The sequence below is a fragment of the Mesorhizobium sp. M6A.T.Cr.TU.014.01.1.1 genome, from assembly GCF_004022765.1.
Taxonomy (GTDB): Bacteria; Pseudomonadota; Alphaproteobacteria; order Rhizobiales; family Rhizobiaceae; genus Mesorhizobium; species Mesorhizobium mediterraneum.
Window position 1 is genome coordinate 1 of record NZ_RZPG01000012.1, and the last position, 55,861, is coordinate 55,861.

Consider the following 55,861-nt stretch of genomic DNA (forward strand, 5'->3'; position numbering starts at 1 on the left):
TAGCGGCTGGCTAGCCTGCCCGCCGGCCTATCGCCACCGCATCAGGGTCGCCCACAAGATGATGACCGGCGGCCTCGCCTTCCTGCTGGCAGAGGTGGGCAGCCGGCTGGTGCTGTCCGGCCAGGCCAGCGAGATGCGCAAACGCAGCATTGCCGAAATCAGCGCGCGCATAGGGATCGTTCGCGAGACACTCGACGGCTTCGACTTCAAGGCGTTGGATAACGTGCCGTTCGTTTGGCTCACTTTGCCCGATCCATGGCTTTCCGGCACCTTCAAGCAAGCCTGCCTCGAGCATGGCGTGCTGATCGACGATGAGGACGAGTTCAAGGCGGGGCGCTCCGAACAGGTTTTCCATGGCGTCCGCTTTGGCGTGTCACAGCCCGAACGGCGAGAGGACTTAGCGCATGGTCTCGCGGTGATCAGGCGGCTTCTGGACGAAGGCCGTGCCGGCTACGACAGTTTCTCCTGAACCGGCTTGAAACAGGCGGGTCGAGTGGCGATCTTTCGCTACTTGCTGCCCCTGTGGCTATTCATCGTTTTCGTCGCTTGATGGGGTGTATCGGCTGCAAAGCTTGCGATAAGACGGGACTCGATCCCAAGGATATAAATTTCCGCCCATGACCATTTCCAATTCCGCCCCGATCACTCCGGAACTTATTGCCGCGCACGGGCTGAAGCCCGACGAATATCAGCGCATCCTCGACCTGGTCGGTCGCGAACCGAGCTTCACCGAGCTTGGCATCTTCTCGGCGATGTGGAACGAGCACTGCTCCTACAAATCCTCGAAGAAGTGGCTGCGCACGCTGCCCACCACCGGGCCGCGGGTCATCCAGGGTCCGGGCGAAAATGCCGGTGTGGTCGATATCGGCGACGGCGACTGCGTCGTCTTCAAGATGGAGAGCCACAACCACCCCTCCTATATCGAACCCTATCAGGGGGCGGCGACCGGCGTCGGCGGCATCCTGCGCGATGTCTTCACCATGGGCGCGCGGCCGATCGCAGCGATGAACGCGCTGCGCTTCGGTGCGCCGGACCATCCCAAGACCAAACATCTGGTTGCCGGTGTCGTTTCCGGTGTCGGCGGTTACGGCAATTCCTTCGGCGTGCCGACAGTCGGCGGCGAGGTCAATTTCGACGCGCGCTACAATGGCAATATCCTGGTCAACGCCTTCGCGGCGGGGCTCGCCAAGACCGATGCCATCTTCCTGTCGGAAGCCAAGGGCGTCGGCCTCCCGGTCGTCTATCTCGGCGCCAAGACCGGCCGCGATGGTGTCGGCGGCGCGACCATGGCCTCGGCCGAGTTCGACGACAAGATCGACGAGAAGCGGCCCACCGTTCAGGTCGGTGACCCCTTCACTGAAAAATGCCTGCTCGAAGCCTGCCTCGAGCTGATGGCGTCCGGCGCCGTCATCGCCATCCAGGACATGGGGGCCGCCGGCCTCACCTGCTCGGCGGTCGAAATGGGCGCCAAGGGCGACCTCGGCATCGAGCTCGACCTCGACAAGGTGCCGGTGCGCGAGGAGCGCATGAGCGCCTATGAGATGATGCTGTCGGAGAGCCAGGAGCGCATGCTGATGGTGCTGCGCCCCGAAAAGGAAAAGGAAGCCGAGGCGATCTTCCACAAATGGGGCCTCGACTTCGCCATTGTCGGCAAGACCACCGACGATCTGCGCTTTCGCGTGCTGCACCAGGGCGATGAGGTCGCCAATCTGCCGATCAAGGACCTTGGCGACCAGGCGCCGGAATATGACCGTCCCTGGACCGAGCCGAAGAAGCCGGCGCCCCTGGCAGCCAGCGATGCACCACAAGCGGATGTCGCCGAGGCTTTGCTGAAACTGCTCGGCGGACCCGACCTGTCCTCGCGCCGCTGGGTATGGGAGCAGTACGACACGCTGATCCAGGGCAATTCGCTGCAGCTTCCGGGCGGCGATGCCGGCGTGGTGCGTGTCGAGGGTCATCCGACCAAGGCGCTCGCCTTCTCCTCCGACGTCACGCCGCGCTATTGCGAGGCCGACCCTTATGAGGGCGGCAAGCAGGCGGTCGCTGAATGCTGGCGCAACCTTACCGCCACTGGCGCCCTGCCGCTCGCCGCGACCGACAACCTGAATTTCGGCAATCCGGAACGGCCCGAGATCATGGGCCAATTGGTCGGCGCCGTGAAAGGCATCGGCGATGCCTGCCGCGCGCTCGGCTTTCCGATCGTCTCCGGCAATGTCTCGCTCTACAACGAAACCAACGGGCAAGGCATCTTGCCGACGCCGACCATCGGCGGCGTTGGACTGATCGCCGACTGGTCCAAAATGACGCGGATCGGCTTTGCCGCCGAGGGCCAGATGATCCTACTGGTCGGCGCGCCGTCCATGTGGGGAACGCATCTCGCCCAGTCGGCCTATATGCGCGACATCCATGGCCGCACCGACGGCCCGCCGCCGCCGGTCGACCTCGACCATGAAAAGCGCGTCGGCGACCATGTGCGCGCCCTGATCGCCTCCGGCGTCGTTACCGCAGCACACGATGTCTCCGACGGCGGCATTGCGGTCGCGCTGGCTGAGATGGCGATGGCGTCCGGTATTGGCGCGACCGTCCCCGGCCTGGTCGGGGCCGATCCGATCCCGGTCTGGTTCGGCGAGGATCAGGGCCGCTATCTCTTGACGCTGTCGATCGATCCGCAAAGCAAGGAATGGGACGCTATTCGCGAAGAGCAGAGCAAGCTCGGTATCTTCGCGCCGTGGATCGGCTCGACCGGCGGTAGTGACCTGAAACTCGGCGAGGCACGGGCGATCCCAGTCGGAGAATTGACCGCTGCCCACGAATCCTGGTTTCCTCGCTTCATGGCAAATGAGGTCGTCGACCCGTGATATGATCGAGTGGGGCCGTTTCGGTGTGGTTCATCCGCCATTTCGATCATATCTATGAGATCACGACCTGAACAAGGAATCCTCGTATGGCAATGGACGCGCACGACATCGAACGGCTGATCAAGGAAGGCATTCCGGACGCCAAGGTGACGATTCGCGACCTGGCTGGCGACGGCGACCACTATGCGGCCGAGGTGGTGGCCGAGAGCTTTCGCGGAAAAAGCCGCGTCCAGCAGCATCAGATGGTCTACGACGCGCTGAAGGGCAATATGGGCGGCGTGCTGCACGCGCTCGCCCTGCAGACCAGCGTGCCGGACTGAGTTTCCGCGTCCAACCCCTTCGTCACCTTTTCGCTGAGACGGCAATGATCGGCCCTGCCGGATAGCTTCCGCCGACGATCATCCTCTCGCCATTCGACAGCGCCGAAACCACGCCGTCGACGAAAAGCGCGTTGGGGCAATCTAGCTCGTCGCGGAACAGGCGTGCAAAGCTGCCGAGACTGACTTGCGAGCGCGAGATCGCCAGCACCACCGTGTTTTCGTCACGCACGCCGACGCCGTTGCGGATGTAACGCGACGTGCCGTTCGCCTCGAAGCGGGGATGGAGCCGGCTGTCGATCACCAGCATCGGGCCGGACTGCGTGGCGAACGCCACGTCCGGCTTTGCGGCGGCATAGGCGTTCGTTTCCATGATCGCCGCCTTGCCGTCCTTGCGGATCAGGAACACGCCGTTTGGCTTCAGGAAGAAATTGCCTTCGCCAACAGCGAGGTTGAGCGGCGTCATCTCGCGACCATTTTCGACGAGAAGGCCGACCGGCGTCAGATCCTCATGATACATGCCGGCATTCATGGCGAGCAGCACCGGCCTGCCCTCGCCCGACATCGCCTTGTCGAACTTTTCCAGCGAACCGAAGGCCCTGCCGTCGTCGCCGGCGTGGAAGACAGCGACGTCGTAGCTGCGAAGATCGATCTCGCAGACGATGTAGGGAACCGCCTCGAAGCTGAAATCCCGGCATGGTCCGGGCAGTTCGCCGCCGACGGTGACAGGCGGGTGCTCCAACGGCCTGAACCACCAGATCAGGGCCAGTGCGACAAGCAGAACACCAATCAGGATCGCCGCGCTATGTCGCCTTTTCATCGCTTCCCGGGGAAATAGCTGGCCGATGCTCTTGGCCCAATATCAAGCCATCCTTTGCGCCATTTGCCTGACGAGGCGGCAAACGTCTTGTTTCAGGCAACCTATGGGTTTATTTGAAGGGATATGTTTCGAGCCCGACTCCCGCGGGCATGAAAGGATTCTCTATGAGCGGTATCAACGACTACATCGACAGCGAAGTGAAGGGCAACGACGTCGTCCTTTTCATGAAGGGCACGCCCGGTTTCCCGCAATGCGGATTTTCCGGTCAAGTCGTGCAGATCCTCGACTACATCGGGGCCGACTACAAGGGCGTGGACGTGCTGACCTCGGCCGATCTGCGGCAAGGTATCAAGGAATACTCCAACTGGCCGACCATCCCTCAGCTCTACGTCAAGGGTGAGTTCGTCGGCGGCTGCGACATCATCCGCGAGATGTTCCAGGCGGGCGAGCTGCAGACGTTCCTCGTCGAAAAGGGCGTGAGCGTCAAAGGCGCCGCCTGAATTCTGTTTGCGCATGATCCTTTCCGAAAATCGGTCCCGGTTTTCGGGGTCATGCGCTAAACGCCGGGCCAGCCCCCACCTCGGTAAACTGACTACCTCCCCGCTATCGGGGCACAAGACGAATGAATGCGCCGGCGCGCCGGCGCTTTTTCGTTTGAAGATCGGACTTTGCCGTGGATCAGCATGCACAAGCGCCGCAACGGGCAAGCACCTTGCCTATTCCGCGCTGGGAATTCATCGCATTGTGCGCGGCATTGATGGCGCTCAACTCGCTGGCCATCGACATCATGCTGCCGGCGCTGCAGCAAATCGGCGCCTCGCTGGGCGTGGAGAATGAAAACCACCGCCAATATGTGATTGCCGCCTACATCCTGGGTTTTGGCGGCGGGCAGCTTTTCTTCGGACCGATCTCTGACCGTTTTGGACGCCGTGCTCCACTCGTCGTCGGACTGGTGATCTACGTCGCAGCGGCGGCTGCCGCGGCTATCGCCCCGTCATTCGCTATTCTTCTTCTGTGCAGGCTGGTGCAAGGCATTGGTGCGGCCGCCACGCGCGTCATCGCCGTCTCGATCGTGCGCGACACGTTCGAAGGCCGGCGCATGGCTGAGGTGATGTCGCTGATCTTCATGGTGTTCATGGCCATTCCGGTGGTGGCGCCAGGCATCGGTCAGTTCATCATGCTGTTTGCTTCCTGGCACTGGATCTTCATCACCATGGCGGCAGGCGCGCTGATCGTCTCGGCCTGGTCGCTGCTGCGGCTGCCGGAAACGCTGCATCCCGAATATCGCCGGCCGCTGACGGCATCATCCGTCCTTGGCGGTTTCCGCATCGTGCTGACCAATCGCATCGCGCTCTGCTACGCCTTTGCCAGCACCTTCATCTTCGCCGCCATGTTCGGCTTCATCAATTCGGCGCAGCAGATTTATGTCGGCGTCTTCGGCGTCGGCGAGATGTTCCCGGTGATTTTCGCAGGGATAGCCGGCGTGCTCGCCTTTTCGAACTATCTGAATTCGCGCCTTGTCGGCCGAATCGGCATGCGCCGCCTGTCGCAGAGCGCGCTGCTGCTTTTCCTGGTGATCAGCTTTGCGTGGCTGGTGGTGTCACTGGAAATGAAGATGCCGCTCTGGCTCTTCATCACCTTCTTTGCCGGCGCCATGCTCCCGTTCGGCGCGCTGGGCGCGAATTTCAACGCGCTCGCCATGGAGCCGCTCGGCCAACTGGCCGGCACGGCATCGTCCATTCTGGGATTCATGCAGACCTTCCTCGGCGGCCTGCTCGGCACGCTGATCGGCCAAGCCTTCAACGGCACGGTGACGCCCTTGGCCGCCGGATTCTGCAGCGTGTCGCTTGGCGCATTGGTGATGGTGCTGATCGCGGAGCGCGGCAAATTCTTCCAGCCGCAGAACCCGCCGGTCTAGGTTCGAAACCCAATTGTGGTTGTCAATCGCGCCGGTAAATGGATATCTCAGGTGGCTACCTGGATTTCCGTCTTCACGGAATTGGCAATGAAGCACTGTTCATGCGCCGAGTGGTGCAGTTTCGCTTCTGTCGCGGCGGTTGGCGTTTCCCCGGCGTAGACAATAGTCGGATTGAGGTCAACGCGGCTGACTACCAATCGTCCGTCCACCTTCTCCATCATGCCGACCGCCTTGTCGGTATAGCTCTCCACGACGATCCCCCGGGGCGCCGCGATCGAAGAGAAAGGTCAACATGTGGCAGCTGGAAATCGCCGCGATGTAAGCCTCCTCTGGATCGACGTTGGCTTCCACTGAATAAGGAAGCGGAACGATATGCGGCGAAGCGGATGCCAGCACCACCTGGCCTCCGTCGAAGCGCCAGATGTGCGCGCGGCTGTAGCGCTTGTCGGTGAATACCGCTCCTTCTCGCTCCCAGTGCACTTCGACGGTCATTTTCATGATTGATCCTTTGTCGGAACGGAAAGAAGTCTTGCAGTCGTCTGGGTCAGATGGCAGCGAAGATGCTGCGCCGCAGCGTCGAAATCGCGCCTCGCACAAGCGGCAACGATCGCCGCGTGTTCCTCGAAGAAATCAATTCGCTCCTGGGCGCCACGCTCTTGGTGAAGGGTTGCCCGCCGGGATTCTCGTCGAAGGTCTCCGATGGTCTTAAGCAATCGAGAATTCGTGCAACCGCTGTACAGGGCTAGGTGAAACTGTTGGTCGAGCTCCAGAATCCGTGACGGATCGTACTCCGCGAACAGCTCGTCATTGAGCCTCTCAGCCTTACGCAAAGCGGAAGGCTGAAGCCCCGGCACCGACTGCTCCAAGGCAGCGACCTCCAAAATAGACCGAACTTCGCAAAGTTCAGTCGCCTCCCGTACTGAGAGGATCGCTACCGCCAGGCTTCGATCGGGACGCCGCACGGCCAAGCCACTCCCGAGTAACCGGTCCAAGGCCTGCCGGACGGGCTGGCGGCTAACCCCGAAACGCTCCGCGATCGATTCCTGCTTGAGAACGGAGCCCGGTGCCAATTCACCTGACTCAATCTCGTCTTTGAGTTCGCTAAAGATCGACTTTGGATCCATGGATCCAAAGTACGATGCCCCGGCGAAGTTGGTCAAGCCCTATTCACAATAGTCCTCCTGGGATTGCGGCGTCCCGCCCTTCTGCCTCGGCTCAAGAAACGAAATGACCAAGGGCCGTTGCGCCGATGCACTAATGCACATTGCCGGACGCGCTTTAGGATGCACGCCCACTCGCCGCTGTGAAGCGAGGGAACAGCGTGCGCCCTGCGATCGCTCCACCCATGCTGTCCGAAACGGGCAGTGGCAGAGCCTTGTCGAGAGCATCAAGGACGGAAGCCACGAAGGCCCGGTTGAGGGCGCCATCATTACCTAGACGGGAGTAAGTGGCGCGAGGCTTGCCGATAAGTGTGCCGTTTCGGCGAATTGAGAACTGCAGCGTCAGGGTCATGCCCGCGGTTCCGGGCGGTGGCTCCCAACAGGCGAAGATCGCGGAGAACATCTCGTTTATGGTGTCGATGGGAGCGGGACTGCGACATGCGCGTTCCTGCGATCTTGCCTCGTTCGGGCCGGCAACCAAGGCGAAGACAACGGCCAGTGCGCCAATTGCGGGCCGAGGTTTCATATTGGGTCTCCGGTTTCGCGCGAGCAAATATAATTAACGAGCTTCGCATGAACCCTTTCAGACGCAACGCGCTTTTAGTGGCGCACCATCCCGGCGTCGACATTCAACGTCTGGCCGGTGATCCAGCGCGCGTCATCGGAGGCCAGGAACGACACCACATCGGCGATATGTTCCGGCTGCCCTTTGCCTTTCATCGCCTGCAGCATCTCGACGAAGCCGAACGCCTCGTTGTGCGGGCTGGCCTTGACGCCATCGCTCTCGATCAGGCCCGGCGTCACCGCGTTGGCGGTGATGTTGTATTTGCCGAGTTCTGTGGCCATCGCCCTGGTGAAGCCTATGACGCCGCCCTTGGCCGCGACATAGGCTGCCATGTTCGGCGTGCCAGCAAAGAAAGTGTTGGAGGCGATGCTTATCACCCGGCCGGCCTTGCCCGCTGCACGCATCTGGTCCGTTCCTGCGCGGCTGACGATGAAGGTGCCGGTCAGATTGACGTCGATGATCTTGCGCCAATGGTCGAGATCGACATCGTCCCAGGCGACGAACGGCACGATGCTGGCATTGTTGACCAGAATATCGATGCCCCCGGTCAGCGCCTGGATCTCGGCGAAGAGCGCCTTGACGGGTGCAGGGTCGGAGATGTCGGCGGCAATCGCCTTCGCTTTTCCGCCGATCGACGCGGCCGCCGTTTCGGCGCCTTTCGCGTTGATGTCGCTGACAATGACCATCGCGCCATCGGCGGCCAAGCGCGCGGCGATAGCCTTTCCGATGCCTTGCGCGGCCCCGGTAACCAGGGCCGTCTTTCCCGCCAGTCGTTCAGTCATGACAACGCTCCCTCAATTTGTGATCTGGTGATTTTCTGGTTCATGTGTCGGCGTCGATAACGGCCAGCGCCGCGTCGATGCCTTTGCCGACCGCGAGTTTCTGGCCCAAGGAATTCATCGCGCCGCCAAGTGCCATCAGCGCCGCGACCGCATAGATCGGCTGGGCGGTCGGGCCCATATGGCCGATGCGTGTCAGCTTGCCCAATGTTTCGCCGCGGCCAGATGAAAACACCACGCCGTAACGAGCGCGCGCGGCCTGGCGAACCGCCGTCTCGTCGATGCCTTCTGGCGTCCGGACGGCGGTCGTGGTCGGCGACGCGATATTGTCGCTTGCGGCCCAGATCGACAGGCCCATGGCAGCGACACCCGCCCGCATGGCCTTGGCGGTGAGCGCGTGACGCGCCCACACCGCCTCCGCTCCCTCATTGAGGTAGAGGTCGAGCGCGACGTCGAGCCCGTTCATCTCCGCGACGGACGGCGTGAACGGAAACGGCTTGTCCTTCGACCACGCATGCTCCCAGTCGACAATGCTGAGCATCGACGCGCTCGGCGCCAGCGGGTTTGCCTTCATCTTGGCCCACGCCCGCTCGCTGACACCCATCATCGTGAGGCCCGGAGGCGCACCCAGGCATTTGTTCGGGCCGGTGACGTAGATATCGGCCTTGCATTCCTCTGGATGCGTCCTCATGCCGCCGAAGGACGAAACGGCATCGACGATCAGATAGGCGCCGTGCGCCGAAACCAGCGCGCCGATCGCGTCGATCGGATTGATAGTGCCGGACGGCGTGTCGTGGTGGCAGACGGAAACGACGGTGATTTCCGGATGCGCTTCCAGCATTGCCGCAACCGCCTGCGGGTCGATCGCCTCGTTGTAGGGCACCTCGATTTCGATGAGATGCGGCGAATAGCGCTTCGCCCAATAGCCAAATCCCTTGCCGTAGACACCGGAAGCAAGGTTGAGCACGACGTCGTCCGGCGTGATCAGGGAAGCTGCGGCCGCCTCCAGGCCAAGCACCGGCTCGCCATGAAGAATGACCGGCTTATTCGACAGCCGCATCGCCTTCTGCGCCTTGTCGACCACACGCTCGTAAAAGAGCTGGAACGCCGGGTCGTAATCGTAGAGCACCGTGCGGCCGAGGCCGCGCAGCACGTCGGGATAGGCGTTTACCGGCCCCGCTGTGAGCGTGATGACCGGTTCGGCGTGTTCGAAATAGCGCATGATCTTGTCTCCGGTCGGTGGCGATCAGCCGTAGAATTGCGTGCCGGTCCGATAGGTTTTGAAGTTTTCCATGTCGTGCGAATACATCAGCTCGGCGCCATAATCCTCGGCCAGCTTCTTCACCTTGCGCATCGAGTTGACGCCCGCCACCGGGTCGATGTGGAAGGCCGCCTGGCACAGCGTTTCAAGGCTCTTCTGCGTGTAGGCCGCGTCGATGGTGAACATGATCGGCTTGCGCTTGGGAAACTCGACCAGCAGGCTGTAATGGCCGATCGAATGACCCGGCGTCGAGATCAGCTTGACGCCCCTGGCAAGCTCGACGTCGCCCTCTATGCCTTCGAAGATCGAGTTGGCCCGCGTCGTGCCCTCCAGCAATTGCGCAGTCGCGCCACGCGCTTCGGCGGCCTCCGCCGAAAAGCTCAGATCGGAATAGCCGAGATGCTCGAAAGGCTGGGGGTTGCAGGCCTGCGGCACCTCGGTCCGGTGGCAGATCTTCTTGGCATGCGGAAAATACTTGTTGCCGCCGCAATGGTCGAAATGGAAATGCGAGTTGACGACGACGTCGATATCCTTCGGCTCTAGGCCGAGCAGCGCCAGGGCGCCGGGAATGGTCTGGTGCTTTTCCTGGATCGGCTTTTCGAAAGGCAGCACCTTCATAACGTGATCGTAGTCATAGCCGGTGTCGATGAGAAACCGGCCCTCAGCATGCTCGATCAGGATCGAATAGACGGGAAAGCGAACTTCGCCACCGGGGCCGCGATTCCAGAACACGTGATAGCCGTCGAGAACGAGCGAGCCGCCGTCGAGCAGGTAGACCTTGGTATCCGACATTTTTTGTCTCCTCTTTTGGCGCGGGTCCCGTCCGCGCGTGAACCTGTGATCAGCGCGCCCCGCGCTCGTATGGAATGCCGAGCGCCGCCGGCAGGCTGGCCCGCCGGCCAAACAGCACCAGCATGACCATCACCGCAAGGAACGGCAGCATCTGGATGACGTCGGTCGGTATGTTGATGCCGGCCACCTGCATGGCCGTCGTCAGCGACAGGCAGACGCCGAACAGCAAGGCGCCGAACAGCACCCAGACCGGCCGGCCGCGCGCCAGCATGGCCAGCACTATGCCGAGAAAGCCCGCGCCATTGGTGATGAAAGGAATGAACAGGCCGGCCCCGACATTGGCAAGATAGGCGCCGCCAAGCCCGGCCAGCGCTCCGGTCGTCAGCACGGCGACGGTGCGGGTTCGCACGACGTCGATGCCGGCAACGTCAAGGGCTGCCGGCTTGTCGCCGGCAGCCTGCAGGTTGAGGCCGAGCTGCGTGCGCCGGTAGATGTAGCCCATGGCGAAAACCAGCGCGACCGCCAGATAGACGATGAGATGCTGCCTGAACAGCGCCGGCCCGATGACCGGAATGTCCGACAGCAACGGAATGACCGTCACGTCCACCGCCGGCAAGCGGGGATAGCTGCGCGAGAACTGGAAATGGTGGAGCAGTGCCGTCAGGCCCTCAAGCCCCAGGGTCAGCGCGATGCCGATGACGATCTGGTTCAGCCCGATGCGCACGCAAAGCAGCGCCATGACCAGCGCCACCGCGACACCGCCGCCGGCGCCAGTGAGAAAGCCCAGCCACAGCGACCCGGAATAAAAGGCGCCGACGAAACCGAGATAGGCGCCGGCCAGCATCATGCCCTCGATGCCGATGTTGAGCACCCCGGCCTTTTCCGACATCTGTTCGCCGAGGCCGGCCAGCAGCAGAGGGATCGCCGCGGTGACCGCGCCGAACAAAAGCGCGCTGAGAAAGACTTCGCTGAACAGCCCGGTCATGGCTTCAGGCCTTTCGCGACTGGTTATAGCGGTGATCAATGTATTCGGCGAGCGCGAGCACGATCAGCACGATGGAGACGAGCACCAGCGTGAAATGGTTGGGCACGCCGAGCCGGCGGGCCGCGCTCTCGCCGCCGATCGACAGCACCGAAAGCAGGAACACGAAACCGATCGCGGCAAAGCCGTTCATGCGGGCGAGGAACACGACGGGGATGACAGCCAGCCCGTAAGCGGGGTTCCAGTCCGCGCGCACATTGCCCTGGACGCCGAGGATATCGACAGCGCCGGCAAGACCGGCCAGCCCGGCCGAAATGGCGAAGACGGCAATGGTGAGCTTCGGCACGCCGAGCCCCGCATGGATGGCCGCGCGTGGGTTAGCCCCGACGATCCTCAACTTCAGGCCGAAGGCCGTGCGCGTCATCACCAGATGCACGGTGATGATCGCCACCAGTCCCAGAAGCAATCCGCTTGTGATGGTCGTGTCGAACAGGCGCGGCAGCCGGTCCTCGACCGGCAAGGTGCGGGTCTGCGGCACGGTTGTGCCCGGATCGCGAAACATCAGCTTGACCAGCACGTTGGCAAGCGAGGTGCCCAGAAACGTCATCATCAGCGTGGTGATGATCTCGTTGACGCCCTGATAGGCGCGCAGCAGCGCCGGCACCAGGGACCAGATCATCGCGACCAACATGGCGATGACGAACGAGCAGATCAGCGCCAGCCAGGCCGGCATGACCTCCACGAGAACCGGAGCGCTGGCCGCCGCCGTTACCGCGCCGAGCAGGAACTGGCCATCGCCGCCGAGATTCCACATGCCAGCGCGAAAAGCCACGATCAGGCCGGCGGCAAGAAACAGCAACGGCGCCATGCGCGTCAGCGTCTGCTGGACGCCGAGCGGCGATAAAAGCCCTCGCTTGAGGACAAAGCCATAATAGGCAAGCGGATCAACGCCGACGGCAAGCAGGATGCAGCCGGCGATGATCAACGCGGCCAGGATCGGGCCGAGGGTCATCAGCAACCGATGCTGGATGTCGCGGCGCGTCGCCATCGCGGCCGTGGCATCGAGGGCGGTTGCGCCGGCGGCTGGGGCGGTGTCGATGCTCATGCGGCAAGCCCGATCATCAAGCGACCGACCCTGGTGCGGGCGTCATCGACATTGTCGACGGTGCCGACGAGCGACCCGTTCGAGATGACGGCGATGCGGTCGCACATGCTGAGCAACTCCTCGAGATCGGTGGAGATGAGCAGTACGGCAAGGCCGCGAGCCGCCGTATCGCGGATTCGCTGGCGCGAGGCCAATGTGTTGGCGAGATCGAGCCCATATGTTGGCTTGTTAAAGATCACCACTTTTGCGCCTTCGGCGAGTTCGCGCGCCAGCAGCACCTTCTGGATATTGCCGCCAGAGAGCCGGGCGACCGGCGTTTTCAGGCTGGGCGTGCGCACGTCGTATTCACGGACGAGCTGGGCCGCGCGCTTGTCGATTTCGGTACGCTGCTCGACGCCTTTGCGCCAGAAAGGCGCCGCGCCGACCTGCTTCAGGAAGAAGTTGATCGAGACCGGGAAGGTGCCGACCGTGCCCTCACCGAGCCGGTCGTCGGTCAGGTAACGAAGGCCTCTCCGGCGGCGTTCGCCGACGCTCAGCGCCTCGATTGGCTCTCCCTGCAGCCGCACCGAACCGCCCACCGTCGCACGCTGGCCGGCCAGCGCCTCCGCCAGTTGCTTCTGGCCATTGCCGTCGATACCGGCGATGCCCAGCAACTCGCCTGGACGGATATCGAACGAAATCGACGACAGGCCCGGCGCATCGTCTGTCGGCGCAACGCCGAGATCATGGACCTGAAGCAACGGAGCCGCTTCGGCGTGGATGGCGCGAACGGGACGCTCGGCCGCTTCCGGGTCATCCTTCTGCTTGCCGAACATCAGTTCGACGATCTCCGAGATGATCGCCTGCTCGCCCAGCGCGCGAAACCGCTCGGGAGGAATTTCGCCGACCTTGCGGCCGAGTTTCAGCACCGAGATGCGATCGCCGAAGGCCGCCGCCTCCTTGAGCTTGTGGGTGATGAAGACGATCGCCAACCCCTGCCCGACCAGGCGGCGCATCAGCGCGCCCAGCTCATCGATGCCTTTCGGCGTCAGCATCGAGGTCGACTCGTCGAGGATCAGCAGCCGGCTGTTGCGCACCATCGCACGCAGGATCTCGACCTGCTGCTGCTCACCGAGCGAAAGTTCGGACACCTTGGCATGCAGCTTGACCGTGATGCCAAGCGTTCTGGTGATCTCGGCGACGCGCGCTTCCAGCTCTTCGGTCTTGGGGCGCTGCCACCACGGCCCGCCCAGCAACAGGTTTTCCGCGACCGTCAGCGTCGGCACCAGCATCATGTGCTGGAACACGGTTCCGATGCCGAGCGCCAGTGCATGGCGGGGCGAAGTGATCGCGCTCGGCTCGCCGTCGACCAATATGCGCCCCTCGTCCGGCTGCTGCAGGCCCGACAGCATGCCGATCAAGGTGGATTTTCCGGCGCCGTTTTCGCCGAGCAGCACATGCACTTCACCTGGACGGATCGCCAGATCGACGCTGTCGTTGGCGACGACGCCGGGGAACCGTTTGGTCACGCCTTCAAGCGCGACGATGTCGCGCTTAGCGACCGACAATGAGGAAGCACTGCTCATGAAAGCCAAGGCCTTGAAAACATGAAATCGGTCCGGAGGGGCGAACGGATCGCCCCTCCGGCAGCCTGCTGTTAATCGCCTTACTGGGCGACGCTGGTCATCAGCGCCCTGACGGCGGCTGCATCATAGACCGGATCGACCTTGGTCTTGCCGGAAATGATGTCTTCGCGCTGCGCCTGGATCTCAGCCCAAATATCGTCCGGGATCGCAGCGGTTTTCAGAAGCTTGACTGAATCGTCCTTGAGGCCGATCGAGTAGCTCTTGGTGCCGAACGTGTCGGCCTTCAGGTCGGCGATCATCGCCGCATAGACCGGCTCGATGTTCCAGACCACCGACGACAGCAGGAAGCCTTTGTCGATCGGCGTCTTGTCGCCGATGACATCGATGAAATAGACCTTGCCGCCATCCCCGGCCTTGGTCGTCTCGACCGCCTGCAGCATGCCGAAGCTCGAGCCGTTGCCCTGGCCGAAGATGATGTCGGCGCCCGATGCGATCACGCGTTCGGTGACGCGCTTGCCGCCGGCCGCATCGCTGTAGGCGGCAGGTCCGATCACAGCATAGGTAACCTTGACGTCTGGGCTCTCGGCCTTCACCCCCTGCGCGAACGCTGCCGACTGCGAGTTCCACGACGGAGGCTCGCCGGACACGACGATGCCGACCGACTTGGAGCGCGACATCTTGGCCGCGAGACGGCCGGCAAGATACGCGCCTTCGTGACCGCTCAGCGTGTAGTCGGCGACGAGGCCCTTCTCCAGACCGGTCGGCGTATCGACGATCGCCACCGGCACCTTGGTTTCCTTGGCGATTTCGGGAGCCGAGGTGTTGTAGCCGCTGGCGTGAGCGATAAGCAGGCTGGCGCCGTCAGCCGCCAGTTCGCGCAATGTCGGCCGCACGTCGCCATAGCCGAGCCCCTGCGCCACGACTATCTCGACACCGGCAGCTTTCGCCGCCGCCTTGGCAGCGTCGATACCTTGCTGGTTCCAGCCATAATCGGTGCCTTCTTCCGGCGTCAGGATGGCAATGGACTTGACCTCGGCGGCAAGTGCGTTGCCGAGCAAGAGGCCGCTCAATATAACAGCGCTTACGCTGTTCTTCAGAAACTTAGACATGTTACCCTCTCTGTTCGGTTGACCCAAGATATTCTTATTGTTATTGCGCAAAAGCGAGGTAGACTGCCTGAACAATTGTATCAGGAGTTCAAGCAAGGTGGTTGTTCGATATGTCCTTCCGATAACGCTGGCGTTCACGTCGTTCGCCAACGCGGTTGAATTGCGGCACATCACTGTGCGAACCGGCACCGACGGGCTCGATCCCGTGCCGCTGACGATTTCGAATGCGGGGCGCGAGACGCTTTCCTGCAACGCCGACTTCGCGCACTGGTATTCGGCCGCAATCGCCACTGCGGCGCCTGGCAAGAGCGCTCGTGTCGAGCTGTGGTTCGATCCAAAAACCGGGACGTTTACGATTCTCAACGACAAGCGCGAAAACCTGCCCGTCGAGCGGCTGTGGTGCGGCCTGGCCGGCCACGCCTACACCACCCGCGTGCAGATCGCGCTCGACCGGGCCAGCGCCGCAAATGGGCAAGTGGCCGTGATATGCGGCAGCGCGGACGGCAGGTTGGCCTGCCGGTAGACGCTGACTGTTTGCCACTTCAGACATCGCCCTGAACCTTTACTCTGCCGCCAGGAACTTGTCGGTGAAGACGTCGTCTGCCGACAGCGCCGTTTTGAGCACGCCCTGATCCGTCAGCGTCTTTAAGGTCTCTTCCCACTGGGCCTTCGTCATCCAGCCGAGACCGTGTTCCTTCGTCGCCGGACTGTTGAACGTCGAGGCGATGTCGGCCTTGAGCTGGGCCAGCAGCACGTCCTTCTTTTCGGCATAGCCAGGAACGGCCTTGGCGGTGATCTCGGCGGCTTCTTCCGGATGGGCCGCGACATAGTCGAAAGCTTCCCGGTACGCCTTCACGAAACGGTGCACGACATCAGGCTTGTCCTTGATCATCGCTTCAGAGGTGAACAGACCCGAGCCATAGGCTTTCCAGCCATGATCGGCGCCGAGCATGATGCTCAGCGAGCCCGGGCCGCCGGCCTTGGCTTCAAGTTCGGGCACTTCGGCGTCGAGATAGCCGACCACCGTCTGCACGCGTCCGAGCAGCAGATAGCTCTCGTAGGGCGGCGAGACGCTGTTGAGCGTCATGTCCTTCTCGCTCATTCCGTTGGCAGCCAGAAAGCCCCTGAAGAAGATGTAGGTGGAGCCCGCCGGGTGGATGCCGATGGTCAGGCCTTTGAGGTCGGAAGGCTTGGTCAGCTTGAGCGTCTTGGCGAGCGAGATGATGCCCAAGGGCGACTGCTGGTTGACCGCCGCCAGTGCCACGACGGGAACATTCTGCGACCTTGCCACGGCAAGCGTGGGAAGATCGCCGAAGCCGAATTCAGCGTTGCCGTTGCCCACCAGCCGCATGGCGTCCGGCGAGCCGGAGCCCTTGCGGACCTCGCTCACATCGATGTCGTTCTTTGCGAAAAAGCCCTTTTCCTTGCCGACAAAGAACATGGCGTGATTGCCGCGCACGACCCAGTCGAGCTGGACGTTGACCTTATCCGCCGCCAGAGCAGCGCTCGACAAGCCAAGCGCGCCGACAAACGCCGCAAAGGTGGCTGCCTTGATAAGAGAGCGTCTCAGCATTGTTTGTTCCCTTCTTTGATCTTGGTTGTTCGAGAAGCCTAGGCCTGGCTAAATTTCGGTGCCCACGGCACCACGACACGTTCGAGAATTTCGGCTGCGTAGTAGAAGGCGATGCCGAGGACGGAAACGAGCAGCAGCGCCGCAAAGACCAGGGGCGTGTCGAGTTGAGTCGACGCGAACTGGATGACGTAGCCCAGCCCGTCCGAGGCTCCGGCAAATTCGCCGACGATGGCGCCAATGACGCTCAGGGTCGCGGCGATCTTGGTCCCGGCCATCAGACTCGGAAGCGAGTGGGGAACGCGGATCCTGAACAGTATCTGGGTAGGGCTGGCACCGACCGAATTCATCAGCGACAGAAGCGAACGGTCGACCGACTGCATGCCCGCCAGCATCGACAGCGTCACCGGGAAGAAGGCGATGACCAGGATCAGACCGATCTTGGGTGCAAGCCCATAGCCGAACCAGAGGATGAAGATCGGCGCCAGCGCAACTTTCGGCACATTCTGGAACAACACGACGAGCGGGTAGAGCGCGCGCCCCAGCCAGTCGAAGCGCACGATGACGAGAGCAAGCGCAATGCCGACTATGACCGAGACAAGAAAGCCAAACAGAATTTCGCCCGCCGTGACCACCGTCGCCTGCATGAGAGTGCCCCATTGCGCGACCAGCGATTTCGCAATCTCGGAGGGGGCAGGAACGATAAAGGAGGAAATGGAGAATATCCGCACCACGGCTTCCCACAACACGATCGTCACCAGCAAAAGGATGGCCGCCGGAAGCCAGCTGCTTGTCGCCGCGTTCCAGCCGGAAACCGGCTGTGGCTGGTTCATGAGAGGTTGCTCGCTCACGTCGCGCCTCCCGGCTGATGGCTGGAGCGCAGCATGGTCCGAAGCTGAAGCACCAGCCTGACGAATTCGGGGACTTCGGTCACGGAAGTGTCGCGTGGATAAGGCAGCGGAATGTCCAGGCTTTGGGTAATGCGTCCCGGGTTGATTCCCAGCACATGAACCTGTCGGGACAAGTGAATGGCTTCGTCGATCGAATGCGTCACGAGGACGATCGTCTTGCCGGTCCGCTGCCATATCTCCAGCAGCGCCTGGCCCATCGAATCGCGAGTAATCGCGTCAAGGGCGCCAAACGGCTCGTCCATCAGCAAGACCGCCGGATCGAGTGCCAGAGCCCGGGCGATGGCGACCCGCTGACGCATGCCGCCAGACAGTTCATTTGGGCGCTTGTGGGCGGCATCGCCAAGTCCCACCAGCTCAAGCATCTCCTGTCCACGCGCCCGTAGCGCCGCGCGTGACATCGATTTGTCGGCGATGCCGAGCAGCATCGAGGCATTGTCGACAGCGTTTTTCCACGGCAGCAGATTGGCGTCCTGGAAGACGAGACCGATCATCCGTTTGCGCGCCGCCTCGCCTGGTGAAACACCGGCGATCGAGACGCTGCCGCTGCTCGGGCTTACCAGCCCAGCCAGCACTTTGAGCAATGTGCTCTTCCCACAACCGGACGGACCGATCAGGGAGACGAACGACCCTTTCGGAACCGAAAGGTCAATATCCCTGAGGATCAGCTGCCGATTCTGATCCGTGCCCATGACCACCGAAACGCCCTTGGTGGAAATGAGGTCGTCGTGGCGGATGTGGATCGGTCTGCCACCGGCGGGTCGAATGGTTTCAACCTGCATGGCTTGTCGTCCCACGCACGTTCGTTGCGTGAACATCCGCCTTCACGGCGATGTTCCCGGCCCCATGCGCACAAGCGGCCAACCGGCAGAACTCCCCAACCCGGCCGCGCGCAACTTGTGCCATCGCCTACTCCCGGCCTTCGAGGATGCGGCGCACGGCTACCAGCTTGCGCGCCCGTTCGCCTTGCAGTGTCTTTATCTGCTCGGGCGTGTAGGAAAACATGCCCTCGCCCGACTTGATGCCGAACTTCGATGCCCCGGTCTTCTCCAGAACCATCGGCGCGACATCATCACGATTGGAAAGATCGGCGTTCAGAAACGACGAGACGGATTTGTAGATATCGAGGCCGGCCATATCGAGCAGCGCCATTGGCCCGATGACGGCGATCTTGTAGCCGATGCCCCAGGAGACGCAGGTATCGAGATCCTCCGGCTCGATGACGCCGCGCTCAACCAGATCGACCGCTTCGCGCAGCAGTGCATAGAGCACGCGGTTTTCAACGAAGCCCGGGACGTCCTTCTTCACCACCACCGGTAGCAGCCCGATCGAGCGGATCAGCTCGCGGATCGTCGACACGGTCTCACGTGCGGTCTTCTCACCGCCAATCACCTCGATCATTGGAATGATGTGCGGCGGGTTCGACCAATGCATGCCGACCATCCGCTCAGGATGCGAGATGTGGGCCTGCAGCTTGGTGATCGGAATACCTGAGGTGTCCGAGGCGACGATCACCGAAGAACCGATCAACGGGTCGATAGCGCGATAGGTTTCGGCCTTGATGTCGATATCCTCAGGCACATTCTCGATGATCAGCTCCGCACCATCGACAGCCTCGGCGAGGGTGCGGACGAACCGCACCGTGCCCGCGCCCGTTGCCGGCGCCGTGATGTCGAGCCGGTCCAGAACCCCGCCGGCCAGATCGAGCGTGCCGCGGGCGCGTTCGACCGCAGCTTCGGAAATGTCGTACGCCGTCACGTCGAGCCCGCCGCGCGAAAGCCGCGCGGCGATGCCCGGCCCCATCGTTCCCAATCCGATGAGGGCGGCGCGCTTGATCATCATGCGGCCTTTGCGGGAGCTGCCGCGGTCGCCGCCTTGAAGGCTGGACGAGCGGCGATTGCGGCCACCCAGCGCTCGAGATTGGGCAAGGACGGCCGGTCGATCTTGAAGTCGATGCAGCGCTTCAGGATCGGCGCGCAGGCGATGTCGGCAATGGTCAGCTTGCCCAGCGCCAGGAAATCCTTGCCGGCCAGATGACCGTCGACGATCTTGATCTGCGCCACAAGGTCCTTCACCTGTTCCTTGTATTCGGCGGTCTGCTCTTCGGGCGTCAGCTTGGCACCCTTGAAGGCGGCCAGATAACCAGGATTGACCGCCGCCAGGAGAAAATCCATCCAGCGCTCGACCTCGGTCTTTTGCGCAGGGGTGGCGCCATTCAGCTGCTCGCCGCCGGATGCCGCGAGATAGCGCAGGATGGTGTTGGACTCCCAGATCACGGTGTCGCCGTCGACCAGCGTCGGAACCTTCGACGTCGGGTTGAGTGCCTTGTATTCGGCAGTCTGGGTGTTTTCGAACTGGCGGCCGTAATCCTCGCGCTCATATGACGCGCCGAGCTCTTCGAGCATGAAGAGCACCTTTTGAACGTTGCCCGATGTCTGGCGTCCCAAAAGCTTGTACATGTCGTCTCCTCGATTATGTCGTGGCCTACTTGCAGGCCGGCAGCGGCTTGTAGACGATGGCGTCCATTTCGATCTTGGTGTTGATGACGGCCTTTGCCTCGACGGTCGTGCGTGCCAGCACCGCGTCGCCGATCCCTTCGAGGAACGCCTTGTTGTAGCGGCCGAAATCGCGCGTATCCTCGAGATACGTCGTTATCCGCACGACGTCGGAAAGTGTCGCGCCCTCGTCGGCAATGACGCGCGCGATGGTTTTTAGCGTCGCCAGCGTCTCTTCCTCGATCGTGCCGCTGATCATGTTGTTGTTCTCGTCCTTCGGCACCTGACCGGAGACGAAAATGAAATCGCCGGCACGCACCGCCGGGTGAAACGGCAGGTTCGGATTCTTCTTGCCGATTGCGTAGTGGCTGGCGGATTTTCGCGTGCTGTCGCTCAATCTGTCCCCCTAGAGAACGCTGGTTTCGATGATGTCGACGCCACGGATGCGGTCGATCAGGTAGACGATGCCGCGGTCGTCGATGGTGACGTCGTTGGAAGATGAGCGCTCGGCGCCTTCAGGCGCATCGGGCACGAAATGGCCGACCTCCTTGGGGGCGAAGGGGTCGGCGATGTCGACCAGTCGCAGCCCCTGCGCGAACCACGCGAACGGAATGATGGTGCCCTTGAACCGCTCGGAAGGCTGATGACAGCCGGTCATCGGCGGTTGCGGCGCGCCGTCCGGGTCGAGGCCTGGCACCTGGAAGGTCGAGATCGGCAGCGGGTTCGTCTCGTCGGTGATGTCGTAGATCCAGGTGAAGGCCGGCGGCGAGGGCCGGAGCTTGGCGACATCCTCGTCCGCCACCACCATGATGTTGCGGCCCTTGAGCGGCTGCGGGATCGGCAGGCATGTATGCGTGGGATGCGGAAAACTTGGGCTCGAATTGACATGCGAGACAAGCTTCGGCTTCGAAATGTCGGAAATGTCGAGGATGAACAGACCGTGATGCCAGTAGCTGACATAGAGCCGGTCGTCCATGCGCAGCGGATGGTGGCAGCGCGGCGTGACATAGTCATGCCACGGGTACTCTTCACCGCCGCCGGTCCATTGCCCCGGTATCCACCAGCGCCCAACCTCGACCGGGCTAACCGGATCGATCAGGTCGAGGATCATCACGATGTTGCCGACATAGCCGTCGGCGGTTGGCGAGATATAGGCGTAGCGGCCGTCATAGTCGTAGCGATGCACGCCATGGCCGCCGGTTATCCACTTCGAGATGAGCTTGGGCTCCGCCGGTCGGCTCGTGTCGTAAAGCGCCAGGCCACCGCCGAAATCGGCCGGGCCCGCATCGCCGAAGCGCTCGTGGTTGATGATCATCAGACCGTCCTGGGCGCGCACCTTGTGCGAGTGCCAGCCCGGCGGAACGTCGATCGTCGCGATCTTCTTCGGATTGCGCGGATCGGAAATATCGACCAGCGTCGTGCCGCTCGGCGGACGCATGTGGCCGATATAGAGAATGTTGCCGTCGACCCAGACCTGACCACCGCCCGGGCAGTCGACATGGCCGATCTGCTTTGTGTTGAACGCCGAAACCAAATGCATACGCCCTTGCTGCTGAAACGTCTTTTTCGGCGTCCGCGCCACAGTGGCGGCGCGGACAGTTTCCGCTGCAAAATTAGACGATGCGGAGTAGATCGCCGGCCTGGTTGCGGCCCCAGCGCTTGTAGAGGAGCAGCGCCTTCTGGGTCGGCGCATCGGTCGCGCCGAAGAAGATGACCGGCTCGGACGAGGAGCCATTGACGTGCTCGACCCAGGAACCACCCGGTATGGCGATCGTGTCGAACTGGTTCCAGTCGTAGCGCTTGCCGTCGATGATTGAATGGCCATTGCCGCGGAACGGCGCCAACAGCAGGCTGGCGGTCTCGCGCTGCGGCAGCGTCTTTTCGCCCGGCCGCAACATCTGGACGTAGAAGTTGATCGTGTGGAAGACCGGGCCGCCGGTGGTGGGGTCGACATAGTCGATGACGATGCCCTCATGCGGATCGCCGTCCCAATCCTTGTGGGCGTCGAGGATCGCTTCCATCTTCTCCCAGCGATAGACATACATCGGCGACGACAGGCCGCCGCCGCGTTTGTGGTCGACGAAGCGCGGCATCAGGCCGCCCTCCCCATAGATGCGTTGCGAATAATCGCTCGGGAAACGGGCAGTCTGCACCTTTTTTTCGACTTCCTTGCCGTCGACCATCTCGGTGTATTTGTGGTCGAAATGCACTGCGTGTAGTGTCTCGACCAGCGGCAGGTCGAGAACCGAAAGGTTGACCGCCTGCTCGCCGCCGACCGTGCCGTGATTGTGCCAGGCATCATTGGGTGTCAGCACCATGTCGCCGGGGCCGAAAACCACATCCTCGCCTTCGACGCCGGTAAAGTTGCCCTTGCCGGTCAGGCCAAAACGTATGGCGCTCGGCGAGTGCTTGTGCGGCGGCATGATCTCGTCTGGATCATTCAGGCGATAGGCGGTGTACATCGTGCTGACCGATGCGCGCTTGGGCGCAAGACCGGGATTGACCAGGATCAGCGAGCGGCGCTCGCTATCGTCCATGGTGACCAGTTCGGCGGCGCGCTGCAGCAGCGGCTCGATGTCGGCATAGGACCAGACGAAGGGTATCGCCTTCGACGTCGCCATGAGCTGCTTAATCTCGTCGTGATCGACGCCTTCCGATGTGGCCCAGAACGGAAACATGTTCTTTTCGTAGAGGGCGTCATACAGGCCCTTCAGCGCGGCCTTCTTGTTGGTGACGGCAAGGTCTGCTGGTTGCGCCATGGACATGTCTGACACCTCTCTTCGCGAAGAAAATGCATTTAACCAACTCAACCGTATTCGGATTGGTTTTGCTCGACAATCCCAAAACTGAGAATTTTTTAAGTTTTTGGTTGAGTGCTTTTCTGAAAGGCAAATGCCCCGAAAAGCGGCAGAAAAACTCGGAAATGCGCGAGAAAACGGATAATCGAGCAGATGCAGATCAAACTACCGCGACCGCAGCAATTGCTCGGCAGCCCAACCAATTCGAATTTTTCTTTCAACCAAAGGATTTTGGTTGAACACCAGGTGCCGCCAATCAGGCCGCCATGGCTTGTTCAGCACGGCTGCGGACCAGGTCCGAGGCCTTTTCGGCGATCATGATGACCGCCGCATTGATGTTCCCGCAGATGAGGTCCGGCATCACGGAAGCATCCACTGCGCGAAGACCGGCAACGCCGCGCACCCGCAGTTCGGGATCGACCACCGACCCGGCGTCGACACCCATGCGACAGGTGCCGCCGGGATGGTGCACGGTGATCGAGGTCTTGCGAATATGCTCGTCGATCTCGTCGTCGCTCTGGCATTGCGGCCCCGGAAAGAATTCCGAGGCGATAAACGGCGTCATCGACGGTTGCGCAGCGAGGTTGCGCGCCACGCGGAAGCCGGCGCGGAGCGACTGCCAGTCACGCGGTGAGGACAGGAAATTCTGGTGGATCAGCGGCGCGGCCAACGGGTCGCTCGACGCCAGCTTCACGCTCCCCCTGCTCTCCGGCTGGACGGCGACGATGCGCGTCGCAAAACCATCGGCGAAGGGCGCCTTGAATGGTGCCATGTAGGGCCATGCGGCAAGCGGTGCAGCCGTGAAAAGCAGTTGGACGTCCGGCAATGGCCGACTTGCATCGCTTTTCAGGAATGCCACGACCCCGCCAGGCACATCGCCAGAAAAGCCCTTGCCGGTGAGATAGGTCTTGACGAAATCCAGCCCGATACGATCGGCCCGCATCATCTTGAGGAATGGTCCCGGCTGCTTGCGCCGATACATCAAAATGACTGAAACGTGGTCCTGCAGGTTCTTGCCGACCTGCGGACGGTCGACTTTCGCCTCGATACCATGCGCGGCGAGCTCGCCACTATCGCCGATCCCCGACAGCATCAGCAGTTGAGGCGTATTGATGACACCACCGGCAAGCAGGACCTCACGCCGTGCCAAAACCTGGTGGCTCGCGCCGCCTCTGGTATAGGCGATGCCGGTCGCGCGCACATCCTTCAGCAGGATCCTCGTCGCCATCGCGCCGGTCAGCACCTTGACATTGCTGCGGCGCATGGCGGGACGCAGATAGGCCGACGCGGTCGAGCAGCGGCGACCGTTTGCGATCGTCATCTGCAGGCGACCAAAACCTTCCTGCACGGCGCCATTATAGTCGTCGGTCTGAGGATATCCGGCATCCCGGCTGGCGGTGGCAAAAGCATCGATCAGCTCGTCCTTGTAGCGGCAGAACTGGGTGTTCAGCGGACCGCTGCCGCCGCGATAGTCGCTCTCGCCCTTTTCCCAGCGCTCCTGCTTCTTGAAATAGGGCAGCACCTTGTCGAACGACCAATCGGTCAGGCCGCTGGCCGCCCAGCGATCATAGTCGCCACGATTGCCGCGCACATAGGCCATGGCGTTGGTGGAGGAGGAGCCGCCGATGACCTTGCCGCGTGCGCATTCGACCTTGCGTCCGCCGACATTGGCCTCGGGCTCGCAGAAATACATCCAGTCGTGACGGCGCTCGGTCAGAATCTTGCCCCAGCCAAGCGGGATATGGATCATCGGATCGCGATCCCAGTCCCCGGCTTCCAAGAGCAGCACGGAAACATCCGGATCTTCGCTCAGGCGGTTTGCAAGCACGCAGCCGGCCGACCCGGCTCCGACAATGACATAGTCAAATGTTTCCCCAAACGGCATGCACGGTCCTCGGGAGAAGGACGGCCCCACCGAGATGTGAGCCGTCAAAGAAACAACTGCGGCACTCAACCATCGCGCAACTGGTGTTGTCAACCACTGGGCGCAGATGTAGATTGGTTGAGTTGGTTGAGTGCCGTGTTCATCGATTCCGCGTCACAAGATGATGTCAGGACGTTGAGTCGGCGGCTGCCGATCAGACAGGAGATTTGGTTTTGAACGCATTCGAGCCGCAGATCGTATCATCGGATCTCGACGACATCATTGCAGCGGTCCGCCGGTTGCAACAGGGTGGCGGCAAGTTGCCTTCCGAGCGTGACCTTGCCGAACATCTGAATGTGAAGCGTCACCAGCTTCGCAAGGCGCTCGAATTGCTGCGTCAGTCAGGCGATTTGAAACCGGCGCGCGCCAGGCGTGCGCCAACCGCCCTGCCCCGATATGGCGAGGAGCTTGTCAGGGTAACCAATCCAATCGAGGTTTTGGAATTGCGCCTGCTGATGGAGCCGGGCCTCGCCCGGCTGGCATCGCTGCGCGCTTCGTCATTCGAGACGGCCCGGATCATCGATGCGGCAACCACGCCGGAGAATGCCTCGTCGGGCGCAGTCGATTTCGCGTTTCATCTCGCCATCGTTGCAGCCGCTCGCAACCATCTTGCCGCTGAATTCTACAAGATGCTGCGCCAGGTCGGGGTCGATGCGCGGGTGAAGATCGCACGCACCGCGGCACCCACCTGCCCCAAGCGGATCGCCGAGCGCGACGGCGAACATCGTCTGATTGCCGAAGCGATCTCGAAACGCGACCCGGAAGCGGCCGAGGCGGCGATGCGCGCGCATTTGCTGTCCGTGCAAAGACAGATCACCGAACGATCGAATGCCGGCGCCTTTGCCGCATAAGCGTGTTTTCCTATTAGCCAGGCAGCCTGCGCGGGGACTTCAAAAGTGAAACGTCATTTCGACGTGCTGGTCGTCGGCGCGGGATCGGCCGGCTCGGTGGTGGCCAGCCGGCTGAGCGAGGACCGATCATGCCAGGTCGGCCTGATCGAGGCCGGGGTGATGCCGTCCGATCCCGACATCGCCAACCCGCTGAAATGGACGATGCTGCAAGGCCGCGCCTACGACTGGGCCTATCGGACAGTGCCGCAACCCTTTACCGCAAACCGCGTGCACGAATGGCCACGTGGAAAGATCGTCGGCGGTTCGAGCTGCCTGCATGCCATGGCCTATGTGCGTGGTCATCCCGATGATTTCGAACCCTGGGCGGCTGCCGGCGGCGAGCGCTGGTCCTTTTCGGGCTTGTTGCCGGGCTTTGTCCGCAGTGAAGCTTTCACCGCCTTCGATGCGCCGTCGCGCGGCCGTAGCGGACCGTTGGACGTCTACCTGCCGGATGCAGAGGTCAGCCCCGTCGTCCGCGCCTATATGGCCGCCGGACGGGCCATGGGAATCTCCGCCTTGACCGATCACAACAGCGGCGAGCTGGCCGGCACCAGCCCCAATTCGCTGAACATCCGCGCCGGCCGGCGCCTGAGCGTCGCCGATGCCTATCTGCCGCCGGAGGTCAGGGCACGACCGAACCTTGCCTTGCTCACCGCCCACGAGGTCGAGCACCTCCTGCTGGAGGGCCAGCGGGCCACGGGTGTGGCTGTCGTGCGTGACGGAGAGACCACGACGGTCTCCGCCGACAGGATCGTTCTTTGCGCCGGCGCGGTGTCGTCGCCGCTCATCCTCATGCGGTCGGGCATTGGCGATGCGGATACGCTGACGCAAGCGGGGATACGCTGCCTCGCCGACCGAAGCGATGTCGGCCGCAATTTGCAGGACCATCTGCTGGTTCTTGGAAATGTCTACAGCACCAAAAAACCGCTGCCGCCGTCGCGCCTGCAGCACTCGGAATCGCTGATGTACCTGCATGGCAGCGATATTACTCGTTCGACGGGAAGCCCCGATATCGTGCTCGCCTGCGTCGTTGCCCCATCAGCCGCACACGGCCTGAGTGCCCCGCCCTATGGCTCGGCTTTCACGATTCTATGCGGCGTCACCCATCCGACCAGCCGTGGGCGCATCGCACCGAGCGGGCCGGGCCGGGCCGATGCACCCATCATCGACCCGCATTATCTCGAAACCGAACACGACCGGGCGGTTTTCAGGACGGCCCTGAAGACGGCGCGCACCATTGGTCATCATCCAGCGCTCGACGAATGGCGCGACGTGGAAGTCCTGCCGGGATCGCCGGTGCGGTCGGACGCCGATCTTGACGCTTTCATCGCGAGCGCCGCTTCCACACATCATCATCCTGCCGGCACGTGCAGGATGGGCGGGGATGCCGACGCCGTCGTCGACCCGGATTTGCGGCTGAACGGCTTCGACAACGTCTTCATCGTCGACGCGTCAGTGATGCCGACGATCCCGAGCGGGCCGATCAACGCCGCCGTAGTCGCAATCGCGGAAACCTGGGCGACAGCCTCGGCTAGCGCGTGACCCTAAAAGTCGGAATCATATCGAGCGCAATGCGGGCTAATCGAGATCGGCCGGGCGTGGCCTGAACCGGATCGATGCCGGACGGCCTATTCCGCCCAGAGCTCGCGGCGCAGTTCGTGCCAGCTTTCCTTGTCCGGCGCGACAAGAAGGCCGCCTCCGACATGCGAAGGCAGATAGGCGCTGCCGTCGAAACGCGCCGCGTAACCACCTGCCTCGGCATGAATCAGCACACCGGCCAGATGATCCCACGGCATCAGCTTGTTGTAGACGACGAAGTGGGCGTGGCCGCTCGCCAGCAGGCGGTATTCGTGCGCCGCGCAGCGATAGCCGAACTGCGACAGGGATTTCGTCTGGTTGCGCGCCAGCCGTGACCGTTCCGGCTCGGGCATGTATTGCCAGGAAACCGCACCGGTCATTTGCGAGATCGGTGCAGGCTCGGCGACATGCACCTTCTCCAGAGTGCCATGCGCATGCCGTATGTGGCTGCCGGCACCCTTGGCGCCGATCAGCCAGTCCTTGCCAACGGGATCGTGAATGATGCCGGCGACGGTCTCGCCCTTCACCACGACGCCGAGCATGACGCCGAACAGCGGCACGCCGGAGGCGAAGTTGAAGGTGCCGTCGACCGGATCGATGACGAAGGCGAGATCGGCGTCGCCGAGACCCTGGAGCAGCGCCGGATCGTCGGAGCATGCCTCTTCGCCGACGATCATCGCCTGGGGGTAACGCTCACGCAGCCTGACGGTGATGAGCCGCTCGGCATTCACGTCGGCCTCCGTCACCAGGTCGGCTGCCGAGGTTTTTTGGCGAACCTCGCCCTCATCCAGCCGACGAAAACGCGGCATGATCTCGGCAATGGCGGCGTCGGACAGAAGGGTGGCAAGCCAGTCGATCGCGGTATCGTCAAATGTCATCGGGAATGTCTTGCCTTGTGGTGTGGGTCTCGTTGAGGGCGGCGAAATCGAACAGCTTTCTGTCGAGCAGATGCGAGGGCCGCACATTGGTCATGGCGTGGATCATCGTGTCCTTGCGGCCGGGCATGCGCTTTTCCAGGCCGTCGAGCATCGCCTTCATCGCATTGCGCTGCAAGCCATCCCGGCTCCCGCATAGATCGCACGGGATGATCGGGAATTTCATGGCGCTGGCGAATTTTTCGAGATCGGCCTCGGCACAATAGGCAAGCGGCCGCAGCACCATGACGTCGCCGTCGTCGTTGAGCAGTTTTGGCGGCATGGCGGCGAGGCGCCCACCATGGAATAGGTTCATGAAAAAAGTTTCAAGTATGTCCTCGCGGTGATGCCCGAGCACCAGCGCCGAGCAACCCTCCTCCCGCGCGATGCGGTAGAGATGGCCGCGCCTGAGCCGCGAGCACAGCGAACAGTAGGTGCTGCCCTCGGGAAGCTTGTCGGTCACCACCGAATAAGTGTCCTGATATTCGATGCGGTGCGGGATGGCGTATTTATTGAGATAGTCGGGCAATATGTGTTTGGGAAAATTGGGCTGGCCCTGGTCTAGATTGCAGGCCAACAGCTCGACCGGCAGCAGCCCGCGCCATTTGAGGTCGAGCAGCAAAGCGAGCAGGCCATAGGAATCCTTGCCGCCCGACAAGGCAACCAGCCAGCGATCGCCTGGCCTCACCATCGAAAAATCGTCGATCGCCTGACGGGCGAGACGCAGCAGCCGTTTGCGCAGCTTGTTGAACTCGACGGAGGACGGCACATCGGCAAACAGCGGATGAAAGCCGCCTGCGGCATCGGCGATCGGTTCGAGTGTCTTGGCATCAGGCAGCATGCTCATGGCGCGTCGGCCCCAAAGGTCCTTGTTGCTGCCCGGATTAGCGCATCGGCCCGAAAATCGAAATCGATTTTCGGATGCCCAAAAGAAAAGGCCGCCTCGAGGGGCGGCCTTCGATGCTGTTGCAGATGAAGAAATCGATCAGCGCGAATAGAATTCGACGACCAGGTTCGGTTCCATCTGCACGGCGAATGGAACATCCGACAGGCCGGGGATGCGCCCGAAGGTCGCGGTCATCTTGTTGTGGTCGACCTCGATGTAATCAGGCACGTCGCGCTCGGCCAGGCCTACCGATTCCAGGACGATCACCAGCTGCTTCGACTTTTCGCGCACTTCGATGACGTCGCCCGGCTTGCAGCGGTACGAGCCGATGTTGACGCGCTTGCCGTTGACATTGATGTGGCCGTGATTGACGAACTGGCGGGCGGCAAAAATGGTCGGCACGAACTTGGCGCGGTAGACGACCGCGTCGAGACGCGATTCGAGCAGGCCGATCAGGTTCTCCGAGGTGTCGCCCTTGCGACGATCCGCCTCTTCATAGACCTTGCGGAACTGCTTTTCCGAAACGTCGCCGTAGTGACCCTTCAGCTTCTGCTTGGCACGCAGCTGCAGGCCGAAATCGGAAAGCTTGCCCTTGCGGCGCTGGCCATGCTGGCCGGGACCGTATTCGCGCTTGTTGACCGGGGATTTCGGGCGGCCCCAGATGTTTTCGCCGAGACGGCGGTCGATCTTGTATTTCGCAGATTCGCGCTTGCTCATCGCATTCCCTTTCAAAACAGTACACCCGGAACCTCATGGTCCGGGTGAAGGAAACGCGCCCTCCTCTGGCCCCCGTTTTCGAGACCTGACAGGGTTTTCCCACGCAACGCGGCGGAAAACCCACGGGACACGTCATTTTACACAAGACCCGGGAAATAGAGCGCTTCCCAAACGTCTTGCGCACATAAAGAAACCACCGGGCATTGCGGCCCGGTGTTGATGGGCTGATTAAACGGAGATTTAACCGGTGTCAAGCTTGCGGCTGGCGCCGGTGATGGCGAGTGGATACGACCCAAGGGCCGCGGCTCGGCCGCGGCTGTCAAACCATGGAACCGGAACCGACCTCCCTGCCTGGTGCGGACGAGCGGCTAGTGCTTCGCTTTCTTCTCCGGCAGGCCCTTACGTTTGGTCTCGGCAAATTCCTCGAGCTGTTTTTCGCTCATGGATTTGTACATTCCCTTCGAAGGGCCTTTGAGCTCGCTCTTCTTGGTCTCGCCACGCTTGGCGGACAACGCCGCGCCGGCAGCTTTCTGCTGGGACTTTGATGTGGCTGGCATGATCGTTTCTCCTGTTGCCAATGGGAGAAAACGTATCGGTCGGGATGATGTTCCTAAATATCAGGAAATCGCCAGCCCAAACCCCTGCATCAGGCGGCGAGTCGGGAAATCAACCCTCTTTGAGGTGAAGACAGCAAGATCGGCGCCTTCCGGCAGCGCGTCGCCGCGATTCCTGCCCTCGATGTCAACGAGCAGCGAGAGCGCCCGTCGCGCGATCGCTTCAGCTGGATCGAGCCAATCAACCGGCCAAGGTGCCGTCTTGCGCATGCGGTTGGCCAGAAAGGGATAATGGGTGCAGGCAAGCACGACGATGTCGGTCCGCAGTCCATCATGATCGACGAAGCACGGTGCGATCTCAGCACGCACGGCCTCTTCGTCGACAAAGCCCTCGCGCATATAGACCTCGGCCAGTCCCGCCAGGCCGTCGCTGCCAACCAGGCGGACATGGCATTTCTGGGCCCATTTGCTGATTAGGTCGCGCGTATACTGGCGCTTGACGGTGCCGGGCGTCGCCAGCACCGAAACAAGTCCGGAGCGCGTGCGTTCCGCCGCCGGCTTGATCGCCGGCACCGTGCCGACGAAAGGATGGCCGGGAAATCGTTCGCGCAGCGCATCGATGACCAGCGTCGAGGCGGTGTTGCAGGCGATGACCGAAATAGCTGGCGAAAAACGTGCGAGCAGCCTGCCGAACAGCTCCAGTACATGTGCCCTCAGCGCCGGTTCCTCCCAAGCCCCATAAGGGAAAGCCGCGTCGTCGGCGACATAGACGAAGCGGCGGTCGGGCATCAGCACGCGCGCTTCGCGCAGCACCGTCAGGCCGCCGATGCCGGAATCGAACATCAGGATTGGACGGGCGTTTGAAGGGTTGGTCATTGTCATTGATTAGGAGAAAGGACTGGGATTACGAGAAAAGACTGGGACTCAGAGGGAAGGCTGGGACCACGGCAGGAAGATGGTCGCACATCCGAGGGTCCATCATTTTGAAATGATGGACCCCACCAAATAACATTCGGTTACCAGTGGTAGGCCCAACGATTTGTTCCTAGTCGTTGTCTTCCGCCTTGGCGGCGCGTGCCGCGGCTGCCGGAAGCCGTCTTGGATCATCACCCGGCGATCCGTCGCCGCGCGGCATGGCCGGCGAAAACCTGTCCAGCGATGATATTATGCCGCGCAGCACCTTGAGCTCCTGCTCGGCGAAGCCGCCACGCGTCAGCACCGCGCGCAGATTGTCGACCATCTTCGGCTTCTTCGGCGCCGGACGGAAATAGCCGCGCGCCTCGAGCGCGCCTTCCAGATACGCGAACAGGCCGTGCAACTGTTCCTTGGTCGCCGGCATCATGTCAGGGCTGGAAAAATTGGTTTTCGTCTCATCTTCCAAGCCCGACTTCATCCATTCATAGGACATCAGCAGGGCCGCCTGGGCAATGTTGAGCGAAGAGAAGGCGGGATCGACCGGGAAGGTGACGATCTCGTCGGCGAGGCCGACCTCGTCATTGTAGAGCCCGAACCGCTCGCGGCCGAACAGGATGCCGGTGCGCTGCCCGGCTTGCTGGCGCGCTCTCAGCGCCCTGCCCGCCTCGACCGGTCCGCGCACCGGCTTGAAATTATCACGCGCGCGCGCCGTGGTGGCGAAGACGAAGTTCAGGTCGGCAACCGCCGAGGCCAGATCGTCAAAGACCGTGACGGCATCGATGACATGGTCGGCGCGGCTCGCGGCAGCGCGCGCCTTCTCGCTTGGCCAGCCGTCGCGCGGATTCACGAGGCGCAGTTCGGCAAGCCCAAAATTCGCCATGGCGCGCGCGACCATGCCGATATTCTCGCCGAGCTGCGGCTCGACGAGGATGATCGCCGGGCCTGCGGCAGGAGGGATGTCGTTACTGGCTTGCATGATGTCAATGAACTGCTGTTTGCGGCATTTCAGCGTCCCCTGCCATATCCGGCCGCGAAAATGAAGCGTTCACAAGGAGAGGCCGATGGCGGTAGTCGAGCCAGGCCACGCGGATCGCCGTTTGCGCGGCCAAAAATGCTTTGATATACGGGCCGCATCCCCGGCCGAAAGCCATGCGGGCAAGGCCGTTCCGATCCCCAACAATGAGGCATTCTTTCCATGGCGAAGATCAAGGTGGCGAACCCGGTCGTCGAACTCGACGGCGACGAGATGACCCGCATCATCTGGCAGTTCATCAAGGATAAGCTGATTCACCCCTATCTCGACCTCAAGCTTGAATATTACGACCTCAGCGTCGAGCACCGCGACGCCACCAACGACCAGGTGACGATCGATTCGGCCAATGCCATCAAGAAACATGGCGTTGGCGTGAAATGCGCAACGATCACGCCCGACGAGCAGCGTGTCGAGGAATTCAAGCTGAAGAAGATGTGGAAGTCGCCGAACGGCACCATCCGCAACATCCTCGGCGGCACCATCTTTCGCGAGCCGATCATCATGCAGAACGTGCCGCGGCTGGTGCCCGGCTGGACCAAGCCGATCATAGTGGGCCGTCATGCCTTCGGCGACCAGTACCGTGCCACCGACTTCCGCTTTCCCGGCAAGGGCAAGCTGACGATCAAGTTCGTCGGCGAGGACGGCAAGGTCATCGAGCATGAGGTGTTCGATGCGCCGGCCGCCGGCGTCGCCATGGCCATGTACAATCTCGACGAGTCGATCCGGGAATTCGCCCGCGCCTCGCTGAATTACGGCCTGCTGCGCAACTACCCGGTCTACCTCTCGACCAAGAACACCATCCTCAAGGCCTATGACGGCCGCTTCAAGGACATTTTCCAGGAAGTCTACGAGGCTGAATTCGAGACCGAATTCAAGGCGAAAAAGATCTGGTACGAGCACCGGCTGATCGACGACATGGTCGCCTCCAGCCTGAAATGGTCGGGCGGCTATGTCTGGGCCTGCAAGAACTACGATGGCGACGTGCAGTCGGACACGGTGGCGCAAGGTTTTGGGTCGCTAGGCCTGATGACCTCGGTGCTGATGACGCCGGACGGCAAGACGGTGGAGGCGGAGGCGGCACATGGCACCGTCACCCGTCACTATCGCCAGCATCAGAAGGGCGAGGAAACCTCGACCAATTCGATCGCCTCGATCTTCGCCTGGACGCGCGGGCTCGCCCATCGCGCCAAGCTCGACGACAACGCCGAGTTGAAGCGTTTTGCCGAGACGCTCGAAAGGGTCTGCATCCAGACCGTCGAGGCCGGCTTCATGACCAAGGACCTGTCGCTGCTGATCGGCCCCGACCAGCCATGGCTTTCGACCACCGGTTTCCTCGACAAGATCGATGAGAATCTGCAGAAGGCGATGGCCTGACGGCCAAACGAGATGACCAAGCCGATCCTCTACGGGGCGGACTACAGCGTCTATGTGCGCATCGTCCGCCTCGTGCTCGAGGAAAAGGGCATCGACTATGAGCTTGTGCCGGTCGATGTCTTCGCGGCGGACGGTATTCCCCGCTGGTATTTCGGCCATCACCCGTTCGGTCGCATCCCTGCCTTCGAGCATGACGGGTTTCGGCTTTGCGAGACCAGCGCAATTGCCAGATATGTCGACGAGGCGTTCGACGGGCCGGCGCTGCAACCGCAAGAGGCGCGCAGTCGGGCGACCATGAACCAGATCATCGGCATGCTCGACGCCTATGCCTATCGGGCTATGGTCTGGGATGTCGCCGTCGAGCGGCTGGAGAAGACAACACCCGACGAAGCCCTGATCGCCGACGGGCTTTTAAAGGCCCGCACGACTTTGCAGGCGCTCTCCTCCCTGAAAGCCCCGGGACCATGGCTGATGGGAAGCGAACTGACGCTGGCCGACCTGCATGCGGCGCCGATCATCGGCTATTTCATCAGGGTCGCCGAAGGGCGGAACCTGCTCGCCGAGTTTGCCGATGTCCAGGCCTGGTGGGTTCGCATCGCCGAGCGCCCGAGTTTTGCCCGTACTGAAAAGGCCGGGTGAGGCGAAGCGGTCTCCGAATGGCAGCTGCTCATTCGGGAAGATAGATTTCCGCCTTCATGAAAGTCTTCGCACGACCTATGATCAGCACGCGATCTCCAGCCAGGTCGCACAGCAAATGCCCGCCGCGCCGCGAGCATTGGAATGCCGACAGATGCGTCTTGCCGAGTTTTTCAGACCAGTAAGGCACCAGTGTCGCATGAGTGGAGCCAGTCACCGGGTCCTCGGGAATGCCCGCCCCAGGCACGAAATAACGCGAGACGAAATCATGGGCTCGCCCAGGCGCCGTAATGACCAGGCCAAGAGGATGAAGGGTTCCGATCCTCAGCAGATCGGGAACGAATGACCGTACGGAAGCCTCGTCGGCAAGCTCGACAAACAGGTTTTCGAAATTGCGGAAGCTCGCAACCGGACGCAGGGGAAATATCTCTTGCAGCGCCAGCGTTAACTTCCCTCCGAGCGGCTGCGGCGGAAAACACGGCAGATCGAGCTGGTAGGTACCTTCCCGCTGGGAAACTCGTAACTCACCCACCCGCGTGGCAAAGGCCATGTCGCCAGGCACATTGTGTTCCGCGGCCAATACATGGGCGGTCGCAAGAGTAGCATGGCCACAGAAGTCGACTTCATGAACCGGCGTGAACCAGCGCAAATCCCAACTCTCGCCATTCGGCCGCGCAAACGCGGTTTCAGCAAGATTGTTCTCGTTTGCGATGGCCTGCATCACATCGTCCGATAGCCAGTCCGCCAAAATGAGAACGGCAGCAGGGTTGCCCTGGAAAGCCCGTTCGGCAAAGGCGTCGACTTGATACATGGTCAACGTTGCCACATCATCCCCGCTGCCACTTCGGCCTCGCCTGACTGGTGGAGGATTCACGCAGCTTCCAGCGCCGCCTTCACCGCAGCAATCGCTTCCTCGGCTTTCGAGGCATCCGGGCCGCCGGCCTGGGCCATGTCAGGCCGACCGCCGCCGCCCTGCCCGCCCAAGGCAGCGGATGCCACGCGCACCAGATCGACGGCGCTGAAGCGAGCGGTCAGATCGTCGGTGACACCGACCACGACGCTCGCCTTGTTGTCCTCGCCGGCGCCAACGAAGACCACGATGCCGGAGCCGAGCGACTTCTTGCCGGCATCGGCCAACGGCTTCAAATCTTTTGGCGAGACGCCGGACACCGCCTTGCCAAGGAAACCGATACCGGCAATGGTTTCGTTTTCCGCAGGCACACCGGATGGCGAGCGGTCGCCCAGCGCCAGCTTCTTGCGCGCCTCGGTCAGTTCCTTTTCGAGCTTCTTGCGCTCATCGAGCAGCGCCTCGACGCGGGCCGGCACGTCGGCCGGCGAAATCTTCAGCGTGGCAGCGACCGCCTTCAGCCGTTTGTCCTGCTCGTCGAGATGCTTTCTGGCCGCCTCTCCGGTCAACGCCTCGATACGGCGCACGCCGGCGGCGACAGCGCTGTCCGACACGACGCGCACCAGACCGATATCGCCGGTCGCCCTGACATGCGTGCCGCCGCAGAGCTCGACCGAATAGGGCCGGTTGGCCTTGGCGCCATGCAAGCCCGTTCCCATCGAAACGACGCGCACTTCGTCGCCATACTTCTCGCCGAACAGCGCCATGGCGCCTTCGGCAATGGCATCGTCAACCGACATCAGCCGCGTGGTGACCGGGCTGTTCTGGACGACGATCTCGTTCGCCATCCGCTCGACCTCTTCGAGTTCGTCAGGCGAGATTGGCTTGTTGTGCGAGATGTCGAAGCGCAGACGCTCGGGCGCGACCAGCGAGCCCTTCTGCGCGACATGGGTGCCCAGCACCTCGCGTAGCGCCTCATGGATCAGATGCGTGGCGGAATGGTTCGCGCGCAGCCTGGAGCGGCGCGCATGATCGACCTTCAGTTCGACGGTCGCGCCCGTGTTGACCGTGCCGTTGACCACCTTGCCGAGATGCACGAACAGCCCATCGGCCTTCTTCTGCGTATCGGAGATCTCGATCGAGAACCCTTCGCCTGAAATGAGGCCGGTATCGCCCATCTGGCCGCCGGACTCGCCATAGAACGGCGTCTGGTTGACGACCACGGCAACCGCGTCGCCCTTGGTGGCGCTGTCGACGGTCTTGCCGTCCCTGACCAGCGCCTGGATGAGGCCCTCCGCCTGCTCGGTCTCGTAGCCGAGGAACTCGGTGGCGCCGTTCTTTTCGCGCACCGGGAACCACACCGTTTCGGTCGCGGCCTCGCCGGAACCAGCCCAGCTCTTGCGCGCCTCGGCCTTCTGCTGCTCCATCGCATTGGTGAAGCCGGCAAGATCAACCGAGATGTTGCGCTGACGCAGCGCGTCCTGCGTCAGATCGAGCGGAAAGCCATAGGTGTCGTAGAGCTTGAAGGCCGTCTCGCCATCCAGCATGTCGCCGGCGCCGAGCTTGTCCGTCGCCTCCGAAAGCAGGCCCAAGCCGCGCACCAGCGTCGTGCGGAAACGGGTTTCCTCAAGCTTCAGCGTCTCGGTGATCATCTGTTCGCCGCGCACCAGTTCCGGGTAGGCCTGGCCCATCTCGCGCACCAGTGCCGGTACCAGGCGCCACATCAGCGGATCGCGGGCACCGAGCAACTGCGCATGGCGCATGGCGCGGCGCATGATGCGACGAAGCACATAGCCACGGCCTTCATTGGACGGCAGCACGCCGTCGGCCACCAAGAAGCAGGACGAACGCAAATGGTCGGCGATGACGCGGAACGATCCGACGGTGTCCGCATCCGGACCGCGGCCGAGCGCGGACGACGCAGCGTCGACCAGGTGACGGAACAGGTCGGTTTCGAAGACGCTCTCCACCCCTTGCAGAATGGAGGCCATGCGCTCCAGGCCCATGCCTGTGTCGATCGACGGGCGCGGCAGGTCGATGCGCTCGTCCTTCGTCACCTGTTCATACTGCATGAACACCAGGTTCCAGAATTCGAGGAAACGGTCGCCGTCTTCCTCGGGGCTGCCAGGAGGGCCGCCCCAGATATGCTCGCCACGGTCGATGAAGATCTCCGAGCACGGCCCGCAAGGTCCGGTGTCGCCCATCGCCCAGAAATTGTCCGAGGTCGGAATGCGGATGATGCGATCGTCGGAAAAGCCGGCGATCTTCTTCCAGTAGCCGGCGGCCTCCTCGTCGGTGTGATAGACGGTGACCAGCAGCTTGTCCTTGTTCAGCCCGAACTCCTTCGTGATCAAGTTCCAGGCAAGCTCGATGGCGCGTTCCTTGAAATAGTCGCCGAACGAAAAATTGCCGAGCATCTCGAAGAAAGTCAGGTGGCGCGCGGTGTAGCCGACATTGTCGAGGTCGTTGTGCTTGCCGCCGGCGCGGACACTCTTTTGAGCGGTCGTGGCACGCGAATAGGGCCGCTTTTCCAGACCGGTGAAAACGTTCTTGAACTGCACCATGCCGGCGTTGGTGAACATCAGCGTCGGATCGTTGCGCGGCACCAGCGGGCTCGACGCGACGACCTCGTGACCCTCCTTGCGGAAATAGTCGAGGAATGTCGACCGGATCTCGTTCACGCCACTCATGAATAATACTGCCTTTTAGCTTTTAGAGAGAGCCGTCGGCCCGGCCGACGGCAAATGGACATGGCCTTTTAGCCGCCGCGTTGCACCCTGTCCAGAAACACGGAATTGGGCCAATTTGCGGGGCTTGCCGGTCATCTCGGCGCCACCGCCGAAACGCAAACCGCCGGCGCAAGGCCGGCGGTTCGAAACGCAACAATACAGAACTCGATTACATAGACTGGAGGTGATGAGCGGGAATTATGGCCAAACTCCGGCCACCGCCGAAGCCTTACATGGCGCCGGCTTCGTCCTCGAAACCATCGTCTCCGCCTTCGGAACCACCATTTTCGAGGAATTTCTCGGCGATCAGCCCGGCATTCTGCCTCAGCGCCAGTTCGATCTCACGCGCCGTGTCAGGATTATCGCGCAGGAACAGTTTTGCGTTCTCTCGGCCCTGGCCAAGACGCTGCGAATTGTAGGAGAACCAGGCGCCCGACTTTTCGACCACGCCTGCCTTGACGCCGAGGTCGACCAGCTCGCCGGTCTTGGATACGCCCTCGCCATACATGATGTCGAACTCGACCACCTTGAAGGGCGGAGCCAGCTTGTTCTTGACCACCTTGACGCGGGTCTGGTTGCCGACAACCTCATCGCGGTCCTTGACCGAGCCGATGCGACGAATGTCGAGGCGCACCGAAGCGTAAAATTTCAGCGCGTTGCCGCCGGTCGTGGTCTCGGGCGAACCGAACATGACGCCGATCTTCATGCGGATCTGGTTGATGAAGATGACCATGGTGTTGGAGCGCGAGATCGAGGCGGTCAGCTTGCGCAGCGCCTGGCTCATCAGGCGGGCCTGCAGGCCGGGCAGCGAATCGCCCATCTCACCCTCGATTTCGGCGCGCGGCGTCAGCGCCGCGACCGAATCGACCACCAGCACGTCAATTGCTCCGGAACGCACCAGCGTGTCGCAGATCTCCAGCGCCTGCTCGCCGGTATCGGGCTGCGAAATCAGCAGGTTTTCGAGATCGACGCCGAGCTTGCGGGCATAGACCGGATCAAGCGCGTGCTCGGCATCGACGAAGGCGCAGATGCCGCCCTTCTTCTGGGCTTCGGCCACCGTGTGCAGCGCCAGCGTCGTCTTGCCCGAGCTTTCCGGCCCGTAGATCTCAACGATGCGGCCGCGTGGAAGGCCGCCGACGCCAAGCGCGATGTCGAGGCCAAGCGACCCGGTCGGCACGGTTTCGATCTCGACGACCTGCTCGTTTGCGCCGAGCCGCATGATCGAGCCCTTGCCGAAGGCACGCTCGATTTGCGACAGCGCCGCATCCAGAGCCTTTGATTTATCCACTGCTTTGTCCTCTACAAGCCGCAAAGAATTCTGAGCCATGATACATCACCCCTTGGTCGTCAATGAAGGCCGGACAATCCGTAATCCTTATTAATTTGTACCTTTTTTGTTCTCATCTGGCAAGGGGAACAAACCATTGAAAAACAAAAAGTATCCGTATTTGTTCTTTTTTTGTTTCGCGCTTTCACGCCAAGATGTATCCCGCGTCTCCCGCAGGATCGTGCCGGCATCTTCCGAATCGCGCCTCCGGTTGCCGGGTTCCGCCGGACAACCTAGTCTCCACCCGGCAACAGCAAAGGTCTCCTCGCCGGCATGATGAAGTCGCCGACAATCCTGGCCGTAGGCGCCGCCTATATAGATCGGCGCGGCCAGGTGTCGGGCGCCCTTGTGCCGGCAGCGTCGAATCCCGGCACGATGCGCGAGGCTGTCGGCGGCGCCGTCTTCAATGCGCTGTGCTGCGCCGTGCGCCGCGGCGTCTCCGGTTCGCTGCTTTCGGTGCGCGGCGGTGATGTTCTGGCCGATACGGTCTCGCGCGCCATCGCTGCGGCCGGCATTGCCGATCTGTCCGTGGTGTTCCTTGATCGCAGGACGCCCAGCAACACAACGCTGGTCGATAGCGACGGCGCACTGATCGTCGGCCTTGCCGACATGACGCTCTATGATCTGGCGCTTCCCAAGCAGATCCGCCGCGCCAAGGTACGTGAGGCGATCAGCACTGCCGATGCGGTCCTGTGCGACGCAAACCTGCCGTCGACGGCGCTGGAGCGGCTGGTAGCGCTTGCCGCCGGCAAGCCGGTCTTCGCCCTCGCCGTCTCACCGGCCAAGGCGGTGCGGCTCGCGCCGGTGCTCGGCAGTCTGGCGCTGCTCTTCATGAACCGGCACGAGGCCATCGCACTCGCCGATGTCGGTATCGGTGCTGCGGAGCAAGACATCGCCGCCGGCCTGAGGCGTGCGGGCCTCAAAAGCGGCGTGGTAATCGCGGATGACGGTCCGGTGCTGGGTTTCGACGGGGCCGGCGCCTTCTCGATCCTGCCGCCAAGAAAGGTCTCGGACAGCGCCGCCGATGCGCTAGCGGGCGCGACGGTCGCCGCCCTGCAGCGCGGCCTGACGCTGCGCGCGGCGCTGCGCGAAGGCGTTGCCGCAGCGATGCTTGCCAGCGAAGGTGCCGAGCTTGTGCCGGCCTTCACGGCGGCGAGTTTTGCCGAGGCGCTGGCCCTTGTGCCCGAGGTGCAGAACCTGGCATGAGATGACGACCAGCGGAGAGGCAGCCTACTTGCCGGCCCGCAGCCCAGCCTCATAGGCCCGGCGCGCCCAGACCGCCATCTCGTCCGGATCATCGAAAGCACTGTCGGGAATGCTCCAATACGGCATGGACACCAGCTTACCGTGCCGCGAGCCGGTATAGGTCCATTGCCGGCAGCCGGCCGCTTCAAATTCGGGCGCGCTTTGCGCGTCCGCCTTCAACAACAATTCCCCGCGAAGGACGATGGCGACGATGACGCCGTCGAAGTAGATGCCCTTACCGCCGAACAGCTTGCGGATGCTGACCGGGCCGAGGCCTTCGAAAAGTTCGGCGATGCGTTCATTGTCCATGCCGCGATCATGTCATCGGGATTTCCCCTTGTCATCGCCGCAACCGGCACCATCCTGACAAGTTGAAACCAATTTCGTCGGAGTTTTTTCATGCCGCTTTTGCTCAAAGGGTCCTGCCGGTGCAATGCTGTCCGCTTCGAGGTCGAAAGCCACACGCCGGTGCCGTTCATGCTGTGCTACTGCTCGATCTGTCGCAAGCAGCAGGGCGGCGGTGGCTTTGCCATCAATCTCGGCGCCGATTTCGATACGCTGAAAATCAAGGGCAAGCGCAACATTGGTGTCTATCAAGCCGAAATCGAGGACGATGAGCATCCGCAATGCGAGATCTCGTCAGGCGAGCGGAATTTCTGCCGGAAATGCGGATCGGCGCTATGGCTCTACGATCCGACCTGGCCGGAGCTGGTCCATCCCTTCGCTTCGGCGATCGACACAGACCTGCCGAAACCGCCTGAAAAGGTGCATCTCATGCTGAAATACAAGGCGAACTGGGTCGAGCCCGAGATCGGCAAGGGTGACAGGGTTTTCGATGTCTATCCGGAAGAATCGATCGCCGGATGGCACAAACGAACGGGAATGTGGGTGGACTGAGGAGCCCGCTCAGGCCGACGCGCGCGCCTCGGCCAGTGCCTTCAGATCGGCCGGCTTGAGCTCAACCGATTCGCCGCAGCCGCAGGCCGAACTCTGGTTCGGGTTGCGGAAGGTGAAGCCGGTGCGCAGCGTCGTCTGCTCGAAATCCATCTCGGTGCCAAACAGGAAAAGCGCTGCCTCGGGCGCGACATAGACGTGGGCGCCGTCGCGCTCGATATGATCGTCCTTGGTGTTGGGCTCGGTCACCAGGTCGACCGTATATTCCATGCCGGCGCAGCCGCCCTTCTTGATGCCAAGGCGAATGCCATGCGCATTCTCACGAGTCGCAACGATTTCGCGAACCCGGTCGGCAGCCTTTTCGGTCATCGCGATGACGGCAAAGCGTCCCATCTTTTCTTTCTCCATTGCGCGCAGGTTCAAGGCCTGCCGAATGATTCCTCACCTAAAATGGTGAAATTTTCTGCTTGGTGCAAGTGCACCCGTCAATACCAGCCCACCGCGACCTGCGCCTCTTCCGACATGCGGTCGGGCGACCAGGGCGGATCGAAGGTCATGTTGACCTCAACGCCGGAAACGCCTTCGACGGCGCCCACGGCATTTTCCACCCAGCCGGGCATTTCGCCGGCCACCGGGCAGCCCGGCGCGGTCAGCGTCATGTCGATCTTGACCGAGCGGTCGTCCTCGATGTCGATCTTGTAGACGAGGCCAAGCTCGTAGATGTCGGCCGGGATTTCCGGATCGTAGACTGTCTTCAGCGCCGAGACGATGTCGTCGGTCAGCCGCGCCAACTCGTCGGCGGGAATGGCCGAGGCGGAAACCAGACCGTTGGCAGTCGTTTCCGAAGTGGTCTCAGCGGTGCGGCCTGCATCATCCATGATCGTCACCCGAAGAACTTTCGCGCTTTTTCGAGCGCATCTGCCAAAGCGTCGACCTCGGCCCTGGTATTATACATGCCGAACGACGCCCTGCATGTGGAGGTTACACCGAAACGTTTCAACAGCGGCTGGGCGCAATGCGTGCCCGCGCGGACGGCAACGCCCTGCCTGTCGATCACCATCGACACGTCGTGGGCATGAATGCCCTGCAACTCGAAGGAGATGATGGCGCCCTTATCCGGCGCATCGCCAAAGATGCGCAGCGAATTGATGGCCCGCAGCCGCTGATGGGCATAATCCTTCAGATCGGCCTCGTGGGCGGCGATGCGCTCGCGGCCTATCTTTTCCATGTATTCCAGCGCAGCGCCCAGCCCGATCGCCTGCACGATCGGCGGCGTGCCGGCCTCGAAACGGTGCGGCGGGTCGTTGTAGGTGACGATGTCTTCAGTCACCTCCTCGATCATCTCGCCGCCGCCCATGAACGGGCGCATGCGCTCCAGCATGTCCTTCTTGCCGTAAAGCACACCGATGCCCGAAGGACCGTAGACCTTGTGGCCGGTGAAGACGAAGAAGTCGCAGTCGAGATCCTGGACGTCGATCGGCATATGCACGGCGCTCTGGCTGCCGTCGACCAGCACCGGAATGCCGCGCGCGTGCGCGATGCGGACGATCTCCTTGATCGGTGTCACCGTGCCCAGCGCATTCGACATGTGCGTGATGGCGACCAGTTTTGCGCGATCAGTCAGCCGCTTCTCGAACTCTTCGATATGGAAGACGCCGAGATCGTCGACCGGCACCCAGACCAGTCTGGCGCCTTGGCGCTCGCGGATGAAATGCCACGGCACGATGTTGGAATGGTGCTCCATGATCGACAGCACGATCTCGTCGCCCTCGCCGATATTGGGCATGCCATAACCATAAGCAACAGTGTTGATCGCCGCGGTCGTGTTCGAGGTGAAGACGATGTTGTCGGTGCTTGGCGCGTTAAGGAAACGGCGCACCGTCTCGCGCGCCTTCTCATAAGCATCGGTCGCGGCATTCGACAGGAAATGCAGCCCGCGATGGACATTGGCGTATTCCTGGGAATAAGCGTGCTGGATGGTGTCGAGCACGACCTGCGGCTTCTGCGCCGAGGCGCCATTGTCGAGATAGACCAGCGGCTTGCCGTAGACTTCCCGCGACAGGATCGGGAAGTCGCGGCGGATCGCCTCGACGTCATAGGGGATGTTTTCGACTTTCTGGTCCATCACAAGCTCTCTCGAGGCATCGCCTCATTCCGTCCAGCACCCCTCACCCACTTTTACCCGTGCGTCGCGAACCAGCCGTCGAGCCTCGTTTCCAGCGCCTCGACGATCGCCTCGTCGTCCAGCTCCTCGATCACCTCGGCGACGAACGCCTTGACCAACAGGCCACGGGCCGACTTCTCGTCGATGCCGCGTGCCATCAGGTAGAACAGATGGCTGTGGTCGATCTCGGTGACGGTCGCGCCATGACCGCAGATGACGTCGTCGGCAAAGATTTCGAGCTCAGGCTTGGTCGAGAACTCGCCGTCATCCGACAGAAGCAGCGTGTTGCAGGCCATCTTGGCGTTGGTCTTCTGCGCATATTGGTGGACGTTGATGCGGCCCTGAAAGACGCCGCGCGCTCTTCCCGTCACCACGTTGCGGATCACTTCCGTGGAAGCCGTGTGCGGCACGGCATGGTCGAGTACCATGGTCACGTCCGTATGGGTGTCGCCGGCAAGCAGGTTGATGCCGCGCAGCGTGAAATCGGCGCCTTCGCCTGTCGTCTTGACCACGATCTCCTGGCGCACCAGTTTGCCGCCGGCGTTCATCACGAACAGCGTCAGTTTGGAATTCTTGCCGAGATGCGCCTTGAACTGGGCAAGATGCGTGGCCGTATCCGGCTGCTCCTGCACGATCAGCCACGTCACGTCGGCGCCCTCGTCAAGCAGAATCTGGCTGACCGAACTGACGAGTGCGGCGCCGTCGCCCGTCTGGCGTTCGACGATAACAGCCTTGGCACCGGCACCGACGCGCATAGCCAGGCGCACATGGGTCTGGCCGCCGGCCTGCAGGTTCTGCAATTCGAGCGGCTTGTCCAGTTCGGCGCCGCCAGCGATCTCGACAAAATAGCCGTCGGCGACGAAAGCTGTATTCAGTGCGCCGATGGCGTCGTCGGTGCCGTAGGGATCGAGCCCAGGTGCGATGCTGCCGTCGGTTAATTTCTCCGACAGGCGCTGGACGATAACACCGTCGATGACAGGCACTTTCGCGCTCGACACGCCGTTCAGCACCGGCAAAATGACGGAGCCCTCAACGATCGGCGCAATGGCTTTCGCGGCGGCTGCCGGATCGAAGTCCGGCACCGCATTCAGCAGACGGCGCAGGTCGGTGTAGTGCCAGGATTCGATGCGCCGCGTCGGCAAGCCGCTCTTGATCGCCTCGATGGCGTCGTCGCGCTTCAGCATCACCGTGCCGTCGCCGGGCAGCAGCGACAGCCGGTCGCTGAAGGCGTCGATCAGCGCCGTTTCGGCCGGCGTTCGCTGGGGTGTCGTGTGTATATTCATCAGTTTCGCCTTGTCTGGCTTGCCTTCTGGGCCTTCTGGCATCTCACGCGGCTTGGCCGATCACACCGGCATAGCCATTGGCCTCGAGATCGAGCGCCAGCGACTTGTCGCCCGACTTGACCACTTGGCCTCTGTACAGCACGTGCACACTATCCGGCACGATGTACTGAAGCAGGCGCTGGTAGTGGGTGATGATGACGATGGCGCGGTCCGGCGCGCGCAACGCATTGACGCCTTCCGAGACGATCTTCAGCGCATCGATGTCGAGGCCGGAATCCGTCTCGTCGAGCACGCACAGTTTTGGCTCCAGAAGCTTCATCTGCAGGATCTCGGCGCGCTTCTTCTCGCCGCCGGAGAAGCCGACATTGAGCGGCCGTTTCAGCATCGCCACGTCCATGTCGAGCAAGGCGGCCGCCTCCTTAACGCGCTTCAGGAATTCCGGGATCTTCAGCGGCTCCTCGCCGCGCGCCTTGCGCTGCTCGTTCATCGCCACCTTCAGGAATTCCATCGTCGCCACGCCCGGTATCTCCATCGGATACTGGAAAGCGAGAAAGATGCCTGCGGTGGCACGCTCGGCCGGATCCATTTCGAGGATCGACTGGCCGTTGTAGAGGATTTCGCCTTCGGTCACTTCATAATCCTCGCGACCGGCGAGGATGTAGGACAGCGTCGATTTGCCCGAGCCGTTGGGGCCCATGATGGCGGCGACCTCGCCGGCTTTCACCGTCAGGTTCAGGCCGCGGATGATCTCGGTGCCGTCATCGACGATGCGGGCATGCAGGTTTCTGATTTCAAGCATCATTTTCTACTTTCGTGTTCTTGTTGTTCTCGACGCCCGGTCCTTGACGGGATCTCCCTAAAAGCGCGCCCGCAAGATCGCCAGTAACGAACATCCAGCCAAAAAACCCAATCGCGCCTAGGCCCGCAATCGAACCACCAATATTCCTTACCGAACTCAAGCCAAACATTGCGCCTATCAGAGCCACCACGGCACCTCCAATAGCCAGCGCCAGCAAAAGCATCAGAACGATGGCTATCAAGCTCTCGATTCGCTCGAAGAATTTCCAGGAGCGCCGTTCCATCTAGTCAGCCCACCGAGCCTTCCAGCGAGATCCCAATCAGCTTCTGCGCCTCGACCGCGAACTCCATCGGCAGTTGCTGGATGACGTCCTTGACGAAGCCGTTGACGATCAGCGCGATCGCCTCTTCTTCCGGAATGCCGCGCTGCATGACGTAGAATTTCTGGTCCTCGGAAATCTTCGAGGTGGTGGCCTCATGCTCGAACTGCGCCGTGGCGTTCTTGGCTTCCATGTAAGGCACGGTGTGCGCGCCGCACTGGTCGCCGATCAGCAACGAGTCGCAGTTGGTGAAGTTGCGGGCGTTGGTTGCCTTGCGGTGCGCCGAGACCTGGCCGCGATAGGTGTTCTGCGAAAAGCCGGCGGCAATACCCTTGGAGATGATGCGGCTCGACGTGTTCTTGCCGAGGTGGATCATCTTGGTACCGCTATCGACCTGCTGGTAGCCGTTCGACACGGCGATCGAATAGAACTCGCCGCTGGAATCGTCGCCGCGCAGGATGCAGCTCGGATATTTCCACGTAATCGCCGAGCCAGTCTCGACCTGCGTCCACGAAATCTTCGAACGGTCGCCACGGCAGTCGCCGCGCTTGGTGACGAAATTGTAGATGCCGCCCTTGCCCTCGGCGTCACCGGGATACCAGTTCTGCACTGTCGAATATTTGATCTCGGCATCGTCGAGCGCGATCAATTCGACCACCGCGGCGTGAAGCTGGTTCTCGTCGCGCTGCGGTGCCGTGCAGCCTTCGAGGTAGGAGACGTAGGCCCCCTCCTCGGCGATGATCAGCGTGCGCTCGAACTGGCCGGTGTTCTTCTCGTTCATGCGGAAATAAGTCGACAATTCCATCGGGCATCGCACGCCCTTGGGCACGAAGACGAAGGAGCCATCGGTGAACACCGCCGAATTCAGCGTGGCGTAGAAATTGTCGGAGGTCGGCACGACCGAACCGAGATACTTCTTCACCAGTTCCGGATGCTCGCGGATGGCTTCCGAGATCGAGCAGAAGATGACGCCGGCCTGTGCCAGCTCCTTCTTGAAGGTGGTGACGACGGAAACCGAATCGAACACGGCATCGACCGCAACGCGGCCGGACTTATAGACATTGTCGCTGGGTTCCTCGAGTTCCGACGCATCGGTCTTCTGCACGCCGGCGAGGATTTCCTGTTCCCTCAGCGGGATCCCGAGCTTTTCGTAGACCCTCAACAGTTCGGGATCGACGTCGCTCAGCGAGGTCGGTCCCGGCGTGCTCGTGGGCGCCGCATAGTAGTGGAGGTCCTGGAAATCGATCTTCGGATAGTGGACGCGTGCCCACTTCGGCTCGTCGAGTGTCACCCAGCGCCGATAGGCTTCCAGACGCCATTCCAGCATCCAGGACGGCTCGTCCTTCTTCGCCGAAATGAAGCGGATAATGTCTTCGCTCAGGCCCTTTGGGGCCTTGTCCATCGCGATTTCGGTCTGGAATCCGTATTTATACTGGTCGACGTCGATCTTTCGGACCCGATCGATCGTGTCCTGCACAGCAGGCATATGCGTTCTCCATCCACGCCGGGGTCAAGGCCCGGCAGTTTTCAAACTATGGCACCGCGAAACGAGTACCTCGAGGGCAACCCTAAGCGGCGTAAGTTCCATATAGTGCGTTCCCGCCGGAAATTCACCCGGCCACCATGAAACGCACGGCTCTACCAGGCCGGAAGGCCTGCATCATTCTGCCGCACTTAGGCAGCTTTTTCCCTGCCCCCGCGGCGCGAGGCAATATCTGTCAGCGCGGCACGGAACAGTTCGATGTCCTCGGCGCTCGTCGCGTGGCCGATGGACACGCGCAAAGCGCCAAGACTGTCACTGTGCCCCATGGCTTTCAGCACATGGCTCGGGCCGACCTTGCCAGACGAACAGGCCGATCCGGCCGACAGCGCAACGCCGGCCAGGTCAAAGGCAATCTGCGCCGTCTCGGCCTTGATGCCCGCAATAGCGAAGAATGTCGTATTGGCAAGCCTCGGCGCGCCGGTTCCAAAGATTTCCGCATCCGGCACCAGCGTTTTCACGATGGCCTCGATCTCGTCGCGATGGCGACCGACGGCGTCGATGCTCTTCAATCCGATCAGGGCTTCCCGCGCCGCCGCGCCAAAACCAGCGATCGCGGCCGGGTTTTCGGTGCCGCCGCGATGACCCTTTTCCTGACCGCCGCCGGTGACCAAGGGCCTCGGCATCATCAGGTCCGAGGCGGCGACGATGGCGCCAACGCCCTTGGGACCGCCGATCTTGTGCGAAGACAGAATCAAGTAATCGGCGTAACCCGCTGACATATCGAGCGGAATTCGACCGGCTGCCTGCACGGCGTCGACGACCAGGATGCCGCCCGCCGCCTTGACGATTTCGGCGATGCGGTCGATGGGCTGGATGACGCCGGTCTCGTTGTTGGCGGCATGGACCGCCATCAGCGGCAGGCCATCTGCCTTGTCATGTGCGGCGAGCGCCGCCGCCAATGCGTCCAGCCTGGCGACGCCGTTGCCCTGAACACCGATCCGCGTCACCTGGGCTGCCGGGAAGCGTCCGCCATTCAGCACGCAAGGATGGTCGGCTTCGCAGACGTAGAGGCGGCTCATGCGGACAGTGCCGCGCCCCATCTGCCAGTCCGGCGTCAGCAGCGTCGAGGCGGCTTCCGTCGCACCGGAAGTGAACACGACATGCTCGGCCCTGGCGTTGACCAGTGCTGCCACATCGCGCCTCGCATTCTCGATCAGCCGACGCGCGGCGCGACCCTCGGCATGGACCGACGACGGGTTGGCGGCGGCATCGAGCGCGGCAACCATTGCCGTGCGCGCCGCAGCAAGCAGCGGCGCACTGGCATTGTAGTCGAGATAGGCGCGTCTTCCGGTCATTTTCGTTTCGATTGGTCCCTTCAAGAGCCATTCCGCCAGGATAGCGCGTTATTTCCTTGAAATTGCAAGGCAAGCCGTCCTATTTACGCGGCTTGCGGCGCGGGTGGCCGAGCCACGGTTTCTTGGCCACCCAGTTTTGAACAATTCTAAACTAGCTTCTAAGAAGACGCTCGCCCTGCGTCAAGGCCAGAGGAAGAGTTGTTCCGGGCGCCGCGCATTCTTATGCCATGTGGAGTATTTTATGCCTGAGGTCATTTTTACCGGTCCGGCCGGCCGCCTGGAGGGTCGCTACCAGCCTTCCAAGGAAAAGAGCGCGCCGATTGCCATCGTCCTGCATCCGCACCCCCAGTTCGGCGGCACGATGAACAACAAGATCGTCTACGACCTCTTCTACATGTTCCAGAAGCGGGATTTCACCACGCTTCGCTTCAATTTCCGCGGCATCGGCCGCAGCCAGGGCGAATTCGACCACGGCACCGGCGAATTGTCGGATGCGGCCGCGGCACTTGACTGGGTGCAGTCGCTGCACCCGGATTCCAAGAGCTGCTGGGTCGCCGGCTATTCGTTCGGCTCGTGGATCGGCATGCAGCTTCTGATGCGCCGGCCGGAGATCGAAGGTTTCATCTCGATCGCGCCGCAGCCCAACACCTATGATTTCTCGTTCCTGGCGCCCTGCCCGTCATCGGGCCTCATCATCCATGGCGACGCCGACAAGGTGGCGCCGCCAAAGGACGTGCAAGGGCTGGTCGACAAGCTGCACACGCAAAAGGGCATCACCATAACCCAGAAGACCTTGCCCGGTGCCAACCATTTCTTCTCCAACGATGCGGACCTCCTGCTCCAGGAATGCGCGGACTATCTCGATCGCCGGCTGGCCGGTGAATTGTCCGACCCGCGGCCGAAACGGCTGAGATAACAGCGATGTACCAGCCCCCTCATTTCCAGGAAACGCGGCAGGACGTGCTGCACGGGCTGATCCGGGCGCATCCGCTTGGCCTGCTGATTTCAAATGGAGCCGAGGGGCCGGTCGCGAACGCGATTCCTTTTCTGCTCGACGCCGAAGTGCCGCCGAACGGCAGGCTGCGCGCCCATCTGGCGAGAGCCAATCCGCAATGGCGGCTGCTGGCCGACAGCCCGGCATCGCCGGTGCTGGTCGTCTTCCAGGGCACCGATGCCTATGTGACGCCGTCCTGGTACGAGACCAAGCGCGAGACCGGCAAGGTCGTGCCGACCTGGAACTACGCCATTGTCCAGGTGCGTGGCATCGTAACGGTGATCGAGGACCAGGATTGGCTGGCCCAGCAGATTTCCGATTTGACGGCGTCACAGGAAGGCGCTCGCGAAGCACCCTGGGCGGTGACCGACGCGCCAACCACCTTCATCCAGTCGCAGATCAAGGGCATTGTCGGGCTGGAAATCGAGATCACTGACATCCAAGGCAAGTGGAAGGTCAGCCAGAACCGGCCGATCGCCGACCGTAGCGGTGTTGCCGAAGGGCTCGAGAGCGAGAGCCCGAACTCGCCCGACATGGTCCGGCTGGTACGATCCTACGGCGGGCTGGATAGCAAGTAGTATCCGTCAGGGATTGGCTGCTGCCAGGACAGGCGTCGGTGTCGACCCGGCCGGCTTGCGCCACGCCGCGCTGAGCCTGAATGTCTTCTTGCGGATCGGCAGTCCCGCCGCCGTATGGCGGAAGATGAAGCCGAGCCGGGCAAAGACCAGCGCCATAACGACGGTGCAAGCCATGCCGAGGCCGAAGCCCGCTATCGTATCGCTCGGATAGTGTGCACCGACCGCAATCCGCGTCGCCGCTACCCAGACGGTGATGGGCAAAACAACGTATTTCCCCCATGCCGGGGAAAGAAGGATCACCACGGTCGCAAGCATGCCCACATTCGTTGCATGGCCGGACGGAAAACTGGCGAAATACGGGTCGAACTCAAATGGGCGGAACGAGAATAACCCCATGTCCAGGACTGGCCGGCTGCGACCGAAGACGTGCTTCAAGACCGTCACCGTCAGCCCCGACAAACCGGCCGCGCTCAGCACGAAGAAGGCGAAGCAGGTCCAGTTGTATGCAACCATGCGCCAACGCCCTGAAAGGGCTTGCCAGTCCAGCAGATTGGCCGGCACGAACAGCACCAGCGGCGGGATAAGATACCAGCCGCCCAAGCCGAAAATGGTAAAGCCGTTGGCGACCGCGACAAGCCCGTTGGGCCAGCGGTCTCGCCAGCTCACGGCAATGCCATCCAGGAAAACCATGCTGGCGGCGGTCAGAAGCAGATAGGCGACTGCCAAGGTCGGCCACGGAATCCTGGAATAATGGCCCGGTCGCCTCGCAAATCGGGACCGAACGATCGCTATCGTTTTCTGGACATTGCCCACCGACCGAGCCGGCAGCTTTCGAAGCAGCTCAAGAACCAGAGCTCTGCGACCAATGCTCATGCCAAACCACTCAAATCAGTTGGTGATCCGGTATAGACCAAGCGACATTGTCTCCCCCGATGAATAGTTGACCCCGTCGATCCGGGCGACGCGGTTCGCCGCCCTGCCCTGCCCTGCCAGCAGGTCGTCCAACCGCTTTTCCTCGCCAACCGGTGCCAGCGCCAGCCCGCAGGCAGGATCGGCAAGCAGATGTTGCGCAGTACCATCGACATTGGTCAATATCGTTTTTGTGCCCACCAGAAATACCAGGCTCGGTTCGTGATACCCGGCCGAGGCAAGCACCGTCGTCTCGCAGCGTCGATTGGCACGAACCGCAGCTTCGATCTCGCGACTCATCCAAATAGGCTTCAGCGACGGCGCGATGACACCGAACAGCAAAGCGTAGGTGGTACCGGCGCAAATCGCGATTGCCCCAATACGGCCGAGCCGCACTTGCAGTTGGCGCGAGAAGCCGAGATAGCCGGCTCCGAGCGCAGCAAGGGCAGCCGGAATGCTCCACCATGAGAAGGTGCCGGCAAAATACAGCGGCGCGGCAATGCAGAGCACGGCAAGGCCTGTTGTGACCAAGGCGAGGCCAAAGGCAGTCGTCCACCACAACCAGGTCTGCCAGCGCTGGAGCGGCGCGTTCGCGTCCTGCGGCTTCAATGTCAAAAGCCAGCCGACCATGAGCGCCATGCCGGGATAGGCCGGCAGGACATAGTGCGGCAATTTTGTCGGGATCAGCTCGAACAGCAGCCAGAACGGAATGTACCAGGCGAGGCAGAAGCGGAGTCGGGGATCCTCGCGCAGGCGATTGAGGGCCTGGAGCCCGGCACCCACCGCGATCAGGCCGAAAGGCCACATGAACAGCGAATAGGTCAAGACATAGAAGCCGGGCGGCAGGCCATGCGATTCCTCGCCCTGCGCGACCTTGCCGAGCATATCCTTGCCGACTGCCTGCTGCAGGAAAGCGCCGCCGCTTTTCCAGGTGATCAGGACGAGCCAGGGCAGGATGATCAGCAACACGAGAGCCAGGCCGCGCCCCGCCTTCAGCTTCGACAGCCAGCGCCAGTCCCGCTCGAACGCGAACAGCACGGCGACCGTCAGCGCCGACAGCAGCGGCGCGATTGGCCCTTTGATCAGGATTGCCGCACCCTGGGCTACCCAGAATATCCATGGCAGGTGGCTGCCGACGGCTTCGTTCCGCCGCGACGACGTATAGATCTGCGCCAGCGCGCCTTGCGCTATCACGCAGCAGGCCAAAAGCATCGCGTCGGTCTTGGCGTCACGGCCCTCGAAAGCCGTCGCGAAGATCGCAGCCATGACAAGGCCGGCGGCCAGACCGGCGTTGGCGCCGAAAAGATTGGCCCCTGTCCAGGCCGTCGCCACAACGGCAATGGCGATGCCTAGCGCCGAGACCAGTCGATACACCCAGATCGGCGCCTCGGCGCCCTCGCCGCTCAGCGCGACGGCTGCCGATTGCAACCAGTAGATGCCGATCGGCTTCTGGTAGCGTGAGCGTTCCTGGAAGCGAATGTCGACATAGTCGCCGGTCTCGGCCATCTGTTTGGTGGCCTGGACGAAGCGCGGCTCATCGCGGTCGAGCGGCGGCATGGCCGCCAGTCCCGAAATCGTCATCAGCAGGCTGAACAGGAAGAGAAAAAGATAGTTCCTGCTCGCCACGTCAGCCCCTTCGGTTTGCTTCTTACGGAGGCCCGTCGCTCAGTCGACCTTCGTCATCGCCGCCTTGCGCTCATTGGCAATCAGCCAGAGATTGCGAACATAGATGAACATCCCCATGGATTGACCGGCGATGAACACCGGATCCTGCCGCTGGATGGCATAGATCAGCAGCAGGCTGCCGCCGAACAGCGAAAAGAACCAGAAAGCGATCGGCACGACGCTGCGCTTGGCTTTTTCCGATGCGATCCACTGCACGACGAAGCGCATCGAAAAAAAGAACTGAGCGACGAAGCCGAGCAGAACCCACGCATCGAATTGCTTGACGAAGACCTCGTGAAGCCAGATCGCCAATTCCTGAAGCACGTTAGCCATGCCTGATTTCCTCTGTTTTTGGCATTCTCCGGCGCCTACGGCGCAGCCACCAGACACCGGCGAGATCAAGCACCCCTTGCAGGCCGCGATCGAAAATTCCGTAATTCGACTTACCGTGGCGGCGAGAGCGGTCGACGACGTCGCAATGCACGACGCGATACCCCTCCTGGATGACGAGCGCCGGAACAAAGCGGTGCGTGCCGTCGAAGAACGGCAATTTCCTGAGGATACCGGTATGGATCGCCTTCAGGCCGCAGCCCGTGTCGCGGGTCTCGTCATGCAGGATGGCCTTTCTAAGCCAGTTGGCAAAACGGGACGCCAGTTGTTTGATCTTGCTGTCACGGCGCTTCAGGCGCTCTCCTTGCGCAACACCGAAATCGGGACCGGCCTGCCGCAGGGCGTCGACCAGCACCGGAATGTATTTGGGATCGTTTTGGCCGTCGCCGTCGATCGTAGCGACGATATCGCCGCGGGCCGCCCATGCGCCCGAACGCACCGAGAGCGACTGGCCGGCGGATTTCTCATGCCGGAGGTGGCGAAGCGGAAACGGCCGAAGTACTGCCTGGGCGGCAAGGACCGAAGCGGTTTCGTCGGTCGAGCCATCGTTGACGACGATCACCTCGAAGTCGCGCCCGGCCATCGCCGCCCCGATCTCATCGAGCAGAAGCGGCAGGTTCGCCGCCTCGTTCCGGCAAGGAATGATGATGGATATCTCCGGCATATCGCGTCGGGCTCTGTCACAGGATATGGCATTCGATTCGATGCCGTGCGGTGCCGTTCCAGCGGGTTAAGTGCTGCAAGAACCCGCTGGCGCGGCGCCTCATTACGCCAGCCCAAACGATGAAGCAAGCATCCGCACACCATCCGCACGGGCCGCAAAACCGGATTCCCCTTTTGCTGATCGCGCTTGGATGCTAAACGCCCGCGTTCACGCATGCCACGCCCCAGCCGCAGCAGCCGGGCGCTTTCGGGAAAGATAAAATGTCCGCCTTCAAGTCCGATTTCCTGCGCATAATGAGCGAGCGCGGTTTCATCCACCAGATTTCGGATGATGCCGGCCTCGACCAGCTTTTCGCCAAGGAAACGGTGAGCGCCTATATCGGCTTCGATGCGACCGCCAAGAGCCTGCATGCCGGGTCGCTGATCCAGATCATGATGCTGCACTGGCTGCAGCAGACTGGTCACCGGCCGATCGCGCTGATGGGCGGCGGGACCTCGATGATCGGCGATCCGTCGTTCAAGGACGAGGCACGCAAGCTTCTGACGCCGCAGGACATCGAGGACAATCTTGCCGGCATCCGCCGCAATTTCATGCCCTACCTCAAATTCGGCGATGGTCCGAACGACGCCATCATGGTCAACAACGCCGACTGGCTGATGGAAATCAACTACGTCAACTTCCTGCGCGATGTCGGCCGGCACTTCTCCGTCAACCGCATGCTGGCCTTCGATTCAGTCAAGCTCAGGCTCGAGCGCGAGCAATCACTGTCGTTCCTCGAATTCAACTACATGATCCTGCAGGCCTATGACTTCGTCGAACTCTACAAGCGTCTCGGCTGCCGGCTGCAGATGGGTGGTTCCGACCAGTGGGGCAACATTGTCAACGGCATCGATCTCGGCCATCGCATGGAGGGCGCGCAGCTTTACGCGCTGACCACGCCCCTGCTCACCACCTCGTCCGGCGCCAAGATGGGCAAGTCGGCTTCAGGCGCTGTCTGGCTCGATGCCGAAATGCTGTCGCCATACGAATTCTGGCAATACTGGCGCAATACCGAGGACGCCGATGTCGGCCGCTTTCTCAAGCTCTACACGACGTTGCCTCTGCACGAGGTCGCGCGTTTGGAACGGCTTGGCGGCTCCGAAATCAACGAGGCGAAGAAGATCCTAGCGACTGAAGTCTGTACGCTGCTGCACGGCCGTGCCGCCGCCGAGCAAGCGGAAGAGACGGCGCGCAAAACGTTCGAGGAAGGTGTTACCGCCGACACGCTGCCGACCGTCGAGGTGGGCAGGGCCGATCTGGAAAGCGGTGTCGGCATACTGTCGCTGTTCGTCACCGCCGGGCTTGCCGCGTCCAACGGCGAGGCGCGGCGACACATCCAGGGCGGCGGCGTGCGGCTGAACGACCAGCCTGTGTCCGACGACCGCCGGTTGGTGACACTTCAGGATCTTGGCCCGGAAGAGGTCGTAAAGCTGTCGCTCGGCAAGAAAAAACACGTTCTGGTGCGGCCGGTCTGACCAAAGCCTGATCCGTCCCCGATAGAATCGGATGGGCTCCATTAGCCATGACCTTTTCCGAAACCGGTTTCGCTTCTTGCTGCACTGACCTTCGGTTCGCGATCACGGCCTGGGTAAAACTTAATCAGGTGGCTACCGAGAATGGCCGAGATGGGTGAACATTGCCATTCGTCTCATCGATCGGAACGAGCAGGTAGCGCCACCTGCGGACATTTGGCGGCGGTACCCCGAACGACCTGATCGGGGCCGGAAGCAGTAGGTCCGCTTGTGACGCAGCAA

General features: G+C 62.0%; 56 protein-coding genes and 2 pseudogenes. 16 read left to right on the plus strand and 42 right to left on the minus strand.

The window, feature by feature from the left end:
• The 3 genes and pseudogenes from EN885_RS15185 to EN885_RS15195 all read left to right on the plus strand — a co-directional run.
• Positions 1-469 (plus strand): annotated as a pseudogene (locus EN885_RS15185) (PLP-dependent aminotransferase family protein); the annotation flags it as partial.
• 148 nt (positions 470-617) lie between these two features.
• Positions 618-2,858 carry a phosphoribosylformylglycinamidine synthase subunit PurL gene (gene purL / locus EN885_RS15190; RefSeq protein ID WP_128242073.1) on the plus strand — a complete coding sequence of 747 codons (2,241 nt, stop codon included), beginning with the start codon at positions 618-620 and terminating at the stop codon, positions 2,856-2,858.
• An 86-nt stretch (positions 2,859-2,944) separates the two neighbouring features.
• The gene (locus tag EN885_RS15195; RefSeq protein ID WP_023674714.1) at positions 2,945-3,178 is read left to right on the plus strand and encodes a BolA family transcriptional regulator; all 234 of its coding nucleotides are present in this window, start codon (positions 2,945-2,947) and stop codon (positions 3,176-3,178) included.
• A 22-nt stretch (positions 3,179-3,200) separates the two neighbouring features.
• On the opposite strand, the gene EN885_RS15200 is transcribed toward EN885_RS15195, so the two are convergent.
• Entirely contained in the window at positions 3,201-3,995 is a 795-nt protein-coding gene (locus tag EN885_RS15200) for a phosphodiester glycosidase family protein (protein WP_128242074.1), read from the minus strand.
• 164 nt (positions 3,996-4,159) lie between these two features.
• Here EN885_RS15200 and grxD point away from each other — a divergent pair, with 164 nt between their 5' ends.
• Complete coding sequence (grxD, locus tag EN885_RS15205; RefSeq protein ID WP_095489571.1) at positions 4,160-4,495, plus strand: Grx4 family monothiol glutaredoxin; 336 nt, start codon at positions 4,160-4,162, stop codon at positions 4,493-4,495.
• Between the two features lie 173 nt (positions 4,496-4,668).
• On the plus strand, positions 4,669-5,913 hold the full coding sequence (locus EN885_RS15210; protein WP_128242075.1) for a multidrug effflux MFS transporter: 1,245 nt from the start codon (positions 4,669-4,671) through the stop codon (positions 5,911-5,913).
• Positions 5,914-5,960: 47 nt separating this feature from the next.
• On the opposite strand, the pseudogene EN885_RS15215 reads toward EN885_RS15210, so the two are convergent.
• From EN885_RS15215 to EN885_RS15260, 10 genes and pseudogenes are all read right to left on the minus strand, one after another.
• A pseudogene (locus tag EN885_RS15215) lies at positions 5,961-6,411 on the minus strand (OsmC family protein).
• Positions 6,408-7,073, minus strand: coding sequence for a GntR family transcriptional regulator (locus EN885_RS15220; protein ID WP_245467971.1), 666 nt, complete (start codon positions 7,071-7,073; stop codon positions 6,408-6,410). The pseudogene EN885_RS15215 and the gene EN885_RS15220 overlap by 4 nt, the downstream one beginning before the upstream one ends.
• A 118-nt stretch (positions 7,074-7,191) precedes the next feature.
• On the minus strand, positions 7,192-7,599 hold the full coding sequence (locus tag EN885_RS15225; protein ID WP_128242076.1) for a hypothetical protein: 408 nt from the start codon (positions 7,597-7,599) through the stop codon (positions 7,192-7,194).
• Between the two features lie 74 nt (positions 7,600-7,673).
• The gene (locus EN885_RS15230; protein WP_128242077.1) at positions 7,674-8,420 is read right to left on the minus strand and encodes an SDR family NAD(P)-dependent oxidoreductase; all 747 of its coding nucleotides are present in this window, start codon (positions 8,418-8,420) and stop codon (positions 7,674-7,676) included.
• Between the two features lie 40 nt (positions 8,421-8,460).
• Positions 8,461-9,639 carry an alanine--glyoxylate aminotransferase family protein gene (locus EN885_RS15235; RefSeq protein ID WP_128242078.1) on the minus strand — a complete coding sequence of 393 codons (1,179 nt, stop codon included), beginning with the start codon at positions 9,637-9,639 and terminating at the stop codon, positions 8,461-8,463.
• Between the two features lie 24 nt (positions 9,640-9,663).
• Positions 9,664-10,470 (minus strand): 4-pyridoxolactonase, encoded by an 807-nt coding sequence (locus tag EN885_RS15240; protein ID WP_127290985.1) that lies wholly within the window; start codon positions 10,468-10,470, stop codon positions 9,664-9,666.
• Between the two features lie 49 nt (positions 10,471-10,519).
• Positions 10,520-11,455, minus strand: a complete 936-nt coding sequence (locus EN885_RS15245; protein ID WP_126106810.1) for an ABC transporter permease — start codon at positions 11,453-11,455, stop codon at positions 10,520-10,522.
• 4 nt (positions 11,456-11,459) lie between these two features.
• The gene (locus tag EN885_RS15250) at positions 11,460-12,557 is read right to left on the minus strand and encodes an ABC transporter permease (protein WP_128242079.1); all 1,098 of its coding nucleotides are present in this window, start codon (positions 12,555-12,557) and stop codon (positions 11,460-11,462) included.
• Complete coding sequence (locus EN885_RS15255; protein WP_128242080.1) at positions 12,554-14,122, minus strand: ABC transporter ATP-binding protein; 1,569 nt, start codon at positions 14,120-14,122, stop codon at positions 12,554-12,556. The genes EN885_RS15250 and EN885_RS15255 overlap by 4 nt, the downstream gene beginning before the upstream one ends.
• Positions 14,123-14,202: 80 nt before the next feature.
• Positions 14,203-15,231 carry a BMP family protein gene (locus EN885_RS15260; RefSeq protein WP_128335193.1) on the minus strand — a complete coding sequence of 343 codons (1,029 nt, stop codon included), beginning with the start codon at positions 15,229-15,231 and terminating at the stop codon, positions 14,203-14,205.
• A 97-nt stretch (positions 15,232-15,328) separates the two neighbouring features.
• On the opposite strand from EN885_RS15260, the gene EN885_RS15265 reads away from it, so the two are divergent.
• The gene (locus EN885_RS15265) at positions 15,329-15,754 is read left to right on the plus strand and encodes a hypothetical protein (protein ID WP_128242082.1); all 426 of its coding nucleotides are present in this window, start codon (positions 15,329-15,331) and stop codon (positions 15,752-15,754) included.
• A 39-nt stretch (positions 15,755-15,793) separates the two neighbouring features.
• Here the strand turns inward: EN885_RS15265 and EN885_RS15270 are convergent, their stop codons facing one another.
• The 8 genes from EN885_RS15270 to EN885_RS15305 all read right to left on the minus strand — a co-directional run bounded on the left by EN885_RS15270 (position 15,794) and on the right by EN885_RS15305 (position 22,963).
• Complete coding sequence (locus tag EN885_RS15270; protein WP_128242083.1) at positions 15,794-16,804, minus strand: ABC transporter substrate-binding protein; 1,011 nt, start codon at positions 16,802-16,804, stop codon at positions 15,794-15,796.
• Between the two features lie 38 nt (positions 16,805-16,842).
• Positions 16,843-17,652, minus strand: coding sequence for an ABC transporter permease (locus EN885_RS15275; protein WP_128335194.1), 810 nt, complete (start codon positions 17,650-17,652; stop codon positions 16,843-16,845).
• Positions 17,649-18,491, minus strand: a complete 843-nt coding sequence (locus tag EN885_RS15280) for an ABC transporter ATP-binding protein (RefSeq protein WP_128242085.1) — start codon at positions 18,489-18,491, stop codon at positions 17,649-17,651. The genes EN885_RS15275 and EN885_RS15280 overlap by 4 nt, the downstream gene beginning before the upstream one ends.
• A gap of 127 nt (positions 18,492-18,618) precedes the next feature.
• Entirely contained in the window at positions 18,619-19,548 is a 930-nt protein-coding gene (gene fhmpcd1, locus EN885_RS15285) for a 5-formyl-3-hydroxy-2-methylpyridine 4-carboxylate 5-dehydrogenase (protein WP_128242179.1), read from the minus strand.
• Complete coding sequence (locus tag EN885_RS15290; protein ID WP_128242086.1) at positions 19,548-20,168, minus strand: glutathione S-transferase family protein; 621 nt, start codon at positions 20,166-20,168, stop codon at positions 19,548-19,550. The genes fhmpcd1 and EN885_RS15290 overlap by 1 nt, the downstream gene beginning before the upstream one ends.
• A gap of 25 nt (positions 20,169-20,193) precedes the next feature.
• Complete coding sequence (locus tag EN885_RS15295; protein ID WP_128242087.1) at positions 20,194-20,601, minus strand: RidA family protein; 408 nt, start codon at positions 20,599-20,601, stop codon at positions 20,194-20,196.
• A gap of 9 nt (positions 20,602-20,610) precedes the next feature.
• On the minus strand, positions 20,611-21,744 hold the full coding sequence (locus EN885_RS15300) for a hypothetical protein (protein ID WP_128242088.1): 1,134 nt from the start codon (positions 21,742-21,744) through the stop codon (positions 20,611-20,613).
• 73 nt (positions 21,745-21,817) lie between these two features.
• Entirely contained in the window at positions 21,818-22,963 is a 1,146-nt protein-coding gene (locus EN885_RS15305; RefSeq protein WP_245458048.1) for a cupin domain-containing protein, read from the minus strand.
• Between the two features lie 32 nt (positions 22,964-22,995).
• On the opposite strand from EN885_RS15305, the gene EN885_RS15310 reads away from it, so the two are divergent.
• Complete coding sequence (locus EN885_RS15310; RefSeq protein WP_128242089.1) at positions 22,996-23,241, plus strand: hypothetical protein; 246 nt, start codon at positions 22,996-22,998, stop codon at positions 23,239-23,241.
• A 17-nt stretch (positions 23,242-23,258) separates the two neighbouring features.
• On the opposite strand, the gene EN885_RS15315 is transcribed toward EN885_RS15310, so the two are convergent.
• Positions 23,259-24,887, minus strand: coding sequence for a choline dehydrogenase (locus EN885_RS15315; protein WP_128242090.1), 1,629 nt, complete (start codon positions 24,885-24,887; stop codon positions 23,259-23,261).
• Positions 24,888-25,099: 212 nt separating this feature from the next.
• Here EN885_RS15315 and EN885_RS15320 point away from each other — a divergent pair, with 212 nt between their 5' ends.
• Complete coding sequence (locus EN885_RS15320; protein WP_126106823.1) at positions 25,100-25,777, plus strand: FCD domain-containing protein; 678 nt, start codon at positions 25,100-25,102, stop codon at positions 25,775-25,777.
• Positions 25,778-25,822: 45 nt separating this feature from the next.
• Complete coding sequence (locus EN885_RS15325; RefSeq protein ID WP_164897852.1) at positions 25,823-27,358, plus strand: GMC family oxidoreductase N-terminal domain-containing protein; 1,536 nt, start codon at positions 25,823-25,825, stop codon at positions 27,356-27,358.
• An 86-nt stretch (positions 27,359-27,444) separates the two neighbouring features.
• On the opposite strand, the gene EN885_RS15330 is transcribed toward EN885_RS15325, so the two are convergent.
• The 6 genes from EN885_RS15330 to EN885_RS15355 form a co-directional block, all read right to left on the minus strand.
• Entirely contained in the window at positions 27,445-28,272 is an 828-nt protein-coding gene (locus tag EN885_RS15330) for an inositol monophosphatase family protein (protein ID WP_126106824.1), read from the minus strand.
• Positions 28,262-29,155, minus strand: a complete 894-nt coding sequence (ttcA, locus tag EN885_RS15335; RefSeq protein ID WP_128242091.1) for a tRNA 2-thiocytidine(32) synthetase TtcA — start codon at positions 29,153-29,155, stop codon at positions 28,262-28,264. The genes EN885_RS15330 and ttcA overlap by 11 nt, the downstream gene beginning before the upstream one ends.
• A gap of 138 nt (positions 29,156-29,293) precedes the next feature.
• Positions 29,294-29,911 (minus strand): 30S ribosomal protein S4, encoded by a 618-nt coding sequence (gene rpsD, locus EN885_RS15340; protein ID WP_029353615.1) that lies wholly within the window; start codon positions 29,909-29,911, stop codon positions 29,294-29,296.
• A gap of 368 nt (positions 29,912-30,279) precedes the next feature.
• Entirely contained in the window at positions 30,280-30,468 is a 189-nt protein-coding gene (locus tag EN885_RS15345; RefSeq protein WP_126106826.1) for a DUF3008 family protein, read from the minus strand.
• Between the two features lie 60 nt (positions 30,469-30,528).
• Positions 30,529-31,341 (minus strand): glutamate racemase, encoded by an 813-nt coding sequence (gene murI, locus EN885_RS15350; RefSeq protein ID WP_128242092.1) that lies wholly within the window; start codon positions 31,339-31,341, stop codon positions 30,529-30,531.
• A 169-nt stretch (positions 31,342-31,510) separates the two neighbouring features.
• Positions 31,511-32,356 (minus strand): RNA methyltransferase, encoded by an 846-nt coding sequence (locus EN885_RS15355; RefSeq protein ID WP_128242093.1) that lies wholly within the window; start codon positions 32,354-32,356, stop codon positions 31,511-31,513.
• A 219-nt stretch (positions 32,357-32,575) separates the two neighbouring features.
• On the opposite strand from EN885_RS15355, the gene EN885_RS15360 reads away from it, so the two are divergent.
• Both EN885_RS15360 and EN885_RS15365 read left to right on the plus strand, forming a co-directional pair.
• Positions 32,576-33,787 (plus strand): NADP-dependent isocitrate dehydrogenase, encoded by a 1,212-nt coding sequence (locus EN885_RS15360; protein ID WP_128242094.1) that lies wholly within the window; start codon positions 32,576-32,578, stop codon positions 33,785-33,787.
• A 12-nt stretch (positions 33,788-33,799) separates the two neighbouring features.
• Positions 33,800-34,426 (plus strand): glutathione S-transferase family protein, encoded by a 627-nt coding sequence (locus EN885_RS15365; RefSeq protein WP_126106830.1) that lies wholly within the window; start codon positions 33,800-33,802, stop codon positions 34,424-34,426.
• Between the two features lie 28 nt (positions 34,427-34,454).
• On the opposite strand, the gene EN885_RS15370 is transcribed toward EN885_RS15365, so the two are convergent.
• From EN885_RS15370 to recA, 3 genes are all read right to left on the minus strand, one after another.
• Positions 34,455-35,234, minus strand: coding sequence for a PhzF family phenazine biosynthesis protein (locus tag EN885_RS15370; protein WP_095489596.1), 780 nt, complete (start codon positions 35,232-35,234; stop codon positions 34,455-34,457).
• 59 nt (positions 35,235-35,293) lie between these two features.
• On the minus strand, positions 35,294-37,960 hold the full coding sequence (gene alaS / locus EN885_RS15375; RefSeq protein WP_128242095.1) for an alanine--tRNA ligase: 2,667 nt from the start codon (positions 37,958-37,960) through the stop codon (positions 35,294-35,296).
• Between the two features lie 268 nt (positions 37,961-38,228).
• Positions 38,229-39,326 (minus strand): recombinase RecA, encoded by a 1,098-nt coding sequence (recA, locus tag EN885_RS15380; protein WP_008875470.1) that lies wholly within the window; start codon positions 39,324-39,326, stop codon positions 38,229-38,231.
• A gap of 273 nt (positions 39,327-39,599) precedes the next feature.
• Between recA and EN885_RS15385 the strand changes: the two genes are divergently transcribed.
• On the plus strand, positions 39,600-40,532 hold the full coding sequence (locus EN885_RS15385) for a carbohydrate kinase family protein (protein ID WP_128242096.1): 933 nt from the start codon (positions 39,600-39,602) through the stop codon (positions 40,530-40,532).
• Positions 40,533-40,556: 24 nt separating this feature from the next.
• On the opposite strand, the gene EN885_RS15390 is transcribed toward EN885_RS15385, so the two are convergent.
• Positions 40,557-40,880, minus strand: coding sequence for a TfoX/Sxy family protein (locus EN885_RS15390; RefSeq protein WP_128242097.1), 324 nt, complete (start codon positions 40,878-40,880; stop codon positions 40,557-40,559).
• A gap of 90 nt (positions 40,881-40,970) precedes the next feature.
• Here EN885_RS15390 and EN885_RS15395 point away from each other — a divergent pair, with 90 nt between their 5' ends.
• Entirely contained in the window at positions 40,971-41,468 is a 498-nt protein-coding gene (locus EN885_RS15395; protein ID WP_128242098.1) for a GFA family protein, read from the plus strand.
• A gap of 9 nt (positions 41,469-41,477) precedes the next feature.
• On the opposite strand, the gene sufA is transcribed toward EN885_RS15395, so the two are convergent.
• The 8 genes from sufA to EN885_RS15435 all read right to left on the minus strand — a co-directional run bounded on the left by sufA (position 41,478) and on the right by EN885_RS15435 (position 48,868).
• Positions 41,478-41,858 (minus strand): Fe-S cluster assembly scaffold SufA, encoded by a 381-nt coding sequence (gene sufA, locus EN885_RS15400; protein ID WP_128242099.1) that lies wholly within the window; start codon positions 41,856-41,858, stop codon positions 41,478-41,480.
• A 92-nt stretch (positions 41,859-41,950) separates the two neighbouring features.
• The gene (locus EN885_RS15405; protein ID WP_128242100.1) at positions 41,951-42,343 is read right to left on the minus strand and encodes an SUF system Fe-S cluster assembly protein; all 393 of its coding nucleotides are present in this window, start codon (positions 42,341-42,343) and stop codon (positions 41,951-41,953) included.
• 5 nt (positions 42,344-42,348) lie between these two features.
• On the minus strand, positions 42,349-43,590 hold the full coding sequence (locus tag EN885_RS15410; RefSeq protein WP_128242101.1) for a cysteine desulfurase: 1,242 nt from the start codon (positions 43,588-43,590) through the stop codon (positions 42,349-42,351).
• 53 nt (positions 43,591-43,643) lie between these two features.
• A complete protein-coding gene (gene sufD / locus EN885_RS15415; protein WP_128242102.1) occupies positions 43,644-44,912 on the minus strand; it encodes a Fe-S cluster assembly protein SufD in 1,269 nt (422 codons plus the stop codon).
• 43 nt (positions 44,913-44,955) lie between these two features.
• Positions 44,956-45,711, minus strand: a complete 756-nt coding sequence (gene sufC, locus EN885_RS15420) for a Fe-S cluster assembly ATPase SufC (RefSeq protein ID WP_128242181.1) — start codon at positions 45,709-45,711, stop codon at positions 44,956-44,958.
• The gene (locus tag EN885_RS15425) at positions 45,704-45,994 is read right to left on the minus strand and encodes a hypothetical protein (RefSeq protein ID WP_128242103.1); all 291 of its coding nucleotides are present in this window, start codon (positions 45,992-45,994) and stop codon (positions 45,704-45,706) included. Before EN885_RS15425 ends, sufC begins: the two co-directional genes overlap by 8 nt.
• 4 nt (positions 45,995-45,998) lie before the next feature.
• Positions 45,999-47,516 carry a Fe-S cluster assembly protein SufB gene (sufB, locus tag EN885_RS15430; RefSeq protein WP_128242104.1) on the minus strand — a complete coding sequence of 506 codons (1,518 nt, stop codon included), beginning with the start codon at positions 47,514-47,516 and terminating at the stop codon, positions 45,999-46,001.
• Between the two features lie 188 nt (positions 47,517-47,704).
• A complete protein-coding gene (locus EN885_RS15435) occupies positions 47,705-48,868 on the minus strand; it encodes a cysteine desulfurase family protein (protein ID WP_128242105.1) in 1,164 nt (387 codons plus the stop codon).
• Positions 48,869-49,109: 241 nt separating this feature from the next.
• On the opposite strand from EN885_RS15435, the gene EN885_RS15440 reads away from it, so the two are divergent.
• The gene (locus EN885_RS15440; RefSeq protein WP_095489603.1) at positions 49,110-49,784 is read left to right on the plus strand and encodes an alpha/beta hydrolase; all 675 of its coding nucleotides are present in this window, start codon (positions 49,110-49,112) and stop codon (positions 49,782-49,784) included.
• A gap of 5 nt (positions 49,785-49,789) precedes the next feature.
• Positions 49,790-50,440 carry an FMN-binding negative transcriptional regulator gene (locus EN885_RS15445; protein ID WP_128242106.1) on the plus strand — a complete coding sequence of 217 codons (651 nt, stop codon included), beginning with the start codon at positions 49,790-49,792 and terminating at the stop codon, positions 50,438-50,440.
• 6 nt (positions 50,441-50,446) lie between these two features.
• Here EN885_RS15445 and EN885_RS15450 read toward each other — a convergent pair whose 3' ends face one another.
• From EN885_RS15450 to EN885_RS15465, 4 genes are all read right to left on the minus strand, one after another.
• Positions 50,447-51,166, minus strand: coding sequence for a phosphatase PAP2 family protein (locus EN885_RS15450; RefSeq protein WP_245493082.1), 720 nt, complete (start codon positions 51,164-51,166; stop codon positions 50,447-50,449).
• A 162-nt stretch (positions 51,167-51,328) separates the two neighbouring features.
• Entirely contained in the window at positions 51,329-52,930 is a 1,602-nt protein-coding gene (locus EN885_RS15455; RefSeq protein WP_128242182.1) for a glycosyltransferase family 39 protein, read from the minus strand.
• Between the two features lie 84 nt (positions 52,931-53,014).
• The gene (locus EN885_RS15460) at positions 53,015-53,347 is read right to left on the minus strand and encodes a lipid-A-disaccharide synthase N-terminal domain-containing protein (protein ID WP_095489606.1); all 333 of its coding nucleotides are present in this window, start codon (positions 53,345-53,347) and stop codon (positions 53,015-53,017) included.
• On the minus strand, positions 53,340-54,068 hold the full coding sequence (locus tag EN885_RS15465) for a glycosyltransferase family 2 protein (RefSeq protein ID WP_128242108.1): 729 nt from the start codon (positions 54,066-54,068) through the stop codon (positions 53,340-53,342). Before EN885_RS15465 ends, EN885_RS15460 begins: the two co-directional genes overlap by 8 nt.
• 260 nt (positions 54,069-54,328) lie before the next feature.
• Here EN885_RS15465 and tyrS point away from each other — a divergent pair, with 260 nt between their 5' ends.
• On the plus strand, positions 54,329-55,582 hold the full coding sequence (gene tyrS, locus EN885_RS15470; RefSeq protein ID WP_128242109.1) for a tyrosine--tRNA ligase: 1,254 nt from the start codon (positions 54,329-54,331) through the stop codon (positions 55,580-55,582).
• Positions 55,583-55,861: the final 279 nt, after the last annotated feature.

Bases quoted from the DNA above. Each gene is read 5' to 3' on its own strand.
- purL (WP_128242073.1), top strand. From the start codon at position 618: ATGACCATTTCCAATTCCGCCCCGATCACTCCGGAACTTATTGCCGCG.
- EN885_RS15195 (WP_023674714.1), top strand. From the start codon at position 2,945: ATGGCAATGGACGCGCACGACATCGAACGGCTGATCAAGGAAGGCATT.
- EN885_RS15200 (WP_128242074.1), bottom strand. From the start codon at position 3,995: ATGAAAAGGCGACATAGCGCGGCGATCCTGATTGGTGTTCTGCTTGTC.
- grxD (WP_095489571.1), top strand. From the start codon at position 4,160: ATGAGCGGTATCAACGACTACATCGACAGCGAAGTGAAGGGCAACGAC.
- EN885_RS15225 (WP_128242076.1), bottom strand. From the start codon at position 7,599: ATGAAACCTCGGCCCGCAATTGGCGCACTGGCCGTTGTCTTCGCCTTG.
- EN885_RS15230 (WP_128242077.1), bottom strand. From the start codon at position 8,420: ATGACTGAACGACTGGCGGGAAAGACGGCCCTGGTTACCGGGGCCGCG.
- EN885_RS15235 (WP_128242078.1), bottom strand. From the start codon at position 9,639: ATGCGCTATTTCGAACACGCCGAACCGGTCATCACGCTCACAGCGGGG.
- EN885_RS15240 (WP_127290985.1), bottom strand. From the start codon at position 10,470: ATGTCGGATACCAAGGTCTACCTGCTCGACGGCGGCTCGCTCGTTCTC.
- EN885_RS15245 (WP_126106810.1), bottom strand. From the start codon at position 11,455: ATGACCGGGCTGTTCAGCGAAGTCTTTCTCAGCGCGCTTTTGTTCGGC.
- EN885_RS15250 (WP_128242079.1), bottom strand. From the start codon at position 12,557: ATGAGCATCGACACCGCCCCAGCCGCCGGCGCAACCGCCCTCGATGCC.
- EN885_RS15255 (WP_128242080.1), bottom strand. From the start codon at position 14,122: ATGAGCAGTGCTTCCTCATTGTCGGTCGCTAAGCGCGACATCGTCGCG.
- EN885_RS15260 (WP_128335193.1), bottom strand. From the start codon at position 15,231: ATGTCTAAGTTTCTGAAGAACAGCGTAAGCGCTGTTATATTGAGCGGC.
- EN885_RS15270 (WP_128242083.1), bottom strand. From the start codon at position 16,804: ATGCTGAGACGCTCTCTTATCAAGGCAGCCACCTTTGCGGCGTTTGTC.
- EN885_RS15280 (WP_128242085.1), bottom strand. From the start codon at position 18,491: ATGCAGGTTGAAACCATTCGACCCGCCGGTGGCAGACCGATCCACATC.
- fhmpcd1 (WP_128242179.1), bottom strand. From the start codon at position 19,548: ATGATCAAGCGCGCCGCCCTCATCGGATTGGGAACGATGGGGCCGGGC.
- EN885_RS15290 (WP_128242086.1), bottom strand. From the start codon at position 20,168: ATGTACAAGCTTTTGGGACGCCAGACATCGGGCAACGTTCAAAAGGTG.
- EN885_RS15300 (WP_128242088.1), bottom strand. From the start codon at position 21,744: ATGCATTTGGTTTCGGCGTTCAACACAAAGCAGATCGGCCATGTCGAC.
- EN885_RS15305 (WP_245458048.1), bottom strand. From the start codon at position 22,963: ATGGCGCAACCAGCAGACCTTGCCGTCACCAACAAGAAGGCCGCGCTG.
- EN885_RS15310 (WP_128242089.1), top strand. From the start codon at position 22,996: ATGCATTTAACCAACTCAACCGTATTCGGATTGGTTTTGCTCGACAAT.
- EN885_RS15315 (WP_128242090.1), bottom strand. From the start codon at position 24,887: ATGCCGTTTGGGGAAACATTTGACTATGTCATTGTCGGAGCCGGGTCG.
- EN885_RS15330 (WP_126106824.1), bottom strand. From the start codon at position 28,272: ATGACATTTGACGATACCGCGATCGACTGGCTTGCCACCCTTCTGTCC.
- ttcA (WP_128242091.1), bottom strand. From the start codon at position 29,155: ATGAGCATGCTGCCTGATGCCAAGACACTCGAACCGATCGCCGATGCC.
- rpsD (WP_029353615.1), bottom strand. From the start codon at position 29,911: ATGAGCAAGCGCGAATCTGCGAAATACAAGATCGACCGCCGTCTCGGC.
- EN885_RS15345 (WP_126106826.1), bottom strand. From the start codon at position 30,468: ATGCCAGCCACATCAAAGTCCCAGCAGAAAGCTGCCGGCGCGGCGTTG.
- murI (WP_128242092.1), bottom strand. From the start codon at position 31,341: ATGACCAACCCTTCAAACGCCCGTCCAATCCTGATGTTCGATTCCGGC.
- EN885_RS15355 (WP_128242093.1), bottom strand. From the start codon at position 32,356: ATGCAAGCCAGTAACGACATCCCTCCTGCCGCAGGCCCGGCGATCATC.
- EN885_RS15360 (WP_128242094.1), top strand. From the start codon at position 32,576: ATGGCGAAGATCAAGGTGGCGAACCCGGTCGTCGAACTCGACGGCGAC.
- EN885_RS15365 (WP_126106830.1), top strand. From the start codon at position 33,800: ATGACCAAGCCGATCCTCTACGGGGCGGACTACAGCGTCTATGTGCGC.
- EN885_RS15370 (WP_095489596.1), bottom strand. From the start codon at position 35,234: ATGTATCAAGTCGACGCCTTTGCCGAACGGGCTTTCCAGGGCAACCCT.
- alaS (WP_128242095.1), bottom strand. From the start codon at position 37,960: ATGAGTGGCGTGAACGAGATCCGGTCGACATTCCTCGACTATTTCCGC.
- recA (WP_008875470.1), bottom strand. From the start codon at position 39,326: ATGGCTCAGAATTCTTTGCGGCTTGTAGAGGACAAAGCAGTGGATAAA.
- EN885_RS15385 (WP_128242096.1), top strand. From the start codon at position 39,600: ATGATGAAGTCGCCGACAATCCTGGCCGTAGGCGCCGCCTATATAGAT.
- EN885_RS15390 (WP_128242097.1), bottom strand. From the start codon at position 40,880: ATGGACAATGAACGCATCGCCGAACTTTTCGAAGGCCTCGGCCCGGTC.
- EN885_RS15395 (WP_128242098.1), top strand. From the start codon at position 40,971: ATGCCGCTTTTGCTCAAAGGGTCCTGCCGGTGCAATGCTGTCCGCTTC.
- sufA (WP_128242099.1), bottom strand. From the start codon at position 41,858: ATGGGACGCTTTGCCGTCATCGCGATGACCGAAAAGGCTGCCGACCGG.
- EN885_RS15405 (WP_128242100.1), bottom strand. From the start codon at position 42,343: ATGGATGATGCAGGCCGCACCGCTGAGACCACTTCGGAAACGACTGCC.
- EN885_RS15410 (WP_128242101.1), bottom strand. From the start codon at position 43,590: ATGGACCAGAAAGTCGAAAACATCCCCTATGACGTCGAGGCGATCCGC.
- sufD (WP_128242102.1), bottom strand. From the start codon at position 44,912: ATGAATATACACACGACACCCCAGCGAACGCCGGCCGAAACGGCGCTG.
- sufC (WP_128242181.1), bottom strand. From the start codon at position 45,711: ATGCTTGAAATCAGAAACCTGCATGCCCGCATCGTCGATGACGGCACC.
- EN885_RS15425 (WP_128242103.1), bottom strand. From the start codon at position 45,994: ATGGAACGGCGCTCCTGGAAATTCTTCGAGCGAATCGAGAGCTTGATA.
- sufB (WP_128242104.1), bottom strand. From the start codon at position 47,516: ATGCCTGCTGTGCAGGACACGATCGATCGGGTCCGAAAGATCGACGTC.
- EN885_RS15435 (WP_128242105.1), bottom strand. From the start codon at position 48,868: ATGACCGGAAGACGCGCCTATCTCGACTACAATGCCAGTGCGCCGCTG.
- EN885_RS15440 (WP_095489603.1), top strand. From the start codon at position 49,110: ATGCCTGAGGTCATTTTTACCGGTCCGGCCGGCCGCCTGGAGGGTCGC.
- EN885_RS15445 (WP_128242106.1), top strand. From the start codon at position 49,790: ATGTACCAGCCCCCTCATTTCCAGGAAACGCGGCAGGACGTGCTGCAC.
- EN885_RS15455 (WP_128242182.1), bottom strand. From the start codon at position 52,930: ATGACGATTTCGGGACTGGCGGCCATGCCGCCGCTCGACCGCGATGAG.
- EN885_RS15460 (WP_095489606.1), bottom strand. From the start codon at position 53,347: ATGGCTAACGTGCTTCAGGAATTGGCGATCTGGCTTCACGAGGTCTTC.
- EN885_RS15465 (WP_128242108.1), bottom strand. From the start codon at position 54,068: ATGCCGGAGATATCCATCATCATTCCTTGCCGGAACGAGGCGGCGAAC.
- tyrS (WP_128242109.1), top strand. From the start codon at position 54,329: ATGTCCGCCTTCAAGTCCGATTTCCTGCGCATAATGAGCGAGCGCGGT.